Annotated in this window: 54 protein-coding genes and 3 pseudogenes (1 of these 57 running past the window's edge); 25 read left to right on the top strand and 32 right to left on the bottom strand. The window is 64.0% G+C overall.

Going from position 1 to position 57,671, the window contains the following annotated elements:
* Positions 1-178, top strand: partial view of an acyl-CoA dehydrogenase family protein gene (locus AWC14_RS18365; protein WP_045380866.1) — the 3' end only. The gene continues 953 nt to the left of window position 1, outside the view; only the last 178 of its 1,131 coding nucleotides appear in the window; the start codon falls outside the window, past its left edge; it ends in the stop codon at positions 176-178.
* Here AWC14_RS18365 and AWC14_RS18360 read toward each other — a convergent pair.
* The 6 genes and pseudogenes from AWC14_RS18360 to AWC14_RS18335 form a co-directional block, all read right to left on the bottom strand.
* Positions 167-958 carry a TetR/AcrR family transcriptional regulator gene (locus AWC14_RS18360; RefSeq protein ID WP_045380864.1) on the bottom strand — a complete coding sequence of 264 codons (792 nt, stop codon included), beginning with the start codon at positions 956-958 and terminating at the stop codon, positions 167-169. The two genes, AWC14_RS18365 and AWC14_RS18360, sit on opposite strands and share 12 nt — an antisense overlap.
* A 106-nt stretch (positions 959-1,064) precedes the next feature.
* Complete coding sequence (locus AWC14_RS18355) at positions 1,065-2,624, bottom strand: class I adenylate-forming enzyme family protein (RefSeq protein WP_235215957.1); 1,560 nt, start codon at positions 2,622-2,624, stop codon at positions 1,065-1,067.
* Complete coding sequence (locus AWC14_RS18350; protein ID WP_045380849.1) at positions 2,621-4,183, bottom strand: class I adenylate-forming enzyme family protein; 1,563 nt, start codon at positions 4,181-4,183, stop codon at positions 2,621-2,623. Before AWC14_RS18350 ends, AWC14_RS18355 begins: the two co-directional genes overlap by 4 nt.
* The gene (locus tag AWC14_RS18345; protein ID WP_235215956.1) at positions 4,180-5,385 is read right to left on the bottom strand and encodes an acyl-CoA dehydrogenase family protein; all 1,206 of its coding nucleotides are present in this window, start codon (positions 5,383-5,385) and stop codon (positions 4,180-4,182) included. Before AWC14_RS18345 ends, AWC14_RS18350 begins: the two co-directional genes overlap by 4 nt.
* The gene (locus AWC14_RS18340; protein ID WP_045380846.1) at positions 5,379-6,368 is read right to left on the bottom strand and encodes an acyl-CoA dehydrogenase family protein; all 990 of its coding nucleotides are present in this window, start codon (positions 6,366-6,368) and stop codon (positions 5,379-5,381) included. The genes AWC14_RS18345 and AWC14_RS18340 overlap by 7 nt, the downstream gene beginning before the upstream one ends.
* A gap of 5 nt (positions 6,369-6,373) precedes the next feature.
* Positions 6,374-7,570, bottom strand: a pseudogene (locus AWC14_RS18335) (amidohydrolase family protein).
* Positions 7,571-7,782: 212 nt separating this feature from the next.
* Here AWC14_RS18335 and AWC14_RS18330 point away from each other — a divergent pair.
* The gene (locus AWC14_RS18330; protein WP_057003188.1) at positions 7,783-8,892 is read left to right on the top strand and encodes an acyl-CoA dehydrogenase family protein; all 1,110 of its coding nucleotides are present in this window, start codon (positions 7,783-7,785) and stop codon (positions 8,890-8,892) included.
* 10 nt (positions 8,893-8,902) lie between these two features.
* Entirely contained in the window at positions 8,903-9,805 is a 903-nt protein-coding gene (locus AWC14_RS18325; RefSeq protein WP_045380842.1) for a TIGR03619 family F420-dependent LLM class oxidoreductase, read from the top strand.
* On the opposite strand, the gene AWC14_RS18320 is transcribed toward AWC14_RS18325, so the two are convergent.
* Positions 9,776-10,240: a nuclear transport factor 2 family protein gene (locus AWC14_RS18320; protein ID WP_069601506.1), complete on the bottom strand. Its 465-nt coding sequence runs from the start codon at positions 10,238-10,240 to the stop codon at positions 9,776-9,778. The two genes, AWC14_RS18325 and AWC14_RS18320, sit on opposite strands and share 30 nt — an antisense overlap.
* A 60-nt stretch (positions 10,241-10,300) precedes the next feature.
* Here AWC14_RS18320 and AWC14_RS18315 point away from each other — a divergent pair, with 60 nt between their 5' ends.
* The 3 genes from AWC14_RS18315 (at position 10,301) to AWC14_RS18305 (ending at position 12,684) form a co-directional block, all read left to right on the top strand.
* Positions 10,301-10,939: a cysteine hydrolase family protein gene (locus AWC14_RS18315; RefSeq protein ID WP_045380839.1), complete on the top strand. Its 639-nt coding sequence runs from the start codon at positions 10,301-10,303 to the stop codon at positions 10,937-10,939.
* An 81-nt stretch (positions 10,940-11,020) separates the two neighbouring features.
* Entirely contained in the window at positions 11,021-12,214 is a 1,194-nt protein-coding gene (locus AWC14_RS18310; protein WP_045380836.1) for an amidohydrolase family protein, read from the top strand.
* Positions 12,211-12,684 (top strand): MaoC family dehydratase, encoded by a 474-nt coding sequence (locus AWC14_RS18305; RefSeq protein WP_045380833.1) that lies wholly within the window; start codon positions 12,211-12,213, stop codon positions 12,682-12,684. Before AWC14_RS18310 ends, AWC14_RS18305 begins: the two co-directional genes overlap by 4 nt.
* 17 nt (positions 12,685-12,701) lie before the next feature.
* Here AWC14_RS18305 and AWC14_RS18300 read toward each other — a convergent pair whose 3' ends face one another.
* Complete coding sequence (locus AWC14_RS18300) at positions 12,702-15,098, bottom strand: CaiB/BaiF CoA transferase family protein (protein ID WP_045380830.1); 2,397 nt, start codon at positions 15,096-15,098, stop codon at positions 12,702-12,704.
* A complete protein-coding gene (locus AWC14_RS18295; RefSeq protein ID WP_085241390.1) occupies positions 15,095-16,555 on the bottom strand; it encodes an aldehyde dehydrogenase family protein in 1,461 nt (486 codons plus the stop codon). Before AWC14_RS18295 ends, AWC14_RS18300 begins: the two co-directional genes overlap by 4 nt.
* Positions 16,556-16,768: 213 nt before the next feature.
* Here AWC14_RS18295 and AWC14_RS18290 point away from each other — a divergent pair, with 213 nt between their 5' ends.
* Genes AWC14_RS18290 through AWC14_RS18255 form a run of 8 tightly spaced genes read left to right on the top strand, consistent with a single transcriptional unit; the run spans position 16,769 to position 23,507 of the window.
* Positions 16,769-17,941 (top strand): cytochrome P450, encoded by a 1,173-nt coding sequence (locus tag AWC14_RS18290; protein ID WP_081968199.1) that lies wholly within the window; start codon positions 16,769-16,771, stop codon positions 17,939-17,941.
* Positions 17,941-19,125 carry an acyl-CoA dehydrogenase family protein gene (locus AWC14_RS18285; RefSeq protein WP_045380821.1) on the top strand — a complete coding sequence of 395 codons (1,185 nt, stop codon included), beginning with the start codon at positions 17,941-17,943 and terminating at the stop codon, positions 19,123-19,125. The genes AWC14_RS18290 and AWC14_RS18285 overlap by 1 nt, the downstream gene beginning before the upstream one ends.
* A gap of 16 nt (positions 19,126-19,141) precedes the next feature.
* Positions 19,142-19,690: an FAS1-like dehydratase domain-containing protein gene (locus AWC14_RS18280; RefSeq protein WP_045380818.1), complete on the top strand. Its 549-nt coding sequence runs from the start codon at positions 19,142-19,144 to the stop codon at positions 19,688-19,690.
* The gene (locus AWC14_RS18275) at positions 19,690-20,091 is read left to right on the top strand and encodes a Zn-ribbon domain-containing OB-fold protein (protein ID WP_045380815.1); all 402 of its coding nucleotides are present in this window, start codon (positions 19,690-19,692) and stop codon (positions 20,089-20,091) included. The genes AWC14_RS18280 and AWC14_RS18275 overlap by 1 nt, the downstream gene beginning before the upstream one ends.
* A 16-nt stretch (positions 20,092-20,107) precedes the next feature.
* A complete protein-coding gene (locus AWC14_RS18270) occupies positions 20,108-21,220 on the top strand; it encodes an acyl-CoA dehydrogenase family protein (RefSeq protein WP_045380811.1) in 1,113 nt (370 codons plus the stop codon).
* Positions 21,217-21,669 carry a MaoC family dehydratase gene (locus AWC14_RS18265; protein ID WP_045380808.1) on the top strand — a complete coding sequence of 151 codons (453 nt, stop codon included), beginning with the start codon at positions 21,217-21,219 and terminating at the stop codon, positions 21,667-21,669. The genes AWC14_RS18270 and AWC14_RS18265 overlap by 4 nt, the downstream gene beginning before the upstream one ends.
* Complete coding sequence (locus tag AWC14_RS18260) at positions 21,666-22,835, top strand: lipid-transfer protein (RefSeq protein ID WP_045380805.1); 1,170 nt, start codon at positions 21,666-21,668, stop codon at positions 22,833-22,835. Before AWC14_RS18265 ends, AWC14_RS18260 begins: the two co-directional genes overlap by 4 nt.
* Before the next feature lie 57 nt (positions 22,836-22,892).
* Positions 22,893-23,507, top strand: coding sequence for a TetR/AcrR family transcriptional regulator (locus tag AWC14_RS18255; protein WP_045380802.1), 615 nt, complete (start codon positions 22,893-22,895; stop codon positions 23,505-23,507).
* A 9-nt stretch (positions 23,508-23,516) separates the two neighbouring features.
* Here the strand turns inward: AWC14_RS18255 and AWC14_RS18250 are convergent, their stop codons facing one another.
* On the bottom strand, positions 23,517-23,819 hold the full coding sequence (locus tag AWC14_RS18250; protein ID WP_045380800.1) for a hypothetical protein: 303 nt from the start codon (positions 23,817-23,819) through the stop codon (positions 23,517-23,519).
* On the opposite strand from AWC14_RS18250, the gene AWC14_RS28325 reads away from it, so the two are divergent.
* Complete coding sequence (locus tag AWC14_RS28325) at positions 23,758-24,561, top strand: hypothetical protein (RefSeq protein WP_162267181.1); 804 nt, start codon at positions 23,758-23,760, stop codon at positions 24,559-24,561. The genes AWC14_RS18250 and AWC14_RS28325 overlap by 62 nt on opposite strands.
* 60 nt (positions 24,562-24,621) lie before the next feature.
* Here AWC14_RS28325 and AWC14_RS18240 read toward each other — a convergent pair whose 3' ends face one another.
* From AWC14_RS18240 to AWC14_RS18210, 7 genes and pseudogenes are all read right to left on the bottom strand, one after another.
* Complete coding sequence (locus tag AWC14_RS18240; RefSeq protein ID WP_235215954.1) at positions 24,622-25,122, bottom strand: Rv2253/PknI dimerization domain-containing protein; 501 nt, start codon at positions 25,120-25,122, stop codon at positions 24,622-24,624.
* A pseudogene (locus tag AWC14_RS18235) lies at positions 25,119-26,740 on the bottom strand (MCE family protein). Before AWC14_RS18235 ends, AWC14_RS18240 begins: the two are co-directional and overlap by 4 nt.
* Positions 26,740-27,951, bottom strand: a complete 1,212-nt coding sequence (locus tag AWC14_RS18230) for an MCE family protein (RefSeq protein ID WP_081968196.1) — start codon at positions 27,949-27,951, stop codon at positions 26,740-26,742. Before AWC14_RS18230 ends, AWC14_RS18235 begins: the two are co-directional and overlap by 1 nt.
* The gene (locus AWC14_RS18225; RefSeq protein WP_045380798.1) at positions 27,948-29,384 is read right to left on the bottom strand and encodes an MCE family protein; all 1,437 of its coding nucleotides are present in this window, start codon (positions 29,382-29,384) and stop codon (positions 27,948-27,950) included. Before AWC14_RS18225 ends, AWC14_RS18230 begins: the two co-directional genes overlap by 4 nt.
* Complete coding sequence (locus AWC14_RS18220) at positions 29,384-30,475, bottom strand: MCE family protein (RefSeq protein WP_045380795.1); 1,092 nt, start codon at positions 30,473-30,475, stop codon at positions 29,384-29,386. The genes AWC14_RS18225 and AWC14_RS18220 overlap by 1 nt, the downstream gene beginning before the upstream one ends.
* Positions 30,472-31,500, bottom strand: a complete 1,029-nt coding sequence (locus AWC14_RS18215; protein ID WP_045380792.1) for an MCE family protein — start codon at positions 31,498-31,500, stop codon at positions 30,472-30,474. Before AWC14_RS18215 ends, AWC14_RS18220 begins: the two co-directional genes overlap by 4 nt.
* Positions 31,497-32,732 (bottom strand): MCE family protein, encoded by a 1,236-nt coding sequence (locus AWC14_RS18210; RefSeq protein ID WP_081968195.1) that lies wholly within the window; start codon positions 32,730-32,732, stop codon positions 31,497-31,499. The genes AWC14_RS18215 and AWC14_RS18210 overlap by 4 nt, the downstream gene beginning before the upstream one ends.
* Positions 32,733-33,269: 537 nt before the next feature.
* Between AWC14_RS18210 and AWC14_RS30240 the strand changes: the two are divergent.
* Positions 33,270-33,557, top strand: a pseudogene (locus tag AWC14_RS30240) (GntR family transcriptional regulator); the annotation flags it as partial.
* Between the two features lie 60 nt (positions 33,558-33,617).
* The gene (locus AWC14_RS29710) at positions 33,618-34,046 is read left to right on the top strand and encodes an FCD domain-containing protein (protein ID WP_249026337.1); all 429 of its coding nucleotides are present in this window, start codon (positions 33,618-33,620) and stop codon (positions 34,044-34,046) included.
* A 117-nt stretch (positions 34,047-34,163) separates the two neighbouring features.
* Here AWC14_RS29710 and AWC14_RS30235 read toward each other — a convergent pair whose 3' ends face one another.
* The 8 genes from AWC14_RS30235 to AWC14_RS18165 form a co-directional block, all read right to left on the bottom strand.
* Entirely contained in the window at positions 34,164-34,451 is a 288-nt protein-coding gene (locus AWC14_RS30235; RefSeq protein WP_081968193.1) for a cyclase family protein, read from the bottom strand.
* Positions 34,390-34,764, bottom strand: coding sequence for a hypothetical protein (locus AWC14_RS18195; RefSeq protein ID WP_057003190.1), 375 nt, complete (start codon positions 34,762-34,764; stop codon positions 34,390-34,392). The genes AWC14_RS30235 and AWC14_RS18195 overlap by 62 nt, the downstream gene beginning before the upstream one ends.
* A gap of 19 nt (positions 34,765-34,783) precedes the next feature.
* The gene (locus AWC14_RS18190) at positions 34,784-35,776 is read right to left on the bottom strand and encodes a hypothetical protein (protein ID WP_045380788.1); all 993 of its coding nucleotides are present in this window, start codon (positions 35,774-35,776) and stop codon (positions 34,784-34,786) included.
* Positions 35,777-35,787: 11 nt separating this feature from the next.
* Positions 35,788-39,318 carry a carboxylic acid reductase gene (gene car / locus AWC14_RS18185; protein WP_045380785.1) on the bottom strand — a complete coding sequence of 1,177 codons (3,531 nt, stop codon included), beginning with the start codon at positions 39,316-39,318 and terminating at the stop codon, positions 35,788-35,790.
* A 178-nt stretch (positions 39,319-39,496) separates the two neighbouring features.
* Positions 39,497-40,204 carry an alpha/beta fold hydrolase gene (locus AWC14_RS18180; protein WP_045380782.1) on the bottom strand — a complete coding sequence of 236 codons (708 nt, stop codon included), beginning with the start codon at positions 40,202-40,204 and terminating at the stop codon, positions 39,497-39,499.
* A gap of 476 nt (positions 40,205-40,680) precedes the next feature.
* Positions 40,681-41,526 carry an SDR family oxidoreductase gene (locus AWC14_RS18175; RefSeq protein WP_045380780.1) on the bottom strand — a complete coding sequence of 282 codons (846 nt, stop codon included), beginning with the start codon at positions 41,524-41,526 and terminating at the stop codon, positions 40,681-40,683.
* 248 nt (positions 41,527-41,774) lie between these two features.
* Entirely contained in the window at positions 41,775-43,004 is a 1,230-nt protein-coding gene (locus AWC14_RS18170; protein WP_045380777.1) for a cytochrome P450, read from the bottom strand.
* Entirely contained in the window at positions 43,001-44,221 is a 1,221-nt protein-coding gene (locus AWC14_RS18165; protein ID WP_045380774.1) for a CaiB/BaiF CoA transferase family protein, read from the bottom strand. Before AWC14_RS18165 ends, AWC14_RS18170 begins: the two co-directional genes overlap by 4 nt.
* 262 nt (positions 44,222-44,483) lie before the next feature.
* Here AWC14_RS18165 and AWC14_RS18160 point away from each other — a divergent pair, with 262 nt between their 5' ends.
* From AWC14_RS18160 to AWC14_RS18145, 4 genes are all read left to right on the top strand, one after another.
* Complete coding sequence (locus AWC14_RS18160; RefSeq protein ID WP_057003194.1) at positions 44,484-46,124, top strand: class I adenylate-forming enzyme family protein; 1,641 nt, start codon at positions 44,484-44,486, stop codon at positions 46,122-46,124.
* A gap of 113 nt (positions 46,125-46,237) precedes the next feature.
* Positions 46,238-46,492 carry a FeoA family protein gene (locus AWC14_RS18155; RefSeq protein WP_045380771.1) on the top strand — a complete coding sequence of 85 codons (255 nt, stop codon included), beginning with the start codon at positions 46,238-46,240 and terminating at the stop codon, positions 46,490-46,492.
* Complete coding sequence (gene feoB / locus AWC14_RS18150; RefSeq protein WP_045380769.1) at positions 46,489-48,402, top strand: ferrous iron transporter B; 1,914 nt, start codon at positions 46,489-46,491, stop codon at positions 48,400-48,402. Before AWC14_RS18155 ends, feoB begins: the two co-directional genes overlap by 4 nt.
* Positions 48,399-48,965 carry a NifU family protein gene (locus AWC14_RS18145; protein ID WP_045380767.1) on the top strand — a complete coding sequence of 189 codons (567 nt, stop codon included), beginning with the start codon at positions 48,399-48,401 and terminating at the stop codon, positions 48,963-48,965. Before feoB ends, AWC14_RS18145 begins: the two co-directional genes overlap by 4 nt.
* Positions 48,966-48,972: 7 nt before the next feature.
* On the opposite strand, the gene AWC14_RS18140 is transcribed toward AWC14_RS18145, so the two are convergent.
* Positions 48,973-49,482: a DoxX family protein gene (locus AWC14_RS18140; RefSeq protein WP_045380765.1), complete on the bottom strand. Its 510-nt coding sequence runs from the start codon at positions 49,480-49,482 to the stop codon at positions 48,973-48,975.
* 72 nt (positions 49,483-49,554) lie between these two features.
* On the opposite strand from AWC14_RS18140, the gene AWC14_RS18135 reads away from it, so the two are divergent.
* The 3 genes from AWC14_RS18135 to AWC14_RS18125 are packed head-to-tail and all read left to right on the top strand — an operon-like array spanning position 49,555 to position 52,183.
* Positions 49,555-50,169, top strand: coding sequence for an NADPH-dependent F420 reductase (locus tag AWC14_RS18135; RefSeq protein WP_045380763.1), 615 nt, complete (start codon positions 49,555-49,557; stop codon positions 50,167-50,169).
* Between the two features lie 2 nt (positions 50,170-50,171).
* Positions 50,172-51,593: a pyruvate, phosphate dikinase gene (locus AWC14_RS18130; protein ID WP_045380761.1), complete on the top strand. Its 1,422-nt coding sequence runs from the start codon at positions 50,172-50,174 to the stop codon at positions 51,591-51,593.
* A complete protein-coding gene (locus AWC14_RS18125; protein WP_045380759.1) occupies positions 51,590-52,183 on the top strand; it encodes a hypothetical protein in 594 nt (197 codons plus the stop codon). Before AWC14_RS18130 ends, AWC14_RS18125 begins: the two co-directional genes overlap by 4 nt.
* 1 nt (position 52,184) lies before the next feature.
* Here the strand turns inward: AWC14_RS18125 and AWC14_RS18120 are convergent, their stop codons facing one another.
* From AWC14_RS18120 to AWC14_RS18100, 5 genes are read right to left on the bottom strand one after another with little or no spacing between them, the layout of a single operon-like run.
* Entirely contained in the window at positions 52,185-53,417 is a 1,233-nt protein-coding gene (locus tag AWC14_RS18120; protein WP_428838980.1) for a WS/DGAT domain-containing protein, read from the bottom strand.
* A 10-nt stretch (positions 53,418-53,427) separates the two neighbouring features.
* The gene (locus AWC14_RS18115; protein ID WP_045380757.1) at positions 53,428-54,333 is read right to left on the bottom strand and encodes an alpha/beta fold hydrolase; all 906 of its coding nucleotides are present in this window, start codon (positions 54,331-54,333) and stop codon (positions 53,428-53,430) included.
* 13 nt (positions 54,334-54,346) lie between these two features.
* On the bottom strand, positions 54,347-54,868 hold the full coding sequence (locus AWC14_RS18110) for a hypothetical protein (RefSeq protein ID WP_045380755.1): 522 nt from the start codon (positions 54,866-54,868) through the stop codon (positions 54,347-54,349).
* Positions 54,865-55,419, bottom strand: a complete 555-nt coding sequence (locus tag AWC14_RS18105) for a hypothetical protein (RefSeq protein WP_052425617.1) — start codon at positions 55,417-55,419, stop codon at positions 54,865-54,867. Before AWC14_RS18105 ends, AWC14_RS18110 begins: the two co-directional genes overlap by 4 nt.
* 59 nt (positions 55,420-55,478) lie before the next feature.
* Positions 55,479-55,952, bottom strand: a complete 474-nt coding sequence (locus tag AWC14_RS18100) for a VOC family protein (protein ID WP_045380751.1) — start codon at positions 55,950-55,952, stop codon at positions 55,479-55,481.
* 89 nt (positions 55,953-56,041) lie between these two features.
* Between AWC14_RS18100 and AWC14_RS18095 the strand changes: the two genes are divergently transcribed.
* Positions 56,042-56,890 (top strand): alpha/beta fold hydrolase, encoded by an 849-nt coding sequence (locus AWC14_RS18095; protein ID WP_057003192.1) that lies wholly within the window; start codon positions 56,042-56,044, stop codon positions 56,888-56,890.
* A gap of 106 nt (positions 56,891-56,996) precedes the next feature.
* On the opposite strand, the gene gnd is transcribed toward AWC14_RS18095, so the two are convergent.
* On the bottom strand, positions 56,997-57,671 hold a 675-nt coding region (gene gnd / locus AWC14_RS18090), incomplete at its 5' end, for a phosphogluconate dehydrogenase (NAD(+)-dependent, decarboxylating) (protein WP_085241388.1).

The raw sequence follows: 57,671 nt of genomic DNA, 5'->3' as shown, positions 1-57,671 counted from the left end.
GGACATCATGGAACTCGTCGGGCCGGATGGGCTGCGGAGCTACTTCGAACCCACCGCACCGGAGAGCGGGCGCTTCGAGCACCTGATGCGGTTCTCCCTGGGAACAACCATCTATGCCGGTACCAGCGAGGTACAGCGAACGATTATCGCCCAGCGCGGGCTAGGACTACCCCGTTAGCTTCTTGACGCGGCGCGTACTGCTCTGACGCTGAGTCGTCTTCGCTCTGACCGCTTTCGGTTTGGTGCTCGCAGCCGGAGGGCTCACCGCCTGTTTGCACCACGCCCACATGTCGTCCTCGGAAAGGTCCGCACCCCGGCTACCGACCTGGAACACGCCAATTTGGGCCAGCGAGGTCAGCGTCGAATTCAGCAGCGTGGTCAACTGCGTGGGGGTCAGGTCCTTGCGCACCAGACCCGCACGCGCGCAGGTTGTGAGGATTTTGGTGAGCAGCTTCTGGTGCGGCTCCCAGATCTTCGCGAAATCCGCCGGGCGCTCAATCTCCAGGCTCAGGTTGTAGATCGTTGTAACGCGGCCCCCGACGTTGTGCGACGACTCCGCCCGCGACAGAAAACCGCGGCAGAAGGCCTCCAACTGTCCCATCGGATCGTCGGCCGCCGCGACTTCTTGGCGGATGGCCTCAGTGAACTGACTGGTGACATTCTCGTAAAGCGCAAGTAGGAGTTCTTCTTTTCCGGCGAAGTGCTGATAGAAAGCGCGCAAGCTCAGATTCGATCGGTCGATGAGTGTCTGAATGGTGAAGTCTGCGCGTCCGGACTCTTGAACCAGTTCCAGTGCCGTAGCCAAGAACCGTGAGCTGCGGGCAAGAGCCCGGGCTCTCGCGTTGCTCAACCGTCGCTCGAGCGTACGTTCCTGCCACTCTTTCGACAGCTCGATCGCCGGTTCGTCAAGATCATCGACCGGTGCGAGTTCCTGCTTGCCGCTGCTGCGTCCCTTCATGGTGCCTCTCAGGATACGCGCCCCGACACAGCGCCCATGCGCGCTGGTGAGGCGTGTCAACGGCCGCTACTCGCAACCGGAAACCGCTATTTCCGACGAATGCGCGTTAACCGGTGCGAGAAAGCCTCGCCGCTATCTCACGCGGGCGGCCCTGTGACCGTGCGTCCAGAGTGTTGCGGTCCACTTTGCCGTTGGCGTTGACCGGCAAAGGCTGGTCCCAGAACACCAATTCTTCGGGCAGCTTGTACTTGGGCAGCCCCGCAGCGATCAACGACTCCGCTACCGCGCTCAGCGACAGTTCGACGCCGGATTCCATCACCACCGCCGCGGCGAGCCGCTCGCCCGTCGTCGCATCCGGCACCGAATAGGCCGCGCACTCGCGCACACCCGGAATGCGGGCGATCGCATCCTCGACTTCCGCGATTGCAACTTTCAGCCCATTGCGAATGACTATGTCGCGCAAGCGCCCAACGATGCGTAGCCGCCCGTCCGTCAGCTCGCCGGCGTCGCCGGTGCAATACCAGTTACCGTTGAAGGCACCCTCGTCGTCATGGGCATCGGTGTAGCCCAGAAAGACATGCGGACCACGGATGCAGCACTCTGTCGGCTGCGAGGTCGATCCGATCTTGACTTCGACGTCGGTCAGCGGCCGGCCGTCGTCGGCATGACGCAACTCCCGGGATTCGGAGCGCCGTCCCGAAGTGCTCACCGGCGCTTCAGAAGACCCATAGGCGCGCATCACGATAATGCCGAAATCGTCCTCGATCCGTTGGACGACCCGGCGGTCGAGCATCGTTCCCCCCAGGTAGACCGCCCGCAGCGGGATCTCTCGCCCGTCGGCGGCGGCGTGATCCAATAGCCGGTCCAAGAGCCGATCCGGTCCGCCATACCAGGTCGAACCGGTGGAAACCAGCAGCTCATACGTTGCCGCAGGATCCCAGCGGTCTTCCAGGATCACCGGTGCGGTCAACATGGGCGCGACAAACACGGCCTGCACCACACCAGTGACCGAAGCCAGCGGGCTGATCAGGAACAGACGGTCGTGCGTTCCTAGGCCAGCGGCGTCGATGTAGTTGAACGACGCCTTGGCCAACGTGCTCAAGGAGTGGATGACGCCCTTGGGCCTGGACGTGGTTCCAGAGGTGAAGAGCACGAACGATGGATCGTCGGCAGGACGCTGTGGTGTGCTGCGCGGAGCATCGACGCGGGCCAAAAGGTCGATCCAGTGGAACCCTGCGCCCAAGTCACAGCCCGCGGCCTGCGCCCAATTGGGTGCCACGCCCAAACGCGTCCCGGTCCGGCGGGCAATGTCGCCAACCTCGGTCGGACCCGCGCTGCGCGAGACCAGGAGCACCACGGCGTCGGCCCGAATCGCAGCATGCACGCTGACCACCGACTCGATGTCATTGCCCACCACTAACAACAGCGGAGTCTGCGCGGTCACGCCGGCTGCCCGCAAGACCTTGCTTGCCCGGTCGACTCGCCGGTCGAGTTCGGCGTACGTCAACGTGTAACGGCGGTCCACGACCGCGGTTTTCGACGGGTGCCGCCGCGCGGCGATCCGCACGACATCAAGCGGATGCGGCGACCACACCCCGGCTGCGCGATAGGTAGCACGAAGCGCCTCTGCCCGCTCAAGTGCGTGCCCCAGCAGGTCCGCCGTCACAGAGCGGATCCCCGAAATCGTGACCGAAGCTCGGCCTTGAGCACTTTGCCGGTTAGGTTGCGCGGCAACATATCCACCACTTCGAGGCGCTCCGGAAACTTGTGGCGGCTCAACCCGCGATCCTGGCAGTGCCGCACCAACGAGGAGAGTGCCAGTTCGACGCCTGGTTCAGCGACCACGACGGCGCAGACTCGCTCTCCGGTGCGCGGGTCCGGCACGCCGATGACCGCGACATCAGCCACTGCGGGGTGAGCGGCCAGTACTCCCTCGATTTCCAGAGCCGAGATGTTCTCGGCGTTGCGGATGATGGCATCCTTGATCCGGCCGGTGACCACGACGTTGCCGTTCTTGTCGATGCGGCCGCGGTCGCCGGTACAGAACCAACCGTCGGTGTCGAAGGCATCGGCGTTCAGCGACTCATCCACGTATCCCAAAAAGCACTGCGGCCCTTTGAGTCTCAGCTCACCCTCATCACCGCTCCGCACCTCGCGCCCGTCGTCGCCTACCACCCGCACCTGCACGCCCGGCACTGGCGGACCGACTGTGTAATCCAGAACAGCAGCGTCCGCGTCCGGCACCGGTGACGTCGCAACCGGAAATTCAGTCAGCCCCCATGCGTTGGCGATTCCGGGCACTGAAAAGGTCTCGCGCACTTGCCGCCCGAGTTCGGCGGTGATCGGTGCCCCGCCAGCTACACAGGCACGCAGATCGGGAAACAGTGGCTCGGCACCGTGGCGCTGCTGAGCGGCCATGAACGCCACGAAGAACGGTGTTGCCGTGCCAAGCAAGGTCGGCCGGTGCGCGGCGATCGCGAACGGAGTCGTAGCCGCGTCGAACGAGTCGAAGAGCACCAGGCGCATCCCTGTCAGCAGGCTGGCGGCCAACATCGCCGCACCACCGATGTGCGATATCGGAAACGGGATCGGGTTGATGTCACTGCTGGAACCACCGACCATGCCCACCACCCCCGCCGAGCCCGCCATCACCGATCGGTCGGTGTGCCGAACCCCTTTCGGTGCTGCCGTGGTACCGGATGAGTAGTAGACCCAGCGGGCGTCGTCACCAGAGCTCGGAGCGCCCGGCAGCGCTCGGACATTGCCCGCCGGTAACCGCAAACCCCCTGCGGCTGGCGCAGTTTCGTGGTCGACGACGACAATGGTCATCTCGCGTTTCTCAGCTAACGACCGTGCGAGCGCCACGTGATCGAACTCCCGCCACATGCCGGGCACGATCATCACCTCCGTGCCCAATTGTGTTGTGGCGAAACCGACCTCGCTCTCCCGCCAGATCGGCAGGATCGGGTTTTGCACCGCCCCCAGTCGCGCGAGCGCGACCATCACGACCATCGTCTCCAGGGTGGTCGGCAGCTGCCACGAGACAACCGTGCCCGCGTGAACCCCGCGCTCGGCCAATGCCGCTGCGGCTGCCACCGCGGCATCACGTAGGCCTACCGTCGTCAAGCTGCGGCCGAAGTCGTCACAAAGCACGACGCGGCGTGGATGTTCCGAGGCCGCCCACTCGACGAGTCCCCAGTAGGTGTCCTTGGAAGGCCGGCTCACTTGGTCGGCAGCATCAGTCGGCGTTTGGCGAGAATATTGCGCATGATCTCCGAGCTGCCGCCAGAGATCGTGTATGCGCGCGACCATAGCCAGCATTCGCGCAGCCGCTGCTTGGCCTGGTGCACAGGCGAATCGGGCGGCGCGTCCAGTCGCACCGAGGATGCGAGCTCGGCACCATAGGCCGCGACGGTGTGATACGTCTCGGCGAAGCTCAGCTTCGCGATCGACGCGTCACCCGGCTGCTCGTCGCCCCGGATCAATCGCTCCACGTAGTCGTCGATGAATGCCTTGGCCACCTCGACCTCGACCGCAAGCTCAGCCACCCGCTGGCGGATGTCGTCAACGTCGATAGCGCGCATGCCGTCGACCCGAAGGTGCCGGGCCAGCACGACGAGGTCGTCGATCAGCAGTTCCAGCAGGATCACATTGCCGCCGATGCCGAACCGCTCAAACTCCAGCCCCGCCATGATGATCGACCAGCCCTGGCCGACCTCCCCGACGACGCTGTCCGCAGACAGCTGCACGTCACTGAGAAACACCTCGTTGACCTCGATCGCATCACCGATCGTGCGGATGGGACGCACCTCCACTCCCGGAGTGGACAGCGGTACGACAAACACCGACAGCCCATGATGGCGCACCGACGACGGATCGGTGCGAACCAACGCCAAACCCATGTCGGCCCAGTGCCCGTCAGTGATCCAGGTTTTCTGGCCGTCCAGCAGCCATGTGCCGTCCTGCTGCCGCACCGCCTTGGTGCGCACCCCTGCGATGTCGCTGCCGGCGTCGGGTTCGCTGAGCAGTTGACACCAGATGTGCTCACCGCTGCGGATCGAGGGCAGATAGGCCTGCTTTTGCGCCTCGGTGCCGAAGTGCACCAAGACGTGCGCCGCGAGGTTGACCTGGTCCACCGGCCGGGGCGCGCGCGCCCGCAAGATCTCCTCGATGACGACACGGTCATGCATTGGATGGTGGTCGGGTCGACCTCCGTACTCGACGGGCCAGTCGGCGCCGATGAAGCCGGCATCGAACAGCGCAGCGAACCACGCGCGCAGTAGCGATTCCTGCTCGCGGTCCACCGGCGCGCGATGGCCCTCGCGGGCTTCGATCGGCGGCGCATGGGCGGCGATGAATGCCCGCACCTCGTCGCGGAGGGCATGTAGCTGGGCGTCGGTCGGCCGCATTGCCGATGTGGTCACCATCCCGACGCCTCGGCGAGCAGGGCTCGACTTGACCGGGCAGTACCGAGTAAGACGGCATCTGTTGCGGCCCGGCGCATTTCGTGATGCAGTGGGTACTCCCAGGTGAACCCGATACCGCCGGACAACTGGATGCACTCGTCGATGGCCGCGGTCGCCTTTGCCGCGACGAAGGCATGGGCGGCAGCGGATTGCACAATTGCCGCCCGCAAACGGGCGCCGTCGCCAAGGTCGGCCGATCCGAGTGTGCGCGCCGCCTTGGCGACGATGGCCCGCGACTTGACTTCGAAGACCAGCAGGTCGACCAACCGATGCTGCACCGCTTGGAAGCTGGCGATGGGAGCACCGAATGCCGTCCGCCCCTTGAGATATGACGTGAGCCGGGCACGTGCGCTCGACATTGCACCGAGCGCGTCGGCGCTGACCAAAAGCCTGCCAACGGCGTTGAGTCGCTCGGCTTGGATCGCCGATCCGATTGGTACCCGCGTAGCTCCGTTCAGGTCGACGCACCAACCCGGGCGCGCAGTATCCAGTGCGTCACAGTCAAGCCAGCGGGCAGAAGACTCACCAAGCTCAACCAAGTGCAGTCCGTCGCTGCCCGCCGTGATGACCGCGCGTACCTTGTCGCCGCCGACAATCCGAACGACGTTGCCGGCCGGGGCGAACCCGGTGATCGTCGTGCCGGATAGCGTATCGGCCAGCCAATCACCAGAGACGGCGTCGGGCGCGTCGGCGAATGCGGCGGCCGCCATGGCGCATCCAAACCACGGCGAGCGGTCGTGGGCCCGCCCGAGTTCTTCTGCGATCAGGCAGGCTTCGGCGGGACGCCATCCCACGCCGCCACGTTCCTCGCTGACGAGCAGCCCAAGCCAGTCCATCGCTGCCAGATCACCGACCGAGTCTTTGTCGCCGCGTCCGGCGAGGAACTCGCGCGCGGAGGCCCGCAGCAGTTCGAAGTCGAGGTCGTCCCCGTCGTCGCGGTCCATCCGCCCTAGCTCCGGGCGAGCATTTGCTCGGCGTTGTCTCGCATGATTCGCCGCTTGGCGGCCTCGTCGAGCGGGTCGAGCAGTTTCACGAAGTCCGCCGGCTCCGCCAATCCTTCGGCGTGCGGGTAATCCGAGCCCATGACCAGGCAGTCGTCGTAACCCAACCGGGCGACGATCTCGGGGATGTCATCTTCGGGGTAGGGCACCACGCGCACATGACGGCGGAAGATCGCCGACGGACGCTCCGTCAACTTTCCGCCGATCCACGGACCGTTGCGGCCCATGCCACGGCTCTTGTCCATGTGCCTGACGAAGAACGGCACCCATTCCGCACCGTGCTCGGCGACAAGGGCATTCAGGCCTGGGAAGCGACCGAAGAGGTTATCGAAGATGAGCGCGGACAACGTGTCCTCGATGGGTCGCTGGCCATAGATGTTCATCCACTGCCACGCCGACATGTGCCACGAGGCGGGATCGGGGTTTTGCCCTCAGGCCGGGGAGATCGCGTCGAAATACCAGAACGGCATGATGTGAAACACCAGGATGCACCCGGCCTCCTGCAGGCGTGCGTAGATGGGGTCGAAGTAGGGATCGCCGGGTGACCGACCGTAGGCCGGTCCTGTCGGCAGCAGTACAAACTTTGCTCCCTGCGCAATAATCGCCTCGGTCTCAGCGATCGCAGAATCCAAGTCGCGCAACGACATCAATGCGGTTGCGAAGATCTTGCCTTCGTAGTTGAAACCCCACTCCTCGTCGAACCATCTGTTGAATGACCGGATGTTGGCATACAGCGCCGCGGTGTCGTCGACGTAGTGCTCGGCGGCCAGCGCCATCCCGCTGGGATAGATGACCATCCGCTCGACGTTTTGATCCGCCATCACTGCCAGGCGGGCGGGGCGCTCAACGAATTCCGGTTGCATGGGCACCGGCTCGTAAGACTCTTCAGGGTTGCCGGATCCCATCTGCTTGAGCATCTCCTTGAGGGAACCGGGCCGATATGCGACGTCCAGACCCAGCCCCCCTTCGCTGTTGAAGGTGGCCACCCGATGACCGGCAAGGATCACCTCGACACCGTCGGCCCCGCGGACCGTGGTGATCGCCCGGTCGCGAAACTTCTCCGGCAAGAAGCGGGTGAACGCGTCACGCGTCTCATAGCAGTGCGTGTCGCAGTCGAATATGCCGTAGCCCAGGGTTGTCGCCACCGCCCAGCTCCTTCTGTTGGCGAGAATAACTATTCTCTTAATTAGGAAAGGATACTATCCTGACCCGGGAATGCCTATCCCCCGGGTTGAGATGAACCGGGCAGACCTTTGGTCAGGCGTCCCGCCGCAGTCTGGCCAGGCTTCTCGCGTGTGTTAGGAAACTATGATTCTGCCAACCACTTTCGTCAATCGGACGATCCGGCGGACACACGATGACTGCAGCTGACCACGACGACCTGCGCGACGCCGTGCGGTCGTTCCTACAAGCGCGCTCGTCCAGCGCCGCCGTTCGGCACGTGATGGAGACCCCGACCGGCTACGACGAGCGGGTGTGGCGGCAGCTCGCGGGTGAAATGGGACTTGTAGGCATCGCGGTGCCCGAGGAGTTCGGCGGTGCGGGCGCGGGCATGCGCGAGCTCGCAGTGGTATTGGAGGAGATGGGTGCCGCGCTGTTGTGCTCGCCTTTTTTCGCCACCGTCGTGTTGGCGGCTCACGCACTGCTGACCAGCGGAGACCGTGACGCGATGGTCAAGCTGCTGTCCCGGCTCGTCGACGGTTCGACCACGGCGACCCTGATCCTCAATGATGGGCTTGGAACGTGGGATCCCGGCTCGGTGACGCTTGTCGCGCGTAAAGGTCCCGAGGGCTTTCTCGTCAGCGGTCGCGCGCCGATGGTGCTCGACGGTCACACGGCCGACGTGCTCCTGCTCGCAGCCCGCACCGAGGCCGGATTGTCGTTGTTCGCGGTGGAATCGACCGCCACAGGATTGCAGCGAGAGCCGCTCGCCAGCCTGGATCGCACCCGCAGGATCGCCGCGCTGGGTTTCGACGACGTACCGGCGGACCTGATCGGAGCCGACGGCGCCGCTGCCGCCGGGCTGGCTCGGACATCGGATCTTGCTCTGGTTGCGCTTGCAGCCGAACAAGTCGGCGCCGCACAACGGTGCCTGGACATGGCGGTCGGCTACGCCAAGACCCGCATCCAGTTCGGCCGCCCGATCGGCAGTTTCCAGGCGGTCAAGCATCAGTGCGCGGACATGCTGGTGGCGGTCGAAGGGGCACGGTCGGCCGCCATGCACGCCGCCGAGGCCGCGGACGCACCCGATAACGCTGAACTCCCGATAGCGGCGTCGGTGGCCAAGATGGCCTGCTCGGATGCCTTCCTGCAGGCCGCCTTAGGCAACATGCACGTCCACGGCGGTATCGGGTTCACCTGGGAGCATGACGCGCATCTTTATGTGCGGCGGGCCAAGGCCTCTCAACTGATGTTCGGCAGTCCCGACATGCATGCCCAGCGCCTTGCCGATCTGACCACCACCTGAAAGGACGAATGTGACCGTCTCCTACTCCCTTGAACTGCCCACCCATCGCGTGGAAGCGCCAGCTGAATTCGTCACGGCCACAGCCATTTCCGACATTGCCCGGGAAGCCGAGGCATGCGGGTTCGCCGCCGTCCACGTCACCGATCACCCGGCGCCGGACGCAAAGTGGCTCGACCACGGTGGCCACCATGCACTCGATCCTTTTGTCGCGCTGTCGTTCGCCGCAGCATCGACATCGGGCATCAAGCTACTCACCAATGTCTACATCGCCGCCTACCGCAATCCGTTCCTGGGCGCCAAGTCAATCCAAAGCCTCGCCGTGCTCTCGGGTGGCCGGCTGATCCTGGGCACCGCTGCGGGTTACCTCAAGCCGGAATTCCGCGCGTTGGGCGTCGATTTCGACAATCGCGGAGCACTCCTGGACGAGGCCCTCGACGTGCTGACGAAGGTTCTCACCGGCGAGGACACCGCCTACGAAGGCACATCCTTCGCGGCCCGGGGAGTGCGGCTGCGCCCGGTCCCGACGAGTGCGCCACCCATCTGGGTGGGGGGCAACAGCAAGCCGGCCATCCGGCGCGCTGTCTCGCGCTGTCAGGGCTGGGCGCCGTTCAACACGTTCGGCTACGCAGCTGCTTCTCGCACCGCGGAGATCTCCACGCTCGACGAGCTGGAGGCAGCCATCGGCTGGGCCAAGGCCTATGCTCGCGAGATCGGGCGCACGCAGCCGTTGGATATCTGCTTCTCAGCAGGAAACCTGTTGGATGACAACAGATCTCTTGACGAGCGCCACGCCACCGTCGAGCGGCTGTCCGCCGCAGGCGTGACCTGGCTGACCATCGCGCCTCCCGGCGACGACCGCGCCGAGGTCATCGAACGCGCGAAGTCATTTGCCAAGGAGTTCATCCGGAGCTGAGCCGCCCATCAGGCTGTTGGCCGAGAACGCGTCGACGGTGATTTTGCGTGACGCGAACAGCCAGCGGCCATCGTGGGGCACCAACACGTCGCGGTATCTGCCCCAATGATCGAGCCCGATGTCGGTGTATACCGCAAAGTAGCTGGCCACCTCGACACGGTCGCGAGCGACCCGGCTGAACCGAACGCTCGACACGTGGTGGCGCACATGCGTCGGCGCCGGACGCGCCGCATCCCGCGGTCCCCCCAGCTGCGCACCGAGTCCGGCCTCGATCGCCGCTGGGCCGGTCAACGGTTTGCCTCCGGGGTACTGCAGCACCCCATCGGCGGTGAAGCACGCCGCCAGGGCTTCGAGCGCGAAACTGTCGGTGGCTGCGGTGTAGTCCGCGAGCGTCTGCCGCACCGATTCCCGGATCTCGAGTTCCCACGCCTGCACGGCCGCCTCCTGAACAGCTCCACCGAACTTAGGTTTCCGCTTACGATAATGTGTATTCTCATGCCGCAACCCCGACTCGACGAGCTGCTCGATCCACGCACCACGGCCCTTGTCACGCAGGAATGCCAGGGCAGTGTGATCGGGCCGCAGGCAGGCTTACCAGCCCTCGCAGAAGAGGCGCGCCACGAGGCCATTCCCAACATCGCCAAGCTACTCGATGCCGCTCGCGCCGCTGGTGTCACGGTCATTCACTGCCTGATCCAAAGACGCCCGGACGGCCGCGGGTCCAACACGAATGCTCGACTGTTCGCCGCAGCCAAATCGTTCAGCGCCGACCTCTCGCCCGGCACCGCGGGCGCCTCGGTGCTACCCGAATTCGGGCCCGACCCCCGTGACCTGGTCCTCACCCGTACCCACGGCGTCGGGCCCATGACCGGCACGGATCTCGACCCGGTGCTGCGCAACCTCGGCATCAAGACAATCGTCGGAGTCGGCGTCTCGGTGAACGTCGCAATCCCCAACTTCGTCATGGACGCGGTCAATCGTTCCTACCAGTTCGTCCTGCCGCGCGATGCCGTCTGTGGTTACCCGCGGCAGTACGCCGAATCGGTGATCGACAACACATTGTCCCTACTCGCCACGGTGACGACTTCCCAAGCCGTGGTGGCGACCTGGAGCCAATTTGCTCCTCAGCCCTAGTGCGGCTGGAGGTTGGCAAATGATGGTGATAACGTCATTCTCAATAGCGTAAACGCTCATATTCGCAGGAGGACCACCGCAATGTCGCCCCGCTCTCTTCCCTACCCGGTTTTCGACATCGACAACCACATGTACGAGACCAAGGAGGCGTTGACAAAGTTCCTGCCGAAGGAACACAAGGGCAAGGTGGGCTACGTCGAGGTCAACGGCAGGCCCAAACTTGTCGTCAAGGACCACATCAGCCACATGATCCCAAACCCCACGTTCGAACGGGTGGCCCGACCGGGCAGCGCCGAGGACTACTTCCTCGGCAACAACCCCGAAGGGCTGAACTTCCGCGAGTTCGTGGGTGAGGCAATGGATGTCATCCCGGCCTACCAATATCCTGCGCCCCGGGTCGAGCTGATGGACGAATTGGGCATCGACCGCTGCGTCATGTATCCCACCCTGGCCAGTCTGATCGAGGAACGCACCACCGACGACGTGATCCTGACCCACGCCGTCATGCACGCGCTGAACGAGTGGATGCACGAGCACTGGACCTTCGACTACGAGGGCCGGATCTTCGCCACCCCGGTGATCACGTTGCCGTTGGTGGACAAGGCCATCGAGGAACTGCACTGGTGCCTCGAGCGCAACATGAAGACCTTCCTGGTCCGTCCCGCGCCGGTGCCCAGTCGGTTCGGCGGCTCACGGTCGATGGGACTGCCCGAATTCGATCCTTTCTGGCAAGAAGTGGTCAACGCCGGCATTCCCGTCACCATGCACGCCTCCGACAGCGGGTACCAGAAGCACCTGATGGAGTGGGAAGGTGGAGACGAATATTTGTCGTTCAAACCCAGCGCGCTACGCGAGGTGGTGATGGGTCATCGCGCCATCGAAGACACCCTGGCCGCGATGATCTGCCACGGCGCGCTGTCCCGATTCCCCGATCTGAAGATCCTCTGCGTCGAGAACGGCAGTGGCTGGGTGAAAAACCTTCTTGGCCAACTCAATACGGCGTACCGGATCATGCCCAAAGAATTCGACGAACACCCCGTCGAGGTGTTCAAACGTAACATCTACATTCATCCCTTCCTCGAGGACGACATCCAGGGAATCATCGACGTCATGGGCGTCGATCATGTGCTGTTCGGCTCGGACTTCCCGCACCCGGAGGGCATCGGCGATCCATTGAGCTTCGTTGACCGCCTCGAGGGAGTGTCCGAGGAGGACAAGGCCAAGATCATGGGCGGCAATGCCATGGGCCTGCTCGGCATTCATGTGCCGGCATGACGGAAACGCGTAGCGCTCCGGTCACTTACGACGGCGTTGCGGGGTTCGAGGCACACGTCGGTGAGCACCTCGGATTCAGCGATTGGCGGCGTGTCACTCAGAAGGAGATCGACCTATTCGCCGACGCCACCGGCGATTACCAGTGGATTCACGTCGATCCGGTAAGGGCAGCGAACGGACCGTACGGCACGACCATCGCACACGGTTACCTGACCTTGTCGCTGGTGCCCGTCCTGGTGCAGCAGATCTACAAAGTCACCGGCTTGTCGATGCAAGTCAACTACGGTGTGGACAAACTGCGGTTCCCCTCGCCGGTTCCAGTCGATTCACGCATCCGCGCCGGTGCCGAACTGCTCAAAGTCGAACGGTCAAGTAGCGGGGCACGCGCCACGGTCCGGGTCACCGTCGAGATCGAAGGTGCCAGCCGGCCGGCGTGTGTGGTCGACACGATCGCCTTGATGGTCGACTGACCGGCTTCGAAACCTGATCAGCCGTTCAGCAATCGCTGCCCGATGACCTGTCGTTCGGCCAGTTCGGACAGCTGTGCGTCGGTGACACCGATACCGGTGAGCACCTCGGCGTTGTGCTGGCCGAGGGTGGGAGGAACCATGCGATGCTGCCGAGAAGGACCGGGAGTTATCCGAAATGGCCAGCCGGGGTAGCGGTGGTGACCGGTAAGCGGATGAGTCATCTCCTCGTAGAACCCGCGGGCGTCGAGCTGCGGCACGTCGTACATGCGGTCGGGTGTGAGTATGCGCTCCGCGGGAATGCCACGCGCTGAGAGCACCTCGGCGACATCGTCGGCAGTGCGCGTGCGCGTCCAGTCGGACATGAGGCGATCGAACTCGTCGTGATGGGCCAGGCGCGTCTCGCCCGAACAGAAACGCGGATCATGGTGCAGTTCCGGCCGCTCCATCGCATCCGCGAGCGCCATCCAGTCCGAATCGTCGCGCACCGAAAGCGCCACCCACTCGTCCTCGCCGCGGCACGGGTAGACGCCCTGGACGAATTCGCGGTGCCGATTGCCCTCCCGCCCGCGGATAGCGCCGGTCATGGAGTACTCGATCACCGGCTCGGCCGTGACCGCGGCACCCACCTCGATTTGCGCGACCTCGATGAGCTGTCCTTCACCGGTGCGTTCACGGTGACTCAATGCGGCAAGCAACGCAACACTGGCATGCACTCCGGCGAGTGGGTCAGCCGGACCCTGCAGGTTGCACGGCGGACCGTCCGGATAGCCGGTGGCAGCGGACATGCCGGAAAGCTGCTCGATATTCAGAGCCCAGCCAACGTAATTGCGCCACGGTCCCGCCAGCCCGAAGCCGGGCATGCGCACCATGATGATCTTGGGGTTGACCTTGACAAGGGAGTCGTAGTCGAGTCCGAACTGCTCGACCACGCGCGGTGAAAAGTTCTCCACCACGACGTCAGCTTCCGCGGCGAGGCGCACGGCCAGCTCGCGGCCCTCGACAGTGTTGAGGTCCAGGGTCACGTCGCGCTTGTTCAGGTTGGTCCCCTGCCACAAGGGTCCCCGCTCGTACCAGTCGTCGCCCTCCCGCAGAAGCGCACCGGAATACCGATGGCCGTCGGGCCGCTGAATCGACTCGACTTTGACGACATCTGCGCCGAAAGCGCCGAAGTAGCAGGTGAGGTAGGCGCCGGCCCAGAAGGTGCTCAGGTCAAGGATTTTCAGGCCCGCGAAGGGCAGGGCGGGGTCGGCGGCGCTCGGCACCGCATCACCGCGATTCGCCGCCCGATCGGTTGTGGGGGACGAGGCTCCCAGTCGTGGCGCCGAAGCGGGTGCGAGCGCCGGTGTCTTGGACGGCCGGAACGGCGCGCCCGGCCGGATGAAACTTCCGCCGCCAGCCTGCGATTCGATGAAAAATCCTCGCTCGGCATACTGCGGACAGTTCAGGATCGAAGCACCGTCGGTGACCGGTGCGGCCGGGATTCGCATGGCCTGAGCGAGCTCGACAATGTCGTCGACGCTCAACTGATCGAGCCACGGCTGTGCCTTCGCGAAGAATTCGTCGCGCTCAGGGCCACCGAGCATGATCGCGAGCTGATGCTCACCGAATTCGGGAAGCCCGACCATGGCGCATACATCGAGCCAATGTTGACCCGTCAGGCAATTGATGCCGATCCAGCCGTCCGCCGCGCGCACAATGCCCAACATCGGCGCTGCCTTCGAATTTGTAGGAAGGCCTTTGCTTTTCAGCCGCTCCGCCATCAGCATCGGGTACGGCAACGCGCACAACAGGGACTCGAACGCTGAAACATCCACCTCGACCGGCCGATCCGGTACGGCTGCCTTGACTCGCAACGCGGTGAGGCCACCCATCGCCGCGTACGCGCCGGTGATGTACTCGGGGATGCGCGCGCCGGCCTGCACCGGGGGGCGGCCCGGCTCCCGCTCATTTACCCACCCCGATGCCGCCTGCAAAGTCAACGCGGTCGTCTGCCGGTCGCGCAGCGGTCCGTCCTGACCGAAGGCCGAGATCCGCACGACGACCAGCTGCGGATTGAGCCGGGCCAGGCTGTGCTGGTCGAGCCCCCATTCCGGCCGATCAAGCACGCCGGGCCCGAGGTTCTCCACCAGCATGTCGGCGTGCGCGATCAGCTTGTGCACCCTGGTGACATCGCTCGGGCATGCCAAATCCGCTATGACGCCCCGCTTTCCGGCGTTGAGATACTCGAACAGTCCGCCCGCGTCCGGGTTGGGTTTCCCGCCCCGAAATGGACCCCAGCGTCGTAGTGGATCGCCCGGCGGCACTTCGATCTTGTGCACCTCGGCACCCAGATCAACCAAGAGCTTCGTGCAGTACGGAGCGGTGATTTCACTGCCGAGCTCGACCACCCGCAACCCTGCAAGGGCCCCCGTCACGCCGGTACGCCAATCGCCTTGGGCTCCATGTACGCCCGCAGACCTATCATGCCGCCTTCACGTCCGATTCCGCTCTGCTTGAATCCCCCAAACGGCGCATCTCCGGGCAGCGAGCCGTTGACGGATACCTGACCGGTGCGGATGCGGCGCGCGACTTCGGTCCCCCGGTCGACGTCGCTGCACCAGACCGCGCCGCCCAGGCCATAGGGCGAGTTGTTGGCGATAGCGACGGCTTCATGTTCGTCGCGATAACGCAAGACCGTCAGCACTGGCCCGAACACCTCTTCCTGGGCGATGTGCGCGTCTGCAGCGACGTTCGTCAGGATCGTCGGCTCGAAAAAGAACCCGCCGGGTAGGTCCGGTGGACGCCGGCCGCCGGTCACCACGGTGGCGCCGTCTTGCGCCGCCCGCGCGACCATGGCTTCGACGCGTTCGAGATGCGGTTCACTGATCAGCGGCCCCATCTGCACCGCCGGATCGATTGTGTTGCCCACCACCACTTTGCGGGCCCGTTCGGCAAGGCGATCGACGACCTCGTCGTGAAGCGCGTCGGGCACTACCAGGCGGCTGTTGAGAATGCATGCCTGTCCGGCGTGCATCGTGCAGCCCTCGAACAGCAGCCGGTCGAGCAGTTCGTCGGTCACCGTGACGTCGTCGAGCAGAAGCGCGGCCGACTTGCCACCGCACTCGAGCAGGACCCGCTTCATCGTCGACGCCGCGCCGGCCATCACTTCACGGCCAACAGCCGAGCTTCCGGTGAAGCTCACCATGTCCACCCGCGGATCCGTGGTCAGCAACTTGCTGGCTTCCACGCCAGTCGGAGTCACCACATTGACGACGCCCGGCGGAATGTCGGTGTGCTCGTCGATCAGTCGGGCCATCGCCAGCCCGGCCAGCGGCGCCAGGGGTGAGGGCTTGAGTACGACGGTGTTGCCCGCCGCGAGTGCACTGCCGAGCTTCATAGCGTTGAGCGTGTGCGGGAAGTTCCACGGGGTGAGAACCGACACCACACCTAACGGCTCGTAGCGCAGCACCGTGGTTCCGGTCGCTCCCCAGGCGTCAATCGTTGTCTCCGCAGGCTCCGCGGCAAGCTCGGCCGCGCGACCGACCATCACCGCAGGGCCTTCGACATGGAACATGCGCTCGGTTGCCGAACACCCCCATTCCAGCTGGGCAAGCGCGTAGAACTCTTCGACGTGTTCGAGCAACGCCGCGCTGAGCTGTGTCAGGCACCTGGCTCCCTCTTCGGGATTCGCCGTGGCCCAAGGACCTTCGTCGAACGCACGACGCGCCGCGGCGATCGCGCTACTGACTTGCTCAACGCTGGCATCTGGCGCCGTGGCCAGCACATCGGTGGTCGCCGGGTTGATGTCGTCGTACCGCCCGCTGTCCGGCTCCATCCACTGGCCATCGATGTAGTGGCCATAGTTGTCAAGCAATGCCCCTGGCTGCGTCATCCGATCTCCACTTCAAAGATCCTCCCAGCCGATCCGACACAATGTGTACACCTGTCGTACTGCGGGCGTCAAATGTCGATGATCTGGGGACACAGCTGCCCGTTGACACCGGTGATTTCATAAGATAGACACTGAAGCGATCCGACAGATTTAGCAGAAATGCTCGATCGCGTTTAGTGAAAAGGTGGGTTTGCATTGCTTACGGCCGTTCCACTGCATTCGCCGGATTTCTACGCCGGCGACCCCTACCCCGCCTACCGAGAGCTTCGGGCCACGTCGCCGGTGTGCTGGAACGACGTCACCAATTTCTGGGCGTTGCTGAAGTACGAGGACATCCGCTACGTGTCGAGCACACCAGGGAAGTTCTCGTCCACCCAAGGGATCACCATCCCTGATCCGAGTCAGCCCGAACCTGTCCAAGAGGGCAATCTGATCTTCACCGACCCGCCGCGGCACCGGCAGCTGCGCAAACTGATCAATTCCGGGTTCACCCGCCGTCAGGTGGCGCTGCTGGAACCCAAGGTGCGCGAAATCGTGAAGGGCATCGTCGAGAGCACTGACCCGTCGACGCCGCACGACTTCGCCGAGGAGATCGCCGCTCCCCTGCCGACCCGAATGATCGCCGAACTACTGGGCGCCCCACCAGAGGACTGGGAGCAGTTCCGGCGGTGGTCGGACGCAGCCGTGGGCACCGCCGATCCCGGCATCGAGCTCGACAGTGTCACCGCGCTGGCCGAACTGTACGAATACTTCCAGCGCCTTATCGCGGTCCGCCGCTCGGGTGAGGTGTCCGACACCGAGGATCTGCTGGCCATCCTTGCTGCTGCCGAGGTCGACGGCGAACGGCTCAGCGACGAAGACTTGTTGAACTTTTCGTTCCTGTTACTGGTAGCCGGCAACGAAACCACCCGCAATCTCATCGCGCTGGGCACGCTGGCGCTCATCGACCACCCCGAACAATTCGCCAAACTGCGTGCAGAACCGCGTCTGATCCCGATCGCCGTCGAAGAGATGCTGCGCTACACCAGCCCCGTGACACACATGGCCCGGACCGCCATGACCGACGTCGAGATTCGCGGTCAGCCCATCAAACAAGGCGACAAAGTCGTGATGTTGTACGGGTCGGCCAACCGCGACGAGGACGTGTTCGGGCCCACCGCAGAGGAGTTCGACATCACGCGGAGCCCCAATCCGCACATCGCATTCGGATGCGGCGAGCATGCCTGCCTCGGTGCGCAGCTCGCACGGCTGGAGGCGCGGGTCATGTTCGAAGTCCTCCTCGGTGCCTACCCGACCATCGAGCTGAGCGGTGACGTGACCCGGCTGCGCGCCACGATGGTTCCCGGCGTCAAGCGGATGCCGGTACGACTGGGAGTAGCCAACTAGTGGATTTCGACTACACCCCCGAGCAGGAGGCGTTGCGCACGGAGTTCCGTCAACGGCTCGAGGCCGTGATGACACCCGAACGGCGCGCGGCGATCTCGGGACAGATGGAAGGCGGCAAAGCGGTTGCCGAGTGCCGGCGCGCGCTCGGAGAAGCCGGGCTACTCGGTGTGGCCTGGCCCGTCGAGTACGGCGGCAGGGGCCTGGGTGCGCTGGAGCAATACATCTTCGCCGAGGAGGCCAGGAGAGTGGACGCTCCGCTGCCGATGATTACCCTCAACACCGTCGGTCCGACCCTGATGCAGTTCGGCACCGAAGACCAGAAGAATCAATTCCTGCCCGCAATCCTCAAGGGCACCGTCGAATTCGCCATCGGCTACTCGGAACCCGGCGCCGGCAGCGACCTCGCCTCCCTGCGCACCACCGCGGTGCGCGACGGCGACGAGTACGTCATCAACGGCGCCAAGCTGTTCACCAGCGGCGCTGAGTTCGCGGACTACATCTGGCTGGCGGCACGCACCGACCCAAACGCCAAGAAACACAAGGGCATAACACTGTTCATCGTCCCCACGGCCTCCCCGGGCTTCTCGTGGAAGCCATTGCACACAATGCCCGGTGTCTCGACCTATTACACCTTTTACGACGACGTCCGCGTGCCCGCCAGCGCCGTCGTCTTGGGCGAGAACCAAGGCTGGAAGCTGATCACCAACCAGCTCAACCTGGAGCGGGCCGCCTTGGGCAACCTCGGTGCGCTCGAACCGCTGTTCGCGCAGACAATGAAGTGGGCCAAGACCACACCGCGAGACGACGGATTCGTCATCGACCAGCCCTGGGTTCAGCAGTCACTGGCCCGGGTCGAGGCACAGGTCGCCGCATACAAGCTACTCAACCTACGGGTGAACGCGACCATGAGCAGTGGCGCTCTCGGCATGGGCGAAGCCTCCGCAGCCAAGGTCTTCGGCACCGAACTGACCCAGCAGGTGGCCCGGGAACTACTCGAGGTGCTCGGAGCGGACGGCACCCGCGCCGGACACGACGCGCCGCTGCGCGGCAACCTTGAACATGCGTACCGCCTGGCGGTGATCAACACCTTCGGCGGGGGCGCCAACGAACTCCAGCGAGACATCATCGCCATGGCGGGCCTCGGCCTCCCGAGGGCACCTCGCGACCTACGAGCCAACACATAACGCGGAAAGGTTTCACGTGCCCGACGACGCGAAAGACGCATTACGCCAACGTCTCGACGACCTCATCGGCAAGCCGGTTGGCTCCGGCCAGCCCGTGAAGGCTCCGGATCCGGTCAACCCGGCCATGATCCGGCATTGGGCGTATGCACTCAACGACATGAACCCCGCCTACCTCGACCCTGAATGGGCAGCGCAGTCGCGCTACGGCGGAATCGTTTCACCGCCGGTGATGCTGCAAAGCTGGACCATGGCGCCGCCGAAGCTCGAGGGAATTCACGAACGCGGCGGTGTACCCGTTGAAATCAAGCAAAACCCGCTGCAGTTCCTCGCGGACGCCGGCTACACCGGGACGGTCGCGACCAATTCGGAGTTCGAGATCGAGCGCTACCCCCGGGTCGGCGACGAGATCACCGCCGAGACCGTGTTCGAGACGATCTCCGACGAGAAGAAGACGGCCATGGGCTACGGGTTCTTCGTAACGTGGATCACTACTTACCGCGATCAACGCGGCGACGTCATCGGACGCCAGCGATTCCGCACCCTGCGATTCAAGACGGGGAACTGATGCCGAATCGACTCGCACCGACGATCACTCGGGACACCGAATTCTTCTACGACGGGTTGCGCGCGCACAAGCTGCTCATCCAGCGCTGCAGCGAGTGCAAGACATTGCGTATGCCACCGCGACCAATGTGTGGCAATTGCCAGTCACTGAACTGGGAGGCCGTCGAATCATCCGGCCGCGGCGCGGTTTACAGCTATGTGATGCCGCAATATCCCCCACTGCCGTTCTTCGACTACCCCTACATCGTCGTGCTCGTGGAACTCGACGAAGGCGTACGGATCGTGTCGAACTTGCGCGACATCGATCCAAGCGACGTCAAGGTCGGGATGCCCGTCGAAGTGTTCTACGAATCGTTCAACGACGACGAGTTGGTCCTGCACCAGTTCCGGCCCGCCTCCTGATCGAGGAAATCCTCTGATGGACTTTTCATTCAGCGAAGAACAAGAGACCGTACGCAAAGTCGCCCGCCAGTTGTTCGAGGCTCGCGCGACCCCCGAGTGTCTCACCGGGTTGGAGACCGGCGAAACACGCTACGACCCTGCGCTGTGGCGCGAGTTGGCGAGCTCCGATCTGCTCGGAATCGGGTTGCCTGAGTCGGTCGGTGGAAGCGGCGGCAGCTTTCTGGAGCTGGGAGTGCTGCTCGCGGAGGTCGGCTGGAGTGTCGCTCCCGTTCCGGTGTACGCCACGCTGCTGCTCGGTGCTGACACGGTCGCGCGCCACGGTAATTCGACTATTCGAGAAAAGTATCTGCCCGGCGTGGTGGACGGCAGCCGGCTCCTGACAGCGGCACTCGCGGAGGCTGGGCGTTCGGACCCGTTGACTCCGGGCACCAGGGCACGCCGCGACGGCGCCAGCTGGCGCCTCGAGGGCACCAAAGAGCTGGTCCCGGCCGCGCAACTGGCCGACGCGATTGTCGTGGCCGCAAGCACCGACGACGGTCCAGCGCTGTTCCTGCTCGACAAGGGCACCGACGGGGTCGACGTAGTGCCGGCCCGCACCACTGACGGTGAGCCGTTTGCCGACGTCGTCCTGCACGGGGCGCTGGTACCTGAGGCGAACCGCCTCGCTGAAGGTGTTGATCCCGTCGGGTCGCTGTATGTCCGCGCGCTTGTCGGCTTGTCCGCCATGCAGATTGGGGTCGCCGAACGGGCGTTGCGAATCGCGGCCACCTACACAAGCCAACGTGAGCAATTCGGCAGGCCAATCGGGTCGTTTCAGGCCGTACAGCAGCGGATGGCCGACGCGTTCATCGACGTCGAAGCGATCCGCTGGACCACGTGGCATGCCGCGTGGCTCGTCGCTCGGGGCCGGCCAGCTGCGCGTGAGGCAGCCATCGCCAAGTTTTGGGCCGCCGAGGCCGGAGCGCGGGTCACCGCTACCGCCCAGCAGGTCCACGGCGGCATCGGCATCGACGTGACTTATCCGCTGTGGCGGTACTTCTTGTGGGCCAAGCAGATCGAACTCGGCCTCGGATCCGCTTCCCAGCAGCTCGCGCGCCTCGGCAGCACATACCCGGAAGGAAACCCATGACCTCAACCATCGGCCGCACCGACACGCTGGCCTGGAACACCGTCAACGTCGGCGACGAAGTCGCCCCGATGGACGTTCCCGTAACCACCACGCTGATCGTTGCCGGAGCCATCGCCTCACGCGACTACATGCCCGTACACCACGACCGTGACTTCGCCAATTCGCAAGGGTCCAAAGACATCTTCCTGAACATCCTCACCACCAACGGTCTGTGCGTGAAGTTTCTGAACGACTGGGCCGGGCCCGAAGCGATGATCAAGAAGCTGTCGATCCGGCTGGGTGTGCCCGCCTACCCCAACGACCCGCTGCACTTCACCGGCAACGTCACCGCCAAGTCGATTGGTAAGGGCGAGGGACTCGTCGAGGTGACGTTCAAAGGCGTCAACAGCCTCGGTGAGCACGTCTCCGGCACCGCGGAACTGAGCCTGCTCAACGGAATTGGCGCATGAGCGGCGGACTCGGCGGCAAGGCTGCCATCGCCGGGATCGGCCAGACCGAGTTCTCGAAGGAATCCGGCCGCAGCGAGATGCAACTGGCCTGCGAAGCGGTCAAAGCGGCGCTCGACGACGCAGGCCTGCAGCCTGGCGACGTGGACGGCATGGTGACCTTCACCGTCGACCAGAACGAGGAGATCGAGGTCGCCCGCAACGTCGGGATCAAAGACCTCACCTTCTTCACCCGTGTCCCGCACGGTGGCGGCGCTGCGGCCGGCACTGTCATGCAGGCCGCCATGGCCATTGCGACTGGTGTCGCCGACGTCGTGGTCTGCTATCGCGCGTTCAACGAACGGTCCGGTTTCCGCTTCGGCGGTGCCGGCCGCCAGATGACCGCTCCCCCGCCATGGTTGGCGCCCTACGCGCCATTCGGCTTGATGACACCGGCAGGTTGGGTGGCCCTGCACGCGCAGCGGTACATGTCGACCTACGGGGTTACCAACGAGGACTTCGGGAAAATCTCGGTGATCGACCGTATCCATGCCGCCAAGAACCCGGACGCCTGGTTCTACGAACGTCCGATCACCCTCGAAGACCACCAGAAGTCTCGGTGGATCATTGAACCGGTCCTGCGGCTGCTGGACTGCTGCCAGGAAAGCGACGGCGGGGTGGCGATCGTCGTGACCAGCGTTGCGCGGGCGCGTGACCTTGCCAAGCCAGCGGCGGTCGTCAGTGCGGCGGCTCAGGGCGCGGCCTACGACGGCGAGGTCATGACCAGCTACTACCGCGACGACATCACCGGACTGCCGGAGATGGGTGTCGTCGGCGACAAACTATGGCGCGACTCAGGTTTGGGGCCCGCCGACATCCAGACGGCGTTCCTGTACGACCATTTCACGCCGTTCGTGTTCACCCAGCTCGAGGAGCTCGGCTTCTGTGGCCGCGGCGAGGCCAAAGACTTCGTGTCGATCGAGCGCATGTCGCTGGGTGGGTCGCTGCCGATCAACACCAACGGCGGGCTGCTCGGCGAGGCCTACATTCACGGCATGAACGGCATTACCGAGGCCGTGCGGCAAATACGCGGAACTTCGCACAATCAGGTCGACAATGTCGAGCATGTACTCGTCACATCGGGCACCGGTGTGCCCACCAGTGGCCTTATCCTCGCCCCGGCTTCCTAGGCCTGGCGTCGTCGCGCGGACGTTATGGTCTGTGGGGTGAGTAGGTCAGGGCAGACGATGACACACCAAACCGAGCTTGAGACGCGCGACGCGATCATCTCTGCGGCGTTCGCCTGTTTCCGGACCCGGGGCCTGAGCAAGACGACCATCGTCGACATCGCGCGCCAAGCCGGAGTCTCACGCAGCACTGTCTACGAGTACTTTCCTGACAAGGGTGCGGTTGTCGAAGCCTGCGCGGAAGCAGCCTCGCAGCGCTTTTATCGGAACATGGCCAAGGTGGTCAACCGGGGCGAGACCCTCGAAGACAAGTTGGTCCGCGCGGCGGTGTTCGTTGTTCAGGCGCGCAGAGTGGTCGAGCCGGAGAAGTATTTCGACCAGGAGGAGGTTGACCTCCTGCTGACCAAGAATTCGGCGGTGCTGCTGCAGGAATGCGGCGACTTCATCGCGCCGTTCCTGGTTGCCGCGAAACTCACCGGCGAAGTTCGCAAGGACCTCGACGTGGCCGCAGCCGCCGAATGGTTCGCGCGAATTCTGTTCTCCCTCTTCACGACACCGTCACCTCGCATCGACATGCACGACGATTCCGCGGTCGCAGAATTTGTGCGCCCCTTCGTGGTCCGGGGCTTCATTGACGACCGCGCTGCGCGGACGCGACGGGCCGCCGCAGGGTAGCGAGGGATCTCAGTCGCTCGCGGGCAGCGGCTTGGCTTCCTTGAGCGTCAACGGGATTTCACCGACGCTGAGCGTGCCGGCCCCTGCCTTGGTAACCAGCAATTCACCGCCCGAGTCATCGGTGTAGCGCTTGCCCATCACCGTGCCGCCGGAAAATGCCGGGTCAGGGCTACCGAGTGGCGACCCGTCGGAGTCCACGGGCACCATTGACGCACCGCCGCACCGCAGCTCGTCGAAGGCAGTAGTGGCCTTGACCACGATCACCTGTGTATCGCAAACCTGGCTGCGCAGCCGCGAGCCCGTTTTGATCATGTCGATCCCCTCATCGTTGGACGCCCTTATGCGGCAATCCGCTCGCACGCCCGCGCGGATATGTGTATTCTCAAAAACAAAATTACATATTATCGCCATAGTCTCGCATTGGCTTTCGGGGGACCAGTCCGGATCGCAGGAGGACACCAGGCGATGCGGAACAGAAGGGCTGACCAATGGTAGGAAATCGATGACACCGGCGACCCGCGACGACCGCACCCGGCTCGTGGGAGACCCGCACACTGGGGAGAGTCACGCAACCCCCTATCGGCTGGCGGTCTTGGGGGCTAACGAACCGGACGTAGTCTGGGCAGCGGGCGGACTGCTCTATGACGGGTCTGTCAGGGGCTGGAATATCACGGTGTACTTGGCCGAGTGTCGCGATGACCGGCCCTTGCGGATCCTCGGAGTCAACTCCGAACTGCTCGACGGCTTCTCCAGCGAAGCACGGCGGCCGGACGCAATCATCGCTTCGTCAGCCTTGTTCGGCGAAAATAATGTTGTGCGCGCATATTTCGAGGACACGTCGCGACCCAACCGCGCGGACGTCGCTGTCTGGGGCGGCGAGCGGCCGTTGAACCTGCGGCGCGGCGCCCAACAGCTCGAACATCGGCTCAGCGCAGCCGCTCGCGCGTTCAAAGTGCAGGCGATGATCGCCGCCACGCTGGACCCGGAATCAGTTGATCCCATCGAGGTATTCCGCGGCGACGAGCAAAGCTTCCTGGCCGCGCAACTGCTATAGCCGTCAGATGCGCTCTGAACGCTTCATGACATGACAATTCCCGTCGTCACCGCGGCCAGCTCACTTTGGAACCAACTTGAATGGCATCTCGATCTCGAGCGGACGATTACGCCCGCAGGCGCCGCTCGCTGCGGTGGTCGTGTCCCATCCCAGCTGGGCTGACTTATTGTTCGGATCTGAATAGAACTTGAAAACCTGCCTGGCTGGAGCCCCGCTGCCGTCTGCGCAATGTTCCCAGTTATCCAGGATGTGGATCACAAACCACATACCGCTGACGTAGCGTGCATCTGCGCTCCAACCTAAGTCACTCGTCACGCGACCTATGCAGTCAAAGATGCCCGTGCAGGAGGACGTGATGGTCCATGTGCTGATGACGGTCGCTTCGTCATGGTATTTCTCGTTGGTCTTGGCCCATTGCCCATCAGAGATTGCCGTATAGGTTCCGTTGAGCGCGATTTCATCGATGGTTGTATGCCCCGATGGGGCCAGCACTGAACTTACGATCGCCGCGAAGATTCCGGCCACGGTTGTTCGATGAACCGCCAGCAACGCTGTATTCACGGTGAGATGCCTCGCGGTACCATCAGCAGGTCCTGCCAGCGCTTCGGATTTGTGTCCTGCCCTGCGGCCAGGTTGGCTTGCTCCACGACGATTCCGTCTGGCGACATGTACCGGCCGGTGCGGGGATCGTAAGTGGCTACGGCGACCGAAGGTTGCCGTGATGGTTCGGTGCGTGACGAACTCGGGGCCGCAGGCAGGGCTGCTGGCCCACTACCCGCGGGCGGCGGTGTCACGGTTGACGGGTCAGGAGCCGGCGCAGGTGGATTCGGCGGCTCGGGTGGCGACGGAATTCCCGGTGGGTAGGTCTCTGGCGGCCGAGGAGTCCCCTCGACGGGGCCGAATATGTTGTCATCGGTGTTGATTCGGCTATCGGATGGTACGCCCTGCGCGATTAGGTTGGGGTCAATAGGATTTGGCCCCAGAGCATGTTGGCGCATTGCCAGCGGCATATAGGGTTTGTCGCTGTCACAGATTTGCACCGTCGGTGCGCGCTTACCGGGATGGGCCATGCACGGAAGATTTCGAGCGCCACGAACCAGGATGGGTGAATCTTGCGGCAACTTGCAGTAGAGCCCATCGGGTGTGTCCATGGTGGTGGTGTCTGCCGGCGATCGCCATTGCGATGGCGGTAGGAATCCAACAGTGCAGGCCGGCGGATCACTGGCTTCAATCCGAAAGTTCCCCAATGGCAGGCCCGTCGCATTATTGTTCGGCGCGATGGATTGTAGGTCGGCGAAGTACGGCGGAATTAGCACCAACAGCTGCTCAAGTGACGGCAGGTAAGTCACACCGACCTGCCCGAGGCTGGTCAGGTTGGCGAGCAGCACCGGCAGTGTGGGCTTGACGCTGTTGAGTAGGCGCGAAACCTCTTGGATCGCAACGGGTCCAGTCTGTAGGATCGTGCGAAGTTGCGGGTCATCGTCCACAAGCTGCTGGGTAACGTTCGCAAGATTGCGTGTCCATTGTCGCGTCGTGTCCGAGGATTGGACCTCTCCGTCCAACAGTGGGGTGCTGTCTTCTATCAGGGATCTGATTTTCTCTGCGACGCCGTGGGTTTCGTGCGATACCTTGGCCGCAGAGTCGAACAGCGACCCTAAGTCATATCCCGCACCGTTGAAGCCTTTTGACGATTCATCGATCAGCGCAGCGAGTTTGTCTTTGGGGATGCTGGCCAACAGCGCACTGGTTCGGTCCAGCATCGCCCCGACTGGTTGCGGAATCGATGTGTTGGCGACGTCGATCACCGATCCGTCGTGTAGATATGGAGCAGACGACGTGTGTGGACGCAGGTCAACGTACTGCTCTCCGATTGCGGAGATGCTTCGTACTTGCGCAACGAGGTTGGCGGGAATCTTCGGTGAGGTGCCCAGCGAAAGTGTTGCCTCGGCACCGGTCCGTGTGAGTTTGACGCTGGTGACTTTTCCGACCTCAACGCCCCGGTATGTCACGTTGGCGAGCCGATAAAGGCCTCCCGTATCACGAAGTTCCATTCTTACGTTGATGCGGCCTAACCCCAGCATGGTGGGTGCTGTAGATATTCGACGACTATTGCGGCCAGACCGATGACCGACGCGATCGAGAAGATGGTCAGCTGGATGCGGACGAAGCGGGTCAGCATCAGCCTGGCCTATCTGCTTGCGGAGCTGGGGGCGGTGTCGACTCCGCCGACGGCGCAGTGTCATTCGCCGGTGGTGGCAGCGCGGTGGATTGCGGCGGTGGCGCGATTGGGGCGGTTAAAGGGTGGGTCGTGTAGAACGCCTCATAGCCGGGATCTCCTGGCGCCGGCACGAGCAGCGCGTGTTCGTTGCCCCAACGCGTTCCCGACAATAGGGTGCGTTTTAGTCGCGGGAGGGTGAGGTCAAAGACCGCGAACAGGTTCATGTAGTCGCCTCGAATCGCGCGGTCGATGAGGTTCTGCCCGAAGGGCATGACCGGAAGAAATGCGAGCGCAGTGTCTATCTCGGGTCCGACGTCAGCCAGTGCGCGCACTGTCGGATGGAGGTTGTTGAGGTTGGTCACCAAATCGGCATGAGTGTCATTGACCAAAGCTGTGGCGGTGTCACTGAACGTCCGCATCTTGTCGAGGGCTGTGGTCAACCGTGGTCGTTCAGCGATGAGAACATCCAGAGCCGGCGGGATCTCGGCGAGCCCCTGCGTCACCACGTCGCGCTGGGCGGCGAGCGTGCCGGAGAGGCGGTCGAGCGCCTGGATTGATGCGATGACCGCGTCACGCTGGCGGTCGAAGACTCCCGCGAACTTGTCGAGCCGGGCCAGCACGTCGCGCGCCTCGGTTTGCCGCCCGGTTAGTGCGATGTTGAAATTGTGGAGGATGTCGCCGACCTGTCCCAAGCCACCCGAGTTGACGACGGCCGACAGCGTCGACAGAGTCCGTTCCGTCGACGGGTAGGCCAATGATTTGCTGAGGGGGACGGTGGCACCAGGCTGAAGTCTTCCGTGGGGCGCTTGACCCAGTGGAGGGTCCAAAGCCAAGTGCATCGAACCGAGCAAACTGGTCTGCCCCACCGTCGCCACCACGTTGGCGGGAACGACGATACCCTGCTGCACTGACACCTCGACATTCGCGTGCCAGTTGTCGACTGTCATATTCCGGACACTTCCGACCACGACATCGTCGACCATCACCGGTGAATTCGGCTCCAATGTACCGACATTCGCGACTTCGACGTGGTAGATCACTGCGTGGGCGCCGCGACCAACTGCTCCAGGAAGGGGCAGCGAATTTACACCCTGAAAGCCGCATCCAGCTGTGGTCAATGCGACGCAGCAGCCAACGGCGGCGCCGCGCCGTATGGTAGCAGTACCGTTCATCGTCGTGTCTCCTCCGGCGACGACGGCATATCAGTCGGCGCGATATCCGGGATTGACGGCGCGGGCGCCGACGGCTGTGCGGGCGCAGTTCCGTTCGATACCACCGAGTTCGGGGGGAGGAGGATCTCCGAAAGATCCTTGGGCGCCAGTACCGGTTGGGCTGGCGAAGGAGGTGGCCCATACCCAGGGGGTGGTGGTATATCGCCGGCGCCCGTATACGCCGACACCGCAGGCGGTGTGTCCGGGGGTGCCGGCTTGGGGCCGGCGCCCCCTGGCGCCAGGTCGGGTTCGGTGTAGAGCAAGTCTTCGGGGGGCGGAACCGAGGTCAGGCCCGGGTTGAAGGGGAAGGGAAGGTAATTGAAGTTCATCTGGCGCAAAGCGGGTCCAAGATATTGCGCGCACAATTTCCCGGTCTCCGATGCAGTGACGTTTTCGATGGAACCGATCATCCCGCACAAGAATTGGACCGGATCGGAGAAGTTGGCCAGCGCAACTGTTCCTGTTGCGCCCCCGTCTCGGGGGTCGAACATGTTCAACGTGTTGGCCACGGCTGTCGGAGCGACGTGAAGGATTTGTTCGAGGTCTTTCTTGTGATCGACAACGTTCTGCGTCACGTTGGCGAGCAGCTGAACTTGGTCGGCTACTTGTCCTCGGGTGTCTTGGACGAACCTCTGCACCTCGCCCACGACTTGGGAAACATTCCTTAGGGCGCCGTCCAAATCGGATCTGCTGCCGTCGAGCACGCTGCTGAGGGTTGCGAGTCGACCCTGGAATTGCACAATCTGGGTGGTGCTGTCCCGCAATGTCGCGATGAAAGTCTGCAGATTTTTGATGACGTCGACGATGTTGCCGCTCCCGTTAGCCAGGATGCGCCCTACTCCTGACAACTGTGCCAGCGTCTGACGCAGCTTGTCTCCATTGCCGCCCAGGGCGCCGGCTGCGCTGTCGATGAACCGTGCCGTCGAGGTATCCGACACTCCGCCCTTGGGTCCCAACTCCGTTGCCAAGCGGGTCAGTTGCGTTTTGACCTCGTCCCATTCGACGGGTACAGCTGTCCTGTCGATAGGGATTTCGGCACCGTCCGGCAGCGTCGGACCATCGGATCGATAAGCCGGAGCCAGCTGCACATAGCGCGCCGAGACAAGGTTTTGAGCAACGATGACGGCCTTGGCGTCAGCCGGAATACGCACACCCCGATTCACAAGCAATGTCATCTTGGTCTCAGTGCCTTGCGGTTGGATAGATTTGATGGTGCCGATTTTCACGCCGGACACCCGCACCTGGTCACCCGGGTAGACCCCCGTTGTGGTCGTGAAATACACAATGATCGTCTTGGGCGCAAAAAAGGTGCAGCGAATAATCACAGCGGCCCCGCCAAGCATGACGGCCAACAGCATGACTGCGGTTGCGGTTCGGAGTCGGTTCGAGATCATCACCGCGAGCCTCCCGGGATACCGTTGTACGGCCAGGGGAACAATGCCCGTGGCATTGGGGACGGCAAGCCCGGGCCGCGACCGGGGGCGGTGTCAAAGGTGCGGAAGCCGAATAGATAGTCCAGAAACGGCTGAAGTGCGACGCCCTGGGTAATATTGGGGATGTACCCAACGTAGTAGGGGCCGTTGGCGACTATTTCGCTGAGACCGCTTTCGAACTTGGCTAGGCCCGGTATGGCCTTCGCGAGGTTGTCACGGTTCTTCTCTAAGACCTTGATGACCGCGTTGAGTTTCTCCAATGTCGGCGCGAGCTTCTTCTCGTTCTCGGCGATCAGACCCGAAACGTGTTGAGCCAGAGCCGAAGTGTCTGCCAGCAGCCGAACGATTGCTTGTCGGCGCCGCACCAAAACACCCGTCAGCTCGTTGCCGTCGAGAATCAACGCGTTGACTTGTTGGCTGCGCTGAGCCAGTATCGCGGTGACGTCGGCTGTGTGCTTGAGAAGTTCGTTCACCGTTTCGTTGCGGCTGTTAAGCGATCTCGACAACCGCGTCAGGCCGTTGAACGTTGGTCCCAGCTGCGGCGCGATCTGATCCATGGTGGTGGAGAGAACGTCCAAAGCGTGGTTGAGCGACTGGGTGTCGGTGTTGGCGACATTGGTCGTGAGATCACTGACCGCGTCGGTTAGCGAATACGGCGATGAGGTCCGGCCAACCGGAATACGCGCCAATGGACGCATGCTACTGCTTCCTGCGGACTCCAGTGTCAACATTCGCTGACCCAGCAGCGTCCCGGTACGGATGTGTGCGGTGGTTTGCGAGCCGAGCCTGACCTTGCTGTGGACGGTGAAAGTGACCAGTGCATCACCATGATCTAGTGACACGTCATTCACCGTGCCGACCTTGACGCCGGAAACCTTGACGGGGTTGCCGGGCTCCAATCCGCCAGCCTCGGTGAATACCGCTTGGTATCTGACCGTTGTTGCCCAGCTCTGCAACTGTTGCGGCTGTAACCCCACGGCGATGATCAGCACGATGAGGACTGTGCCGATAAATCCGGCCCGAATGAGTTGTTGCCCGCGGTATTTGTTCATGGGTTCTCGGCGCACCTCCCGGTTTCTTGTTTGATCCACGGGAAGACCGCCGTGCGGCCCTGCAGGTCCGTCACTCTGAAAGTTACGCCGCACAGGTAGTAGTTAAAGAAGCTGCCATAGGCCCCTATTCGCGCCAGTTTGCGGTAGTCTTCCGGGGCTTTTTGGAGCACGCCGTCGATGCGGTCCTTGTCTGCATCGAGCGACGGTGCCAGGCGGTTGAGCTGGTCGACGGTAGCGGCAAGGGACGGGCGAGCGTCGCCGAGCAGACTAACGAGGGATGCGGTGCCCTTGCTCAGCGAATCGATCGCCGCGCCGATGGGATCCCGCTGGGCCGATAGCTCGGTGACAAGCCGGTGAAGTCGGTCGATGGCGCCCGTGAATCTGTCGCCATCACCAGCCAGGGTCGCCATGGCTGTGTTGAGATTATCGATTAGTTGCTCGAGGACCGCTCCATTGTCGGCTAATGCGTTGGTAAACGAGGAAGTCCGCGACAGCAGCGACTCCAACGTGCCGCCTTGCCCTTGCATAATCTGTATTAGAGAAGCGGTGAGTCTGTTGACATCTTGCGGATTAAGGCCTTGGACAACCGGTTTGAGCCCGTTGAGAAGTACATCGAGATCGAGCGCAGGCATGGTGTGATCCATCTGGATCTGTGAGCCCGGGGTTACGATCCGCGTGGAGCCCGGACCGTCGATGATTTCGAGGTAACGATCCCCGACAAGGTTGAGGTATCGGATCGCGGCCCGTGTGCCAACAGTCAACTTGACTGTCCGGTCGATGTCGAAGTCCACCACGACTTTCTGGTCCGCCCGCAGGGCAACCTTTTTCACTGTTCCGACTCGAATTCCTGCGACCCTGACCGAATCTCCAGCGCGCAGATCTGAGACGTCAGCGAACACAGCCGAGTACTGAGCGTTGGAACCGCCGCGGTATTCGCCGAAGACAGCGAACAGGCCGGCAGTGAGCGCCAGCATGACTGCCACGAAGGTGCCGAATTTCAACACAGTGCCCGCCCTAGTACTCATCCGGGCATCCCGATCTGCGCTGAGTTACGCGGCGGCCCATCGGGCCGATGGCCCAGTAGAAGTTCCTGGAGTAGTGATGTGTTCAGCCTGATGCCTTGGTTGCCGTACTTCCACGGGTTGGTACCGACGTCGGCAACGACGTAAGGAGGGCGTGTTTCGAATGGCACTTGTGGCAAGCCCACGCAGTGCGGGCCTCCTTTGGCAGCGACCTTCGGCAGGTCCGACGGATAACGATAGCGGTCCGCGCCCCATTCAAGACTCGCCATGACCTCCGCACCGGGAAGTCTGGACGGCGGCAGCTTGGCCATCGGTATCGCACCGGCCAGCGCGCAGTTCAGCGCCTGATTGTATTCATTGGTTAGTCCGGTCACCGGGTTAAGAAGGTGCAGCACATCGGTCAAAGACCGGCGATTGGCGCCTAGGACGTCGTTGCCGATATCGCCGAACCCGATGGTACTGAGGAGCAGTCCATCCAGATCACGTTGCTGTTGGACGATAGTCCGGCTGAGCGAACTTGCGTTATGAACAGTCGTGAGTAGATCTGGCATAGCGTCGGCGTAGGCGTTCAACACCGTTGGTGCGACGTCGATGTCGTGGCTCAAGCTGCCGAGACTGGGATCCCATGTCGCCAAGCTTGCATCTAGGTCACTGATCGCTTCGCCGAGCTTCTGCCCGCGTCCGGCGAGCCCGGATGCGATCGCGGTCAGTGTCTGATTCAGTTTCTCGGGCTCAATCGTGGACAGCACCGAACTGAGTCGCTCGAAGACGGTGTTGATCTCGACTGTGACGTGTTCACCTTGGATGACTTGCCCACGTTGTAGCGTCTCCGGTGAAGGCCGGTCGGGTGCGATCAAATGCACGTACTTTGCTCCGAAAACCGTTGTCGAGGCGATGTCGACGCGTACGTTCGCCGGAATGAGATGCAGCTGAGCTGGATCCATGGCTAGATGGATCACCGCGGTACTGTTGGGTCGAGCGTCAATTGACGCGACCCGCCCCACCGGGACACCGTGCAGTTCGACCTTCGCGTCGGGGTTCATTATCAGCCCGGCGCGATCCGAAATCACCGTCACCGGAACAGCTCCGGTGAAATCGCCGCGAAACAACCCGAGTGCAACGTACAGGATGAGGCCGACCGCCACGATCGTCAGAATTCCGGCAACCGGTCGTGCGGCCCAGCGGGCTCGATGACGGTGGCCGGCCCTGACCACCACTGGAGTTGCCGTGGGCATGCGATGCGATGCGTATGCCGGGCGGAGCCCAAAGTTTTTGGTCAACGCCGCGCCCCTCGCTGGATGGGGTGAAGTTCGCCTCGGCTGCGCGGATATCCGGACAGACCCGCGCGGTCGATGAGGCAACCATCCGCGGGGTGCCCACGTCCTTGCGGATAGCCGCTACCGCTTCCCGGGGAGCCGATGTGAGTCATCGTCTTGGCCCGGCTCCCCGCTTCCTCGTAGACAACACGCGTGCAATCGTTCCGACGTCGCCCCGACAAGCTGAACCACCTCCCCCGGCTCAACGAGCTGCTCGAACGGGCGATCGGCAGATCGTAGAATGTCTGCGATCGCACATCATATGCGAATCGCTCTTCTCTGAAAAGAGAGTATTGAGATCATTTTTCGAAAATTACTGTTTCCACCCTTGGGCGAGGCCCGCGCTAGACCCTCCGCCACCGCGCCCAGGTCGGGGTCGTCGAGCACGATCGCCGCTGATTTGTCCCCGAGTTCCAGGCTGACCCTTGCGGCTGGTCAAGTTTGCAGGGTTGCAGAATGGCTATAATCCTGGTCTGCACGTCGCGCCGAACGCATGAGTCGACTGTCCGGGTCTACGATCTGCTTGCCCGGCCTCGGCCGGACCGACGACAGCGAAGGAAAGGTCGGCGGATGAGCCACCCGGCAAGAGCCCGCTCCCAACTATCACGTCGCAGCAGTGGTGAGCTCGTCGCCGATCACCTTCGCCGCCAGATCATTACCGGCGAGCTGGGCCCAGGCCAACGCCTTACCCAGGAAGACATCGCTGAACAGCTCGGAACGAGCCGGGTGCCGGTCCGGGAAGCCCTCGTCATTCTTGAGCAGGAGGGCTGGGTGAAGATGGAGATGCACCGAGGTGGTTTCGTTTTGCCGATCGAGACATCGGTCGGCGACAACGCCGAAGTCTGGGACCTGGTCTTCGGTCTGGTCGCTCGCCGCGCCGTCGCGCGCCTGACACCGGAATTCGACGCCCAATTAGCCCAGGTCGCCACCGAGCTGAGGGCAACCCGGGACCCCGCGACTATTTCGGCGTTGTGCGAGCACTACCTCGACGTGCTGTTCGACGCGGCCAGCGCGCCAGCGGTAGCACGCATGGTTCGGCGCATCCGGGCCACGTCGATCGACACTATCTTCAGCGTCGCGCCCAACACGATTGAGATCAGCCGCAAGGGCACCCTGGCGGTGATCACTGCGATTCGCGACCATGACAGTGAGCGCGCAAACTCCGCTCACGCGGCGATGCAGCGCGACTGCCTGGACCTGCTGATGAAAGCCTTCAAGAATCGCGGCGGATGATGCTTTGGGCACGATCATCAGTCCACCACTCGGAGTTGCCCATGACTGAGACCCCTGCCCTGCAGCGCCGCGAGCACCCTGGCTTCAACGGAAGGGTATGGCCGGGGACAGCGGCTCTTATGGTCCGTCGCAACCGATGACGGCGACTTCACGTTCGCGCAACCAAGGCATGCACGCGGGCTGCCAGCCGGCCCGAAGCCCCCACCGTGCGTCGTCGTGCGGATCGTCATAGGACTGCGTCGGCTCAGATTCGCCACCGCGCGCAGCCCACCGGCCGGTCCGAAGTAGGACGATGTCGCCGGGACCCACACTGACGCGCTGAGCCGTCGCCGTGGCCTCGAGATCATCGGGTGTGACGGCCCGCCCGCCGCTTAACGCGTCGACGCCTTCGGCGCGCGGGCACATCAAGCAGGACGCTGCGGCCCACGATGCCGTCGCTCATGGCGGTGACGGCGCCGAACAACGCGCCGTGCTCCGATGTCGCCAGCCCCGACGACCGGTCGTTGTAGATCTGGCCCTTCCAGAACAGGTGCGCGACCGAATCGACGTGCGTGACGTCGGTGCCGTCGTACACCAGCCCGACAAACTCGACGGCAGACCCGAGGTCACCGCGCCCCACCGCGGTCGGCGGGACACCGTCAGCCCGGTTGACACTTTCTTCGCTTGCGACGCAAAACATCTGAGAGCAGTTGTCTGGATGTCCGTATGCGGTGATCATCAGCCGGCAGCGTCATCGGTCAGCGTCCCCGTGCGAGCCGGAACGGCTCCATCGCCATGTCCAGGATCTCAGGCGTCAACATGCCCCCGGCATATTCAACCCAGCACCAGCTTCGGACCGGCTCCTTACCGGAGGAGCTGCTCGTCAGCGGCCCGAACACGTGCAGTGGACTGCCGCTTGAGTCGAACGCGAAAGTGTACGACTCGGATCCGATGGTGACATCCAGGTTGACCAGCCGTCCGGCGTCGTTGAACTCCGGCTTGGCGACGATGTCCTTATGCACGGTTGTGACGCCGTCTTTGACCTGATAACCCGGCCCGAACGTCACCGCGTCTCGTCCCTGCCAGAAGCTACCGCCGCCGACCTCGCCATCGGCGAACTCGTGCAACCACGACACCCACATACCCTGCAGATGACGGGCGATCGACAATTCGGTGTAGGCCATTCCCGGAGGACCGTACGCGAAGTCCTGGTGCGCATATCCCGACACCTCGACACCGTTGACCCTGCCGGTGGCATACATCAGCTCGTGGCGGTAGTACACATCGTTGTCGACGCCGTCCTGTTTGGGGACACGAGTCACGACGATGTCGCTGATGGTCTTAGCGTGGATCTCCCACCGGCCACTGGCGTCGTACCAGTGAAAACCATTGGCATCACGCTCGATTCGCCCGCTCCAATAGGTCATCTGGACCCGTTCGCCGTCACTGCCGTATTGCAGGGGTTCAAACCAGTCCAACGTCGAGTATTCATCGAACAGATGCGGCGCGTCGGTGTTCATCCCCTTCTGCAGCTTCCGGAACCCGCAGATCGGAGACACCACATGGGTCATCCCGGTGATAAAGTCGTCCGTCCCCCGGACCGCCCAATAGTCCTGTCCCGACGCATCTCTGACGATTGCCCCCACCCAGATGCCAGCCAGATTCATGGCCTTGCCCGGCACCCATTCGCGTCGATAATGATCCAGGGACGGCGTGTGGCGGGTGACCTCGAAATCGATGCGCTCTAGCACTCAACTCTCCTTCACTTCTCGGTGTCGCGATGATCAGCGTCGAGTAGATCCAGCAGTTCCAGGTCGGCCAGATACTTCTCGATGACGGGCTTGCCGATGCGGGGGATGTCACCACCGGTACCGATGTCGGCTTCCATCACGGCGGCACGGAACCGATGCGCGGAAGCGAACGCGCCGCGAATCGGCGGGAGCGGATGCCGGTAGGTCGACAGCAGTGGCAGCAGCGACGCTTGCCGCTGTTTTTCGGGCAGGCTACGTAATGTGGTGTCGAGCCGCGCGAACCACTCGTCGTAGTCGCCGATCCGTTCAATCCGGCACCCGGCTTCCATCATCCAGTCGACGTACTCGTCGAGGCCCACGCCGTCGTCGTGCGGGTTGATGACATGAAAGGTCTGGAACCCCTTGCCCTCTCCCACGGCGTCCGCAGTCAGCGCCGAGATTGATTGGGCGACGAAATCGACTGGCAGACCATCGAAGTGCGTCCGTGCCCGCCGCCCGTCGGGGTCTCGGAGATAAAATGACTCCGGTGCCAGGCCGGTCGCCGCGATGCTCAGGATCAGCCGCGTGATCATGTCGGGCACGTTGAGCTGACCACGATAGGTGGTCTCCGCCATGATCATGCCGCAGCGGAACACCCGCACGGTCAGATCACACAGGTCGTGAGCTTCCCGCAGCAGCACCTCGCCGGCCCATTTGCTGTTCGCATACCCGCTGGCATAGGTGTCGTCGAGCGCGCGGGTAGCGCTGACGCGACGGACATCGGCGTCTTCGCTGAGCTCGCCGGAGGCGACCGTCGCGCCGACACCGATAGAAGAAACGTAGGCGAATGGTTTCTGTCGGGTCGTCAGCGCCAGGCGGATCAGCTCAGCGGTACCAACGACATTGGGGCCGAACATCTGCTGGTATGGCAGCATGTGGTTAACCAAGGCCGCCGAGTCGACAATGAGATCGACCGTGGTGGCCAGTCGTTGCCAACGCGGCTTTCCCACCCCGAGGTCGACCTCGCCCTTGTCGCCGGCGAAGACCTCGAAATGGTCGGCGGCCAGCCTGCGGTACTGCGACAGCAAGTCGGGGTCTCCGCTGTCGAACACGGCGTCGAGCCGTGCTCGTGCGGCCGCGTCGTCCTTGGCGCGGACCAGACAGATTACGGTGCCGTTGACGAGGTGCATCCGGTGCAGCCATTCCAGAAGCAGATAGCGACCGAGGTAGCCCGTCGCGCCGGTCAGCAGCACCGTGCGAACCTCAGATGCCGGCGGCGCCATGACGGGAACGCTGTCGAGCGTGGCGGCGTCGATGAACTTGTCAAGGGTGAGATCACGAGAATGCACCTCGGTGGCGCCCGCGCCGTGCACCGCCGCGAACGTGGGCCTGGCGGCCCCGGGTTTGCGGTGCGCATCGATGTAATCGGCGACAAACTGCATGTCGCTGGCCGGGCTGATGATCACACCGACGGGAACTTCGAGGCCGAAGGCGCCTTCAAGGGCGTTGGCGAACGTCAAGGCCCACAACGAATCTCCGCCCAGATCTGTGAAGTGCGCGCTGGGTGGGGGGTTGTCGGGTGCGGTCCCCAGCAGGGTAGCTGCCACGGCGCATACGGTGTCGATGACCGGTCGCCTCGCACTGTGTTCGCGCAGCTCACGCAGCCGCCCGCTTTGAGTCTCGGCAATTTCGGCGTACAACTGCTCGAGGCGTTCCCCGTAGCGCTGCTTGAGGTTGGGACGTGACGGCTTCCGGGTGCCGGTCAGCAGGCCGTTGTCGAGAGTGAATGGCACGGGCTCGACGATGATGTCACGCGGGATCTCGTAGGACTCGAGTTCGGCGGTCTGGGCGGCCTGTTGCAGTGAGCGCAGGATCAGCACTTTGAGCTCGCTGGCGCGGTGGCGGCGGAGCGCTTCGTCGGTGGGTACCACAACAGCCAGAAGGTAGGATTGCTCGCCATTGCCGTATATGTAGATCTGGTGCACGAGTTCGCAATTGGCGTAGACAGCCTCCAATTTCGACACCGTGACGAATTCACCCTGCGACAATTTGAGCACGTTGTTGCGACGGTCGATGTAGCGGAGGTTGTCGGGTCCGATTTCGGCGACCACGTCGCCTGTCCGGTAGAAGCCGTCTTCGTCGAACACCTCGGCGGTCAACGCCGGCCGCTTGTAGTAGCCGCGAAATAGGGTGCGTGACTTGATCAGGAGCTCACCGCGCGGATGGGGTCTGTCGGTGCTGAAGTAGCCTAGTTCGGGTACGTCGACAAGCTTGTAGTCGGTCACCGGAGGGCGTTGCACCTTGCCGTCGATGACCACCGATCCCGACTCGGTGGCGCCCAGCGCGTTCATCAGATGGGAGTCGAGCAGCTTCTCTACCCAGGCCGCCAGATCCGCGGCGATGGGCGCCGAGCCGGTCAGCGCCGAGATGTAGCGCCCACCGAGGACACGAGAGCGAAAGTCGGCGAGGACCTCATCCTCGCCGATGGTGTCGCCGCGCTGGGCGAGCGCGCTGAGGAACTCGCGGTACAGCAACTCCCAAACGCGCGGCACGAAATTCAGCTGGCTGGGACGCACCATCGCCAGGTCGTCGAGAATGGTGGACAGATCGCTCTTTGCCGCGAAATACGCTGTGCCGCCGGCGCCCAAGGTGGAATACAACATCGCGCGGCCCGCGGTATGGCTCATCGGCATGTAGTTCAAAGTGAGCGCCGGAATAGCGAAACCGCGTTCGGCCAGCGCGGCCGCCGTGACAGTCCACACCGACTTGGCCAGGCTCTCCGGCTGCATCGCACCCTTGGGGCTGCCGCTGCTTCCCGACGTGTAGATGATCACCGCGAGTCGATCGTCATCGATACCGGGATCGGGCGGCGCCGGCAATTCACTTCCTCGCTGAAGCACCTGTTCGAACGTCTCGAGGACGACAGAACTGCCCGTCTCGGCGAGCCGACTGCGCGCCGCGTCGAACGCTTCGCGGTGGGCATCGACGTCCGGTTGGTAGTCGAAAACCACGACCAGGGCCGGCGGCGGCCCGCCGAGCGCGAGGGCGACGACGTCCTCCAGGTACTCAGCGCTACATGCGATCACCGATGGTTCTGTCTCGTCGACCATCGGTTGCAACTGGCCAACGGGTGCGCCGGCGTGCAGCGGCACCGAAACCGCGCCCAGCAGCGGAACGGCCATGTCCAATGTCGCGTAGTCGACACTGCAGAAGCCGAGTGTGGCCACGCGGTCACCGGGTTGCACGATACCGTCGGCCAGCGCAGCGGCGATGGCGGTGACCCGCTGCCACAGCCGGCTATAGGTGACGGTGTCGAATTGCGGCAGGAGGTCCAGACAACGGCGGCCGGCGGTGGTCACTATCCGGGAGGCGCGCTGGCCCAGCGCTGGGCGTTCCGCGTAACCCTCGGCGACGGCGCGCATGAGCGCGCCCCAGCTGATGTCGGGCCGCAGGATTGTTTCAGAGACGTCGTTGTCCGGCAGTGCGGCGGCGAACTGGGCATCGCTGGCCAACAGGTCGCTTACCCGCCGTGCCAGCTTCCCGTTTTCGCTGTCAGTGAGCACGTGTTACTGCCGACATCCGAGAGCCGTCGTATGAACCATGGCCCTCCTCCGGGGCGCACACTGCACGGGGAAGATCGCAGACATTCTACAATCTGCTCAAGACTACGACAGAGACCGGCAACCGGGAAGCACTACGGAGTCAGCGTTCTCTTTTCTGGCGATAGTTGTTCTCGCCGAGCTACGCTTCGACGCTCTCGATCGCGGTGAGCAAAACCCCGAGGTGACGAGGCCGAGCGAAGAACGGCGAGTGACCGCCGTCCATCTCGATCACCATGCCGCGGGGACAACGCATCGCCATCTGTCGTGACCATGCCGGGTTCACCGCCCTGTCGTCACGCATGACGATGAAGCGCGCCGAAGCATCGGGCCACTTGGATATCGGACACCTCTCAGTCAGGATCGTGAATGCCTGACCACGCAGCCGCGTAAAGGCCTCACGAGCCAGCGACTCTTCAACATCGTGATAGAAGCCTTCCCGCACGGCCTCAAAGGTCAATCCGAATGGCCCTTCACCCGTGGAGCTGGGTGCCGGAAACGTCACCGCGCCGGGATTTTGGCTCAGGTGCTCGGCAAACGAGTGTCCGATAACGGGGATCAGGCCCGCGACGAAAACCATTTCGCGGATCGCACGACGAGCGGCGACGACGGGCACGCACAAGCCTGCGATGGAGTGGCCCACCACTATGACTTGGCGCTCATTCGCGCCGACCGCAGCATCGATCGCGTCGATGGCGATCCGCGCCCAGTCCTCGGCGCCAGCGTCCTCGTCGTCAACCGGAAGGTCCGGCGACACCACGTCGTAGCCTCGGGCGCGCAGTTCGGGTGTGACGCGATCCCACGACGAGCCGTCATGCATACCCCCGTGCAGCAACGCAAACAGCGTCACAGCCGGCTCACCGCGACAGCGGCCCCCCGCACCAGATAGGAACGCCAGGCAACCTTGAGCGGCAACCCGCCACATAGCGGATGCGGAGCCAGCTGACAGCCCCGCGCTAGGCGGATGTCGCGTCGCACGCTTCCCCTTCCGTCTACGATCCGATGCCCCACCGTAACGAGAATAATAATTCTCATATGCGAGAATCTGGAAGATTTCGTTGCGCGGAACCGAAGAGGAGAGCGTGGTCGCGGGCGGCCCAGCCGATCCGCGTTTGGCTGCGCCAGCGCGTGATGAACGACACCGTTACAGCTGCTGTGACCGCAGGTGCCGCAAGGAAGCAGGGTATAACTAATCCCTGCGCACGACATGACGGCTCGGCTACACGGTCGAGGAATGTCAAGAACTCTCAGGAGGCTGTCCAAGAGCGTTGGCCCGCACGGCATTCAGGGCCGCGATCAACGTCGACGGCGGGTCTGCTTGCTCTGTCAGCTTCCGCGGCTCTTCGCCATATCCTGGGGGTTCTCGCTCCACTGGGCCTGTTGCCGGCCCATCGTCATGGCGCCATTCCACCCACCATCGGTCCACAGCACCTCTCCGCCGACGTAGCTCAGTCGCGGACTGCCCAGACACACCAGCGGCCAGGCTTGCTCTTCGGGCCTCGAGTACCGCCCGACCGGTCCGATCGCCTGGTCTACCACTTCCTTGCCCATCAGGTCCTGAAACGCCGGCATCATCGCGGTTTCGGTGGGCCCTGGGTTGATGCAGTTGATCCGGATTCCGCGTTGGGCGAGTTCGGGATACCACCAGCCCACCCAGGCGTCGATGATGTATTTCGAGTACGCGTATCCACTCCAGGACCATTTGGTCTCGTGCTCGCGCAGCCAGTCGACCGCACCATCGAAGCCTTCCGTTGCCAACAACTCGGTGATGTCGGGGATGTGGTTCTGCCATCCAATCGCCGCCGACGACGAGATGACGCTGATCGCGGAACCTTTCGACATCTTGGGCACCAGCAGCTCAGCAAGGTGACGCGCGCCCACAAAGTTCACGAGTATGGTGTCCCACTCGCTAAACGGCGGGCCCGGCAGGCCGGCGCAGCTGAACAGGCCATCGACAGGCCCGCCGATCGATGCCGCAATCTCCTCGATGTTCTCCCGGTCTCGCAGATCGATCTCGGCGGTTCGAGCAGCGGCAACGGTCGTTGGCTTGATATCGAGCGCGGTGACCGCGGCACCGAGGTCGGTGAGGATCTGGGCCGCCGCCTGCCCCATACCCGACGCCGCCCCGGTGACGACGACGGACTTCCCGGCATATCTCAACGCATCATCCACGACGACTTCCCTCCATCAACGATCACAGAACCATGATTTTGCGCTTTGTAAACGTATACTCTCATATTCGGCATTACTTACTCTCACCGCTGCGGGCGATCGCAGACGAAGTCACATGGGTTGCTGACAACATTCGGCAATGCCGCTGAAGGCCTGCGCCGACGCTGCCGATGCGAGGGCGTGCTCTATCTTGTCGTTCTCCAGCGAAGCACGGCGGCCGGACGCAATGGTATAGCCGTCAGATGCGCTCAGCGTCTGGCACGAACGGGTACGTTAGACCACCCTGACACGTTTGACATCTCAACCCGACGCAAACCGTCCCTGTCGACCTCATACTCAGGGATGAGGTCAAGCAGCGCGTCGAACGCGATTCGGCTTTCCATTCGCGCGAGCGCGGCGCCGAGGCAGCTGTGGATGCCGTAGCCGAATGCGAGGTTGAATCCCATTTTGCGTTCGCGGTCGATGTCAAGCCGGTCGGGGTCGGGGAACATGCGCTCGTCGCGGGTTGCCGAACCGGTCACCAAGAGAACGGCGCTGCCCTCGGGAATTGTCGTGTCATGCAAGACCACGTCGCGGGTTGTGACGCGCACCTGGTATTGCGACGGGGCCTCATACCTGAGTAGTTCCTCGACTGCAGCCGGGATCTTGCTGCGATCCGCGCGCAGCTTCTCCCACTCGGAGGGGAAGTCGGCGAAGGCGACCATCGCGTTGCCGATCAACTTCGTGACGGTTTCCGCGCCAGCACCGCCGAGCATGGTTGCGAAGCCGGTGATGTCGACATCGCTGAGTTTCTCGACCTGGCCGTCACGTTCGATTTCGGTTGCGATCAGCCGACTTATCATGTCGGCGGCGGGCTTGGCTCGTCGCTGTTGAACGAGGTCGTAGTAGTACATCCCGGTGGCGACTGAGGCTTGGTAACCCTCATCTGTGACGTGGATCTGTCCAGGCTTGCGCTCCAACAGCAAGTCGAGCCAAAGCCGGATTTGCTGCCTATCCTCCGGCGGCACTCCGAGCATGGTCGTGATGATCTCGACGGGGAAGAGAGCCGAGAAGTCGGCCACGGCGTCAAACGACGAGGGGTCCACCCCCGCAAGAGCACTGTGGATTTTCTCCCGCACCATGTCTTCGAGGTTGGCGATGGCACGCGGAGTGAAGACGTTGCTCACCAGTTTGCGCATCCTCTGGTGCTCCGGGGGATCCATCGAGATGATCACCTTTGGCACCGGAATGGACTGGTCGGGAGCCTTGACCATGTCGAGAGTCGCGCCCTTGGCTGAGGAGTAGGTCTCGTGATCCCTGGAGGCTTCCGCGACGTCGTGGTAGCGGGACAGGGCATAGAAATCCCACTTGTCGCTGTAATAGACCGGCATTTCGTCGCGCATCCGCCGGTAGGTGTCGAACGCCCCGTTGAAGAACTCCTCGGAGAAAGGGTCGAATTCCACCGTGCTGTCCGACTCGGCGCGGCGCGTCGCAGTCATAGTACGGCTCCACTTTCCTTGTAGTGCATGATTGTGTCCCAGTCCATTCCGGCTTCCATCAACACTTCTTCAGTGTGTTGACCGTGTTCGGGGGCGCCGGGTGACACGACCGGTCGTTCGTCGAACTGGACCGGGTTCGTGGGCATCGCATACGGGACACCGCTCATCGTCGTCGTATGAGCGAGGTAGCCGTTCGCGGTGACCGCCGGGTCATCACAGACCTCAGCCGGTGTCTGCACCACACCCCATGCGCCCGATACGCTTGCCAGGACCTCGCGCCACTCGGCCAGTGTGCGTTGCGCGAAAGCCTTGTCCATCAAGGCGATCAGTGCTGTGCGATTCTCGAATCGGGATGCTGGATCGGCGAATCGCGGGTCGTCGACGACTTCGGCGAGACCGATCGCGTTCATCGTCTCGGCAAAGAACTTGTCGAGCTGCAGCATCATCAGGGTGACGTAACGATCATCCTTCGTGCGGTAGTTGCCGACCAGGGGGTTGGGCGCGTCGGCATGGCCATACTTGGGGATGGCTCCGCCTCCGTGGATTTGGCTCACAGAGAGGTCGGGACCGAGGTTCCACGCGGCCAGTCCGAGTAACGACACATCCACCAGCGAGCCGTGCCCAGTGGTGGCCCGTTTATAGAGCGCCGCCGCGATGCCGCCGGCAATGGCCATTCCGCCGAGCAGGTCCCCGAACGCCGGCCGCGACCGCACCAACTCGTCGCCGTCCTCGGTCAGCACCGCGGCGATCCCGCCGCGCGACCAGTAAGAGACGCCGTCATAGCCCGGTTTGTCCGCATCGGGCCCTTTTGGACCGTGCCCCGAGCCGCGCACGTAGACGATATTCGGGTTCACCGCCCAGATGTCGTCGACGTCGATGCCGAGACGTTTGCGTCGGCTCGGGAGGTAGTTGGTGAGGAAGACGTCGCAGCTCTTTGACAATTCGCGGATGACCTCTCGGCCGCCTTCGCTGCGCAAGTCGATGCCTATCGACTTCTTTCCGCGGTTGGGGATCTCGATCATGTAGTTGACCGAGCCGCCACCCTCGTCCACGATGCCCATGGTCACCAGGCCACGTTGCGGGTCCCCACCGTCAATCGGTTCGACTTTGATGACCTCTGCGCCCCATTCGGCGAGGATCGCGCCGGCCGACGGCACGAATGTCCATGCCGCGACCTCGAGCACGCGGACACCGCTCAGAACTCCGTCACTGCTGATTTGAGGCCTCCATCAATGTCTGCGTCATCGCCCTGAAGCATGCGGCCAGCGGCGATAATGCTGATTTGCATATTCGAGAATTGCAGTTTTGGCGCGGTTTGTAAACCGGTTCGGCCGCTTAGGCTGGCGGCTGTCGGTACGTCATCGCCGTCGTCGTCGCCGCCAGCCCACCCCAGACCGAGAACGTTTATTCTCTAGTATCGACACAGGCATTATCCTGTTGTGGTGCGGCTACTGTTACAACACGAAGATCGCTGATCACATGCCATTCCCGGCGATCACACCCACCGTCCCAACCCTCCTGCGTTGGGCTGCAGCACGGTTCGCCGATAGGACCTATCTCATTGTCGACGGTCAGAGGCTCACTTACGCCGAGTTGGAGCGTCGGTCGGCCCGATTGGCTCGAGCGCTATTGGCCGAGGGGATCGGCAAAGGTGACCACGTGGGAATCCTGATGCCCAACAGCGTCGACTGGGCGATCGCCTGGTTCGCCACGACTCGCATCGGGGCAGTTGCGGTGCCGCTCAACACGTTCTACAAAGCCAACGAGTTGTCATGGACCATTCGGCACGCCGACCTACAGGCCATCTTGGCGTGGCCGGCCTTCCGCAGCCACGACTTCCTCGGCCGGCTGGAAGAGGGGCTTCCCGGGCTCGCCCAACAATGCTCACCCGGACAGATCGTCGTCAAGGCGGCACCCTATCTGCGCACGATCGCGGTCTGGGGATCCAGTGATCGCGCGTGGGCAACTCCAGTCGTCGACGATTCGACCGCCGCAGCCGCCGACAACCCGCAAATCGACACCGGATACCTCGCCGCCGTCGAATCCTGTGTCACCCCTGCTGACAACGTCACCATCATCTACACGTCGGGCAGTACCGGCGAACCCAAAGCACCGGTGCATACCCAGGGCACGCTGATCCGCCACACCTACAACCTCACTCACGTCTACGTGGTCACCACCGACGACGTGCTGTTTAGTTCCATGCCGTTTTTCTGGGTCGGTGGTCTGATCACAGCGCTACACGCGGTAATTCACCACGGCGCCACCCTTGTAAGCCAGCCCGCATTCGACGCCGCTGAGGCACTACGGCTCATCGAGCAGCATCGCGCCACGATTGCTTTGGGTTGGCCACAGCAAGGAAAGAGCCTGGCCGAACACCCCGACTACCGGTCTCGAGACCTTACGTCAATTCGACGGACAAGCATGCCTGCAATGGTTCCTCCAGAGCGACGCCCCGTCGGAGCGGACTCGCTTGGGATGACCGAACTTTGCGGAAACCACCTCGGTGCTGACCCGTATATCGAACAGCCGCCCGCGCGCCGGAACACCGTTGGCCCGTCGATCGACGGACTGACCCATCGCATCGTCGATCCCGACACCGGCGAACAGGTCCCGCCGGGGACCGTCGGCGAGATTTGGGTGCGGGGCTATTCGTTGATGCAACGGCTGTACAAGCGCGAGCGTGAAGATGTCTTCACACCGGACGGCTTCTACCGCACTGGGGACTGCGGTTCGCAGGACGCCGACGGCTGGGTGACGTTCACCGGCCGCCTTGGCGACATGATCAAGACGGCCGGCGGCACGAACGTGACACCGGCCGAGGTGGAGTCGGCACTGACCGCCTGTGAAGGCATTCTCGAGGCATACGTGGTGGGTGCCTCGGACGGCGACAACGGCACTGTGGTCGCGGCGGCCGTTGTGCCCAAGGCCGGCTGCAACATCGACGCTGACGCGCTGCGTGCCCAGCTACGCCTCGGTCTCTCGGCCTATAAGGTGCCAAAGCACATCTGGGTGGCGCCCAAAGCCGAACTTCCCTTTACCGATACCGGAAAGGTCAAGAAAGCCGCGCTCGTCGAGCTGCTCGAGCAGCGCATGCGCCGCAGCCCGCGGGACACATAACCAGTTATGTGACAGGTGTGACTGGCGAGCTGATTGTCGTCATCTGGCACCCCACTGGTAGCCGTCGCCGGTGTAGCTTCGGCAGTTAACAGCACCCAAGGTAAAGGCACGTCATGCAAGGTCAATTGATGGTCCTGGCCCAGCTGGCCCCTGGTCAGCGGGCAACCATCGTGGGGATGATGCCGCAGGCAAACTCGGCGGTGGCCGGCCGGTTATGGCAGCTGGGTTTTCGGCCGACCACCCAGGTGGATGTGGTCCGTCGCGCGCCGCTGGGTGATCCGACGATCTACCGGGTGCAGGACACCGAGCTCTGTATTCGCCGCCGAGAGGCGCGCCTGATCCAAGTCCTCGCGGAAGCAGACCGATGACGTCGTGCCACACCGACGGAGGCAGTGCCGTTGCAGTAGCCGGTCAGCGGCGCATCGCCCTGGTGGGCAGCCCCAATGCCGGCAAGACCAGTGTCTTCAACCATCTGACCGGGTTGCACGCCAAAACCGGTAACTATCCGGGTGTCACCGTCGGCCGCAGCGTCGGCAGCACGACGGTCGAAGGCGTGGCGGTCGTCATCGAAGACCTGCCCGGTACTTACAGCCTGGAACCGATCAGCCCCGATGAGCAGGTCGTGGTCGATCTGCTCACCGGTGAGCTCAGCGACGGCGACAGGCCCGACGCGATCGTGCTGGTCGCCGACGCGACCACGCTGCATCGCTCGATACCCCTGGTGGCTCAAGTGCTGCGCCTGGGTCTGCCCTGCCTGTTGGCCCTGACCATGAGCGACGAACTCAGCGCGCGCGGCGGCCGTATCGACGCCGAGGCGTTGTCGCTCGCGCTGGGCATCCCGGTGGCAATGGTCGTCGGACATCAGGGTCGCGGGCTCGACCAGCTGCGGGCCCGGCTGGGATCGATCGAGGTGTGGGAACGCCCGCCGATTTTCCCGCCGGCAGACCGCGACGGAATCGCGGCCTGGGGCAAGTCGGTGCTCAGCGCTGCCGATTACGTTGTGCCGCAACCGGATCGGCGGACAAGTAGGATCGACCGGTTGGTGCTGCATCCGCTGTGGGGCACCGTGATCTTCTTCGCGGTGATGTTCGCCTTCTTTCAGGTCGTGTTCACCGTCGCTGCGCCGCTTCGGGATTGGATCGCTCAAGGGCTGACCTGGCTGGGCAGCGAGGTCAGCAACCACATCGGCAACTCGGCCGTCAGCGGTCTGCTCGGTCGCGGTCTCATCGGCGGGGTCGGAACCGTCCTGCAGTTCATCCCGCAGATTGTGTTGCTGTTCTTGCTGATCGCGCTGCTGGAGAACATCGGCTACATGTCCCGGGCCGCGTTCTTGATGGACCGCGTGATGGCCACCACCGGGCTCGAGGGCCGCGCCTTCGTCGCGATGCTGTCGTCGTTCGCCTGCGCGATCCCGGGGATCATGGCGACCCGGACGTTGCCGTCGTCGCGCGACCGGATCGCCACCATCCTGACCGCGCCGCTGATGACCTGTTCGGCCCGGCTGCCGGTGTACACCTTGTTGGTCGGTCTTCTGGTTGCGCCGCAAACGCATTGGTGGGGCCTGAGCGCGCAGGGCATCACGATGTTCTTGCTGTACCTTGGCGGCGGCACCTCGGCGCTGATCGCCGCAGGGTTGTTCAAATCGACGATCCTGCGCAGCGACCTGGTGCCGTTCACCATGGAACTTCCGCCGTACCGGTTCCCTTCTCCCAAGGTGGTTCTGGTCGCGATCTGGAGTGCCACCAAGATGTTCCTGCGCAAGGCCGGCACCATCATCCTGGCCGTTTCGCTGGTGCTGTGGGCGTTGCTCAACTTGCCGACACGCGGCGCGGAGACCGCGAACATGTCCCCGAGCGCCGCAGGAGCGTACGTGATGGACCACAGCTACGCCGCCGACGTCGGCAAGGCGATCGAGCCGATATTCCGGCCGCTCGGTTTCGACTGGCGCATCGACGTGGCGTTGGTGGGTTCGCTGTCGGCGCGCGAGGTGTTCGTGTCCACGCTGGGCGAGATTTCGGCCGCGACACAGCCCGAGAAACCGGCCGAAGCGCTGGTCGCCATGACCGACGATCACGGCCACAAGGTGTTCACCGCGCCGACGGTGATCGCGCTGCTGGCCTATTTCATGTTCGCGTTGCAGTGCATGTCCACGATCGCGGTGATGCGACGCGAGACCAACTCGTGGCGGTGGCCGGCGCTGGCGTTCAGCTACATGTTCGTGCTGGCGTGGGCGATGGCGTTTGCCGCCCGGTCCGTTGCGATAGGGCTCGGCGCATGATTCCGATGCACGCCACCGCCACTGCTGACCCCCGTCAACTGCGTTGGGTGGTGTCACCCGGCAACCTGCCCCCTGGGGGCACGGTTCGTCACGCTCCGGGTCCGCTCGGCGCCCTGCTCAATGGCGGAGTCATCGACGAGCTGGTGGTGCGCGGCGCCGACGTGCTGATCACGCTGAGTGCCGGACACTGCTGGCGGGACTTCGGTGATCAGATGCGCGACGCGCTCGGCGAGGCACTTCTGGACCCGACAGGCTGGCAGGTCGAGTCGTCGGATGACCGCGCCGAGTTGGCCGAGGTCGCGGCGGAACTACTGGCCGGACCGATCGGCGCGTTGGCCGAATCACACGGCGGCTCAATCGAATTGGTCTCGGTGGCCGGCAACCATGTCACGGTCCGGATGTCCGGTTCCTGCGACGGATGTCCGGCTGCCGCCTCGACGCTGTACGAAAAGTTCCAGCATGAACTGCGCCGGCGGGCCGGCGAACATGTCACCATCTCCTGCGAAAACGACTCGTTGCCGTTCGGCCGCAAGCTGCTGTCTCTGCTGGTCCGCAGAGCGTAGACAGCCGCTACTGCTGCTCCTGCTTGACCGGCGGGCGGTAGAAGATCAGCAGCTGGCCAATCCCACCGACAAGGCCCAGCACCACCGAGACCAGCAAACCGTGCCAGCCGTAGAACGAGCGCCCGAAGAACAGCCAATCGAGGCTGTACTCACCAGGCCCCACGGTGGCCACCGCGACCGCGCCGACGGCCAGCACCATCACGTACTCCCAGCCCTCGTTGATGATGAAGAACCCGTGCGGCCGGTGTACGGTCCACGCGGCGACGAACATCAGCGCGACGAAGCCGGCGGCCGGGATCGGCGTGAGCAGGCCGGCGGCCAGGCCCAGACCGGCGCTCACCTCGGTGGTTGCCGCGACCACGGCCTGGAACGTGCCGGCCTTCATGCCGATGCTGGAGAACCAGCGTGCAGTCCCGGGGATACGGCCGCCGCCGAAGAACTTGTTGTAGCCGTGGGCGGCGAGCGTCAAGCCCAGCGCCACCCGCAAGATCAGTAAACCGACATCATAGGCAGTCATAGACGCAAACCTAGATCATCGGGTAGGCAGAAGTATCCTCCCACCCGCCAACAACCACCTAAGGAGCCTCACATCAAGATCGCGATCATTGGCGCCGGCAACGTCGGGCGCACTCTGGGATCCGCATGGCGCGACCGCGGCCACGACATCACGTTCGGGGTGCGTAATCCCGACGACCCGAAGTACGCGTCGCTCGGCACCGTCGAGAGCAACGAATCCGCTGCAGCGGCAAGCGATGTCGTGGTGCTGTGCACACCTTGGCAGGGCACTCACCAGGCGGTGCAGAGCTGCGGCGATCTTTCCGGCAAGGTTGTCATCGATTGCACCAACCCGCTGACCCCCGACTTCACCGCGCTGGAAGTCGGGCTCACGACGTCCGGCGCCGAGCAGGTGGCGGTGTGGGCGTCCGGTGCGCGGGTCTGCAAGGCGATGAACCAGATCGGCGCGCCGATGATGGATGCTCCGCAACTGCCCGGCACGCCGGTGATGTTCGTCTGCGGTGACGACGACGACGCCAAGTCGGTGACCGCGGGCCTGGTCACCGAGTTGGGCTTCGAGGCCGTCGACGCCGGCGAGCTGAGGCTGGCGCGGCTGCTCGAGCCATACGCGCTGCTGTGGATTCACCTGGCGTTGCGTCGCGGATTCGGCACCAACTTCGGCTTCGGGCTGCTGCGCGGCCAGTCCTGACCATGGCTGCTGCCACCGTGGTGTTCCTCGACGGTGATGCCGGGTGTCCGCCGGAGATCCTGGGCCACAAGGGATACGGCATCGACACGATGCGCCACCACGGCCTGCCGGTACCGCCCGCGTTCTGCGTCACCACCGAGGTGGGTGCCCGCTATCTGGCGGAACCTGAGGCGACGATGAACGCGATCTGGGACGGCGTGCTCGACGGCATACGCCGGCTGGAAACGGCGACGTCGCGGACGTTCGGGCAAGGGCCGCGTCCGCTACTGGTCAGCGTGCGCTCGGGTGCGGCCGTGTCGATGCCGGGCATGATGGACACGGTGCTGGATCTCGGCATCAGTGACAGCGTGGAACAGGCGCTGGGGGCGTTTGGCCGCGATACGCGGCGCCGGTTCACTGACGGGTATCGGCGCATCGTGGCGGATCAGCTGCCCGAGGACCCCTACCTGCAGTTGCGCGCGGCGATCGAGGCGGTGTTCAGGTCCTGGAACTCACCGCGCGCCGTTGCCTACCGCGCCCACCACGGCCTCGACAACAGTGGTGGCACGGCCGCAGTTGTGCAGGCCATGGTGTTCGGCAACATGAACGCCAATTCCGGTGCGGGCGTGGTGTTTTCCCGTAACCCGATGACCGGCGCCGACGAGGAGTTCGGCGAGTGGCTGGCGGGCGGTCAGGGTGACGACGTGGTGTCGGGCACCGTCGCCGTCACACCGATCACCGCGCTGCGCGATCAGCAGCCGCACGTCTACGACGAGTTGACGTCGGCGGCCCGCACGCTGGAACGGATCAACGCAGACGTGCAAGAGATCGAGTTCACCGTCGAGGACGGCACGCTGTGGCTGCTGCAGACCCGGGCGGCCAAACGGTCCGCGCAGGCGGCGGTGCGACTGGCGCTGCACCTGTGCCGCGACGGGCTGATCGACGACGCCGAGGTCCTGCGCCGGGTGACCCCTGCTCACGTCGAGGCGCTGTTGCGACCGTCGCTGCAACCGGAAACCCGCTTGGCAGCACCACTTTTGGCAAAAGGGCTGGCCGCCAGCCAGGGCGTGGCCACCGGGCGGGCCTACACAGATGTCGACGCCGCGGTGGATGCCGCCGACCGTGGCGAGGACGTCATCCTGGTGCGCAACCACACCAGTCCCGACGACATCCACGGCATGCTGGTCGCCCGCGGCGTCGTCACCGAGACCGGCGGCGCCACCAGCCACGCGGCCGTGGTCAGCCGCGAACTGGGACGCGTCGCGGTGGTGGGCTGCGGCAGCGGGGTCACTGAATCACTGGCGGGCAGGCTGGTCACCGTCGACGGCAACGAGGGCGAAGTACGCGACGGCGTATTGGAACTCACCGCCTGGACAGAGCAGGACTCGCCGGAGCTTCGCGAGTTGGCCGAAATCGCACGGCGCGTCGAAGAGCAGCACAAGTGAGCGAATTGACTGTGCTGCAGGCGGTTCGGTTCAAAGGCCGGATCAGCCCGGCTGACCTGGCCGCCACGTTGGGTGACGATCTGGCCGACGTCGCCGATACCGTCGAGCGGTTGACGCGGGCTGGGCTGCTGGTCGACGGGAAGACCGTACGAATCAGCCCTGAGGGACGCGCCCGCCTCGGCAAGTTGCTAGCCGAAGAGCGCGCCTCTGTCGATGCGGCTGCACTGGCCGCCGTGTACGACGACTTTCGTGCGGTGAACGCGGAATTCAAAGCGCTGGTGACCGATTGGCAGGTCAAAGACGGGCAGCCCAACACCCACGAGGACCCCTCGTATGACGAGGGGGTGCTGACCCGTCTCGACGAGGTGCACCGGCGGGTGGTGCCGATCATTGCGGCGGCCGCCGCGCAGCTGCCCCGGCTGAGGCGCTATTCGGCCAAACTGCAGGCGGCCGTCGACAAGATCCACGCAGGCGAAACTTTGTGGTTGTCCCGGCCGCTGATCGACTCCTACCACACGGTGTGGTTCGAATTGCACGAGGAGCTGATTCTGGCTGCCGGCCGGACCCGGAAATCCGTTGAGGATCAGTGAGTTACAGCGCTGCGTCCAGCGCCTGGACGTAGGAGTCGATGTCGCCGATCGCCGATTCGGCCGCGTGAACGCTGATCGCAACCGTATCGCCGATACCGTGCACGCCATGGGTGAGGCCCATCGCCGGCGACAGCGCGGGGAATCCGGCGGTCAGCAGCACGGGCGCATCGCCGAAGCGCAAGTCGGCGGGACCGCGGTGGACGCTGGACACCACGGTGTTGCCGGATACCAGCGTGGGCCGGGCATCGATGTCGAATTGGGCTACACCCCAGCGCAACAGCGCAGCGGGCACCGCGGCGAACGCCCGGTCGGCGGCACGGGCAGCCGGGTGCTCAGCACGGCGGCGGGTATTGGCCAATTCAGCGAGTATCCGCTCCGTTCTGGCTTCCGGCGGAAGGTCCGGGTACAGCCCGACGGTGACGTTGCGAAAGTGGTTGTGGCCTTGTCGCACACCGGGTTTGGCCATCGGCACCTCGGCTCCCAACGACGTGGCCGTACCGCCCAAGTAGCCAAACAGTGCGTCCGCTACCGCGGCCAGCACTGCGACGCTGACGGTAGGACCGGACAATTCGGACCTGTGCCGCACCAACGTGCGCACAGCGCGCGCACCGGCGGGGCGGGCGTTGGTGATCAGTACCGGCCGTGAACCGGCCGTATCACCAAGTAGTCCCGCTTCCATATCCCGGACCAGCTGCCGGTGGGCGCGGGCCGCCTGCAAGGAACGCCAGGGCAGGAAGCCTCGCGAGGGCGCGCCGACGTCGGGCACCGGTTCCACCCGGCCGAACAGCCAGCCGGCCATCGCGGACGCACGGGCGCCGTCGGCCAGGGCATGCGCGACCTGCAGCACCGCGACGGTACCCGACGCGGCGCTGCCCGGAATGTCGTGGACAGACGCGAACAGGTGGAGCCGCCACGGACTTTGGCGGACGTCGAGCTGGTGGTCGGCCAGGCGCACGACGGCATCCAGACAACCAAGCCAGCTGTCGTCGTCAAGGTGGTGGACACGCGGGTGCTCGACAGGCATCGGCACCCACCGCGGATAGGTCAGCGGCGAGCCGTCGCTGACCCGGATCGTCAGCGCAGGGCAGGCTCGCGCCCTGCCCATAACGTCGTCGATGGCGCGCTCCATGTGGGCCGGCTCGCCGGCGAACGTGTAGAGCAGAAACTGGTCGCTGGGGATCTTGGCCGACATCCAATAGAACTGAGCATCGACCGCCGCCATCCGGGCCGGCATGAGACCCGCTCTAGTCGGCCGGGCCGATGAACCTGAGCAGCAACTCGGCGACTTCCTCCGGCTGGTCGAGCTGCAGGAAATGCCCGGCGTGCTCGACGACGGCGACGTCGCTGCCCGCGGGCAACACTTTCTCCGTCCAATGCGCGAAAGCCGGTGTGGCGCAGCCGTCGTCGCGGCCATGCAAGTACAGACTCGGCAACCTCGGCGGTTCCGTCCAGTACCGGTGCAACTCGGCGTACTGGGCGGGCGGCCGAGTGATGCGAATCGTGGCCCGGTACGGGCCCAGCGCAGCACGCCAGCTCTCCGGGGTGCCGATCGCGGCGTCGACGTGCCGCAGATCCTCCTCGGCGTCGTAGCCCGGCGACCAGCTCCGCCACAGCCGCGGCAACACCCACGAGGCGGAACGCTCTGGCAGCCAAGGCAATTGAAAGTACATGATGTACCAGCTGCGCAGCATCTGGCGGGGAAGTTCGCGGAGCAGCCGGGCGCGGTCGGCCACGCGACCCAGCGGGCGGAACGCGGCGGCCGGCGGCACCGACATGATCACCGCCTTGGCGAACGGACTGTCCGGCATCGCAGCCAAGCCGGTCGCCGCGATCGCTCCCCAGTCGTGGCCGACGAGCACGTCGCGGTCGGTGCCACCGGCCGCGGACCGCACGCGCAGCGCGTCGTCCATCAACGCCCCCATGTGATAACTGCCGTCGGACGGAATCGACGACGGCACGTAGCCCCGCATGAACGGCGCAATCACCCGCCAGCCCGACTCGGCCAGCCGGGGAGCGACCTTGCGCCAGCTGTATGCGGTGTCGGGGAAACCGTGCAGGCACAGCGCGATTGGGCCGTCGGGCGGCCCCCAGGTCAGTGCTTTCAGTTCCACCGCGGGGGCGTGCACGTCGATCCAGCGCGGTCCAGTCATCACCTGATCCTTTTCATGCCGGCGGTTCGATCGGATCCCATCCGGAGATCATCCAGCGCGCGCCAACTTTGTCCAGGGTGACACGGACGCTCGATGCGGCGTCGGCGGGCGGCGAATTCCCGACCTTGACCGTCTGGTCCGCGAACACCAGCACCACCGCGTGGCTTTCGGATGCCGACACCGACGCCGCCGCGGGCACCCGGGCGGTCGCGGACACGTGCCGTTCCTTGGCGTTGGGAATCAGCACCTCGCGCGTCACCTGCAAATAGGTGTCGAGGAAGTGGCCGGTCAAGCGACCCTGCGCGGCTTCGACGTCCTTGTCGACGGTGTCGGGACGAAACGACAGCAGGAGAACGGCGGAATCCTTTGCGGCCTGGACCGATTGGATGCGGGCAACGTCGGAGTTCCGTACCGAGGAGTCCTGCCATTTCAGGTAGCCCGCCGCCATTGCCAGCAGCAAGGCCAGACCGGGAACCACACCGTAGACCAGGACGTGCAGCCAGATGGCACGACGCGCGGTGGTCGGTTGCGTCATGATACGAACGCGACGTTGGAGATCTTGCCCTCGTCGCCGATCTTCTGCACCGTGATCCGCATCCTCCACACCTGCGGCTCTTGCTGTGGTCCTGCGGGATTCGCCGACTTCACCGTGACAGCTACCAGAACCTGCCCCACGTCGCCGGCCTGCGATTCGAGTCCGGCTTCATCGACGGTGCCCTCCAGTCTGGAGTGGCCGCGTTTGACGAGATCGACGAACGGCCGCCATCGCGCGGAGAAGTTGTCGTGGAAGCCGCCGGTAGACGAATCGAGGATGCGTTGCACGTCGGCGTCGATGTGCTGGTAGTCGATCGTGGTCAGGTTCACCGCCGACTCGCGCGCCGCGTGGACGAACAGATTGCGCCGCGCGTCGGCCTGGTGCGCCTGGTAGCCGCGGAAACCGAGCCAGCCGACCAGACCCGCCAGCGCCACCAGCGCGATCAGCCCGGCCAGCAGCGACGTCCGGAGAACGGGCTTGGTGGGGACCGCCGGTGCGGGTTGCGGTTCCTCGACGGGCTCTTCGCCAGGGGTCGCAACATCGTCAGCCATGCTTTCCAAACTACGTGGCGATGGCCCGCGCGGGCGGGCGAAATTTTGGAACTGACCGGCTAAAGCTGCGCCACAGCCTTTTCCAGATCGGCGATGACGATCTTGCGCATGCCGTGCATCGCCCTGGTGGCCGCGGCGGCGCGAGCGGGATCAGGATCACTCACCAACTCGACGAGTCGCTGCGGCACAATCTGCCAACTCAGCCCGTAGCGGTCTTTGCACCAGCCGCACTGCGACTCCTCGCCGCCGTCGGTCAACCGGTCCCAGTAGTAGTCGACCTCGTCCTGGTCGGTGCAGTCGACGGTGAAGGACACCGCCTCGGTGAACCGGAAATGCGGGCCACCGTTGAGGCCGATGAAGCGGGTGCCGTCGAGCACGAAGCTGCCCCACGCCACCGAACCCGGCACGCCCGGGCCGGCCTCGGTATACCGCTTGAAGTCCTCGATATGCGAGTTGGCGAACACCGAGGTATAGAACTGCGCGGCTTCCTCCAGATTGTCGTCGAACCACAGCGACGGCGTGATCGCTGGCATGGCACCTCCTAGTCGTCGTTTCGATAGGGATCGACCCGAGCAGCGGGCAAAACTCATCGGGCAGGGGCCGCCTAGGTAACGTCAGGACGATGAACAGCACACCGCAGACCGTCGAGTACTCCGGCGTCGACGGGATCACCCTGGTTGCAGACGAGTGGAACCGGGGCGCGGCAGACGGTCGGCCGAGCGTGCTGATGCTGCACGGCGGCGGCCAGAACCGGTTCTCCTGGAAAAACACCGGCCAGGTGCTGGCCGACCTGGGATTCCACGTCGTGGCCCTCGACAGCCGGGGCCACGGTGACAGCGATCGGGCGCCCGACGCGGACTACGACGTCGACACACTGACCGACGACGTCATGCATGTGCTCGGCGCGATCGGCCGGCCGGTGGTGCTGATCGGGGCGAGCATGGGCGGGTTGACCGGCATCCTGGTCGCGGACCGCGCCGGCCCGCAACGGGTCACCCGACTGGTTCTGGTGGATGTGGTGCCGCGATTCGAGAAGCAGGGCAGCGCGCGGATCCGCGACTTCATGTTCAGCGGTCTGGACGGGTTCGACACGCTCGAGCAGGCCGCCGACGCCGTCGCCGCCTATCTGCCGCATCGGACCAAGCCGCGCAGCCCTGAGGGGCTGAAGAAGAACCTTCGGCTGCGCGACGGCCGCTGGTACTGGCACTGGGATCCGGCGTTTATGACCAAGCCCGGCGACGACCCCCAGTTGCGCACCGAGAAATTCGAGGACGCCGCCGCGGGCCTGACGATTCCGGTGCTGTTGATCCGCGGGAAGCTTTCCGACGTGGTGAGTCCCGAAGGGGTGCAGCACTTCCTGGCCACTGTGCCGGGCGCCGAGTTCGTCGAACTGTCCGAAGCCGGCCACACCGCAGCCGGCGACGACAACGACGCCTTCAGCGACGTCGTCGTCTCGTTTGTCAGCCGCTAGTTTGCTTCGAGGGTGATCGCATCCTTCCTGGCGGCCGTCATCAAATGTTGACGGCCCGCGCAGGGAGAGTGGCGCGCTTGCGGACAGGCCCGCTCTAGCTGAGTTGCTAACCGGACTTTTCGTCGTGGCCGCCGAACTGCTTGCGCATCGCCGAGAGCACCTTGGCGCCGAACTCGAACAGGTGGCGTGACGCGAACCGGGCGTAGAGCGCCGTCGTCAACACGGGTGCGGGAACGCCCTCGTCGATGGCCGCGATGACGGTCCAGCGGCCCTCACCGGAATCGGAGACACGCCCGGCGAATTCCTTCAGCTGTGGGGATTCGTGCAACGCACCTGCGGTCAGATCCAACAGCCAGGAGCCGATCACGCTGCCCCGCCGCCAGACTTCGGCGACCTCGGGGATGTCGATGTCGTACTGATAGAACTCCGGATGCGTCAACGGCGCGGTCTCGGCGTCGCCCTGCTCAACCCGCTTGCCGATGTCGGCGTTGTGCAGGATGTTCAGCCCCTCGGCGAGCGAGGCCATCATCCCGTACTCGATCCCGTTGTGCACCATCTTGACGAAGTGCCCCGCCCCCGACGCCCCGCAGTGCAGGTAGCCCTTCTCGGCTTGAGATATCTCACCGGTACGGCCCGCCGTGCGTGGCGCCGCGTCCACGCCGGGCGCGACCGTGGCGAAGATGGGCTCGGCGCGGGCGAAGGCCTCGTCGTCGCCGCCGATCATCAGACAATAACCGCGTTCCCGGCCCCACACGCCGCCGCTGGTGCCGCAGTCCAGTAG

Origin of the sequence: Mycobacterium kyorinense (assembly GCF_002101735.1) — a bacterium.
GTDB classification, from domain to species: Bacteria; Actinomycetota; Actinomycetes; order Mycobacteriales; family Mycobacteriaceae; genus Mycobacterium; species Mycobacterium kyorinense.
This window is presented reverse-complemented; position numbering and strand designations above follow the sequence as displayed.

Bases quoted from the DNA above. Each gene is read 5' to 3' on its own strand.
- AWC14_RS18360 (WP_045380864.1), bottom strand. From the start codon at position 958: ATGAAGGGACGCAGCAGCGGCAAGCAGGAACTCGCACCGGTCGATGAT.
- AWC14_RS18345 (WP_235215956.1), bottom strand. From the start codon at position 5,385: ATGGTGACCACATCGGCAATGCGGCCGACCGACGCCCAGCTACATGCC.
- AWC14_RS18340 (WP_045380846.1), bottom strand. From the start codon at position 6,368: ATGGACCGCGACGACGGGGACGACCTCGACTTCGAACTGCTGCGGGCC.
- AWC14_RS18330 (WP_057003188.1), top strand. From the start codon at position 7,783: ATGACTGCAGCTGACCACGACGACCTGCGCGACGCCGTGCGGTCGTTC.
- AWC14_RS18315 (WP_045380839.1), top strand. From the start codon at position 10,301: ATGCCGCAACCCCGACTCGACGAGCTGCTCGATCCACGCACCACGGCC.
- AWC14_RS18310 (WP_045380836.1), top strand. From the start codon at position 11,021: ATGTCGCCCCGCTCTCTTCCCTACCCGGTTTTCGACATCGACAACCAC.
- AWC14_RS18305 (WP_045380833.1), top strand. From the start codon at position 12,211: ATGACGGAAACGCGTAGCGCTCCGGTCACTTACGACGGCGTTGCGGGG.
- AWC14_RS18295 (WP_085241390.1), bottom strand. From the start codon at position 16,555: ATGACGCAGCCAGGGGCATTGCTTGACAACTATGGCCACTACATCGAT.
- AWC14_RS18275 (WP_045380815.1), top strand. From the start codon at position 19,690: ATGCCGAATCGACTCGCACCGACGATCACTCGGGACACCGAATTCTTC.
- AWC14_RS18270 (WP_045380811.1), top strand. From the start codon at position 20,108: ATGGACTTTTCATTCAGCGAAGAACAAGAGACCGTACGCAAAGTCGCC.
- AWC14_RS18265 (WP_045380808.1), top strand. From the start codon at position 21,217: ATGACCTCAACCATCGGCCGCACCGACACGCTGGCCTGGAACACCGTC.
- AWC14_RS18260 (WP_045380805.1), top strand. From the start codon at position 21,666: ATGAGCGGCGGACTCGGCGGCAAGGCTGCCATCGCCGGGATCGGCCAG.
- AWC14_RS18255 (WP_045380802.1), top strand. From the start codon at position 22,893: ATGACACACCAAACCGAGCTTGAGACGCGCGACGCGATCATCTCTGCG.
- AWC14_RS18250 (WP_045380800.1), bottom strand. From the start codon at position 23,819: ATGATCAAAACGGGCTCGCGGCTGCGCAGCCAGGTTTGCGATACACAG.
- AWC14_RS18230 (WP_081968196.1), bottom strand. From the start codon at position 27,951: ATGAACGGTACTGCTACCATACGGCGCGGCGCCGCCGTTGGCTGCTGC.
- AWC14_RS18225 (WP_045380798.1), bottom strand. From the start codon at position 29,384: ATGATCTCGAACCGACTCCGAACCGCAACCGCAGTCATGCTGTTGGCC.
- AWC14_RS18220 (WP_045380795.1), bottom strand. From the start codon at position 30,475: ATGAACAAATACCGCGGGCAACAACTCATTCGGGCCGGATTTATCGGC.
- AWC14_RS18215 (WP_045380792.1), bottom strand. From the start codon at position 31,500: ATGAGTACTAGGGCGGGCACTGTGTTGAAATTCGGCACCTTCGTGGCA.
- AWC14_RS18210 (WP_081968195.1), bottom strand. From the start codon at position 32,732: ATGCCCACGGCAACTCCAGTGGTGGTCAGGGCCGGCCACCGTCATCGA.
- AWC14_RS30235 (WP_081968193.1), bottom strand. From the start codon at position 34,451: ATGTGCCCGCGCGCCGAAGGCGTCGACGCGTTAAGCGGCGGGCGGGCC.
- AWC14_RS18195 (WP_057003190.1), bottom strand. From the start codon at position 34,764: ATGATCACCGCATACGGACATCCAGACAACTGCTCTCAGATGTTTTGC.
- AWC14_RS18170 (WP_045380777.1), bottom strand. From the start codon at position 43,004: ATGACTGCGACGCGCCGCGCCGAGTCGGACAGCACGGTGGAATTCGAC.
- AWC14_RS18160 (WP_057003194.1), top strand. From the start codon at position 44,484: ATGCCATTCCCGGCGATCACACCCACCGTCCCAACCCTCCTGCGTTGG.
- AWC14_RS18155 (WP_045380771.1), top strand. From the start codon at position 46,238: ATGCAAGGTCAATTGATGGTCCTGGCCCAGCTGGCCCCTGGTCAGCGG.
- feoB (WP_045380769.1), top strand. From the start codon at position 46,489: ATGACGTCGTGCCACACCGACGGAGGCAGTGCCGTTGCAGTAGCCGGT.
- AWC14_RS18145 (WP_045380767.1), top strand. From the start codon at position 48,399: ATGATTCCGATGCACGCCACCGCCACTGCTGACCCCCGTCAACTGCGT.
- AWC14_RS18140 (WP_045380765.1), bottom strand. From the start codon at position 49,482: ATGACTGCCTATGATGTCGGTTTACTGATCTTGCGGGTGGCGCTGGGC.
- AWC14_RS18130 (WP_045380761.1), top strand. From the start codon at position 50,172: ATGGCTGCTGCCACCGTGGTGTTCCTCGACGGTGATGCCGGGTGTCCG.
- AWC14_RS18120 (WP_428838980.1), bottom strand. From the start codon at position 53,417: ATGCCGGCCCGGATGGCGGCGGTCGATGCTCAGTTCTATTGGATGTCG.
- AWC14_RS18115 (WP_045380757.1), bottom strand. From the start codon at position 54,333: ATGACTGGACCGCGCTGGATCGACGTGCACGCCCCCGCGGTGGAACTG.
- AWC14_RS18110 (WP_045380755.1), bottom strand. From the start codon at position 54,868: ATGACGCAACCGACCACCGCGCGTCGTGCCATCTGGCTGCACGTCCTG.
- AWC14_RS18105 (WP_052425617.1), bottom strand. From the start codon at position 55,419: ATGGCTGACGATGTTGCGACCCCTGGCGAAGAGCCCGTCGAGGAACCG.
- AWC14_RS18100 (WP_045380751.1), bottom strand. From the start codon at position 55,952: ATGCCAGCGATCACGCCGTCGCTGTGGTTCGACGACAATCTGGAGGAA.
- AWC14_RS18095 (WP_057003192.1), top strand. From the start codon at position 56,042: ATGAACAGCACACCGCAGACCGTCGAGTACTCCGGCGTCGACGGGATC.